The sequence below is a fragment of the Bradyrhizobium sp. USDA 4341 genome (assembly GCF_054063755.1).
This window is the reverse complement of record NZ_JBSSGO010000002.1, coordinates 1,175,379-1,228,704: the sequence shown is the minus strand read 5'-3', so window position 1 is coordinate 1,228,704 and position 53,326 is coordinate 1,175,379. Positions and strand designations below refer to the sequence as shown.

Below are 53,326 nucleotides of genomic sequence, written 5' to 3'. Positions count from 1 at the left end.
GGTGAAGCGTCACCAGAAGCAGAGCCAGACCCAGGAAGGCGGCATCATCTCCAAGGAGATGCCGATCGACCTGTCCAACGTTGCGTATGTCGGCAAGGACGGAAAGCCGACCCGCATTGGGTTCAAGATTCAGGCCGATGGCAAGAAGGTTCGTGTTGCCAAGAGCTCGGGAGCAGAGATCGATGGCTGAGACAGCTTACACGCCGCGTCTGCGCGCGGAGTACGACAAGAAGATCCGCGGCATGATGACCGAGAAGTTCGGCTATGCCAACGTGATGCAGGTGCCGCGCCTGGACAAGGTCGTGCTCAACATGGGCGTTGGCGATTCCGTCAACGACCGCAAGAAGGCCGAGACCGCCGCTGCCGAGCTGAGCCAGATCGCCGGCCAGAAGGCGATCGTGACCTATTCGCGGATCGCGATCGCGACCTTCAAGCTGCGTGAGAACCAGCCGATCGGCTGCAAGGTCACGCTGCGCAAGACCCATATGTACGAGTTCATCGACCGCCTGGTGAACGTGGCGCTGCCCCGCGTCCGTGACTTCCGCGGCCTGAACCCGAAGAGCTTCGACGGCCGCGGCAACTATTCGCTCGGCATCAAGGAGCACATCATTTTCCCCGAGATCGACTTCGACAAGGTCTCGGAAGCGCGTGGCATGGACATCACGGTGTGCACCACCGCCAAGACCGACGACGAGGCGCGTGCCTTGTTGGCCGCTTTCAATTTCCCGTTCCGGCAGTGAGTAGCTGAGCCAAAGCCACTCAAACGCGGATACCCAGGAGCCAAGCATGGCAAAGAAGAGTTCGATCGAGAAGAATAACCGGCGCAAGCGGATGGCGAAGAACGCTGCCCCGCAGCGCGAAAAGCTGAAGGCGATCATCGCCGACAAGACCAAGCCGATGGAAGAGCGCTTCGCGGCGACGCTGAAGCTCGCCGAGATGCCGCGCAACTCGTCGCCGACGCGCATCCGCAACCGTTGCGAGCTGACCGGGCGTCCGCGCTCGATCTATCGCAAGAACAAGCTCTCGCGCATCGCGCTGCGTGAACTCGGCTCCAAGGGCCTGGTTCCCGGCCTCGTGAAGTCGAGCTGGTAAGGGGAGGGTCGGAACAATGTCTACGCACGATCCGATCAGCGATCTCATCACCCGCATCCGCAACGCGCAGATGCGTTCGAAGTCCAAGGTCTCGAGCCCCGGCTCGAAGATGCGCGCCAACGTGCTCGAAGTGCTGAAGTCCGAGGGCTACATCCGCGGCTACGCCAGCGTCGAGCATGCCTCGGGCCGCAGCGAGCTCGAGATCGAGCTGAAGTATTTCGACGGCGAGCCCGTCATCCGCGAGATCGAGCGGGTGTCGAAGCCGGGCCGCCGCGTTTACGCCTCGGTGAAGAACCTGCCGCGCGTGAACAACGGTCTCGGCATTTCGGTGTTGTCGACGCCGAAGGGAATCATGGCTGACCACGAGGCGCGCGACGCCAACGTGGGCGGCGAAATTCTCTTCACGGTGTTCTGAGGAAGGATTTTACGATGTCACGTATCGGCAAAAGGCCGGTGGCGATCCCGTCGGGTGTGACGGCAAGCGTCGAGGGCCAGACGGTGAAGGTGAAGGGGCCGAAGGGCCAGCTTCAGTTCGTCGTGCATGACGACGTCGAGGTGAAGTTCGAGAACGGCCAGGTCAAGGTCGCTCCGCGCGTCAAGACCAACCGCGCGCAGGCGATGTACGGCACCGCGCGCGCGCAGGTCGCCAACCTCGTCGAGGGCGTCACCAAGGGCTTCGAGAAGAAGCTCGAGATCACCGGCGTCGGCTACCGCGCCGCGATGCAGGGCAAGAACCTGCAGCTCGCGCTCGGCTACAGCCACGACGTGGTCTACGCGATCCCGGAAGGCATCACCATCGCGGTGCCGAAGCCGACCGAGATCACGATCACCGGCAACGATCCGCAGCGCGTCGGCCAGGTCGCCGCCGAGATCCGCGCCTACCGTCCGCCGGAGCCCTACAAGGGCAAGGGCGTGAAGTACGCCAACGAGTTCATCTTCCGCAAGGAAGGCAAGAAGAAGTAACGGAGCCGGTCATGTCACTCAAGGTTACGAATGCCCGGCGCAAGCAGCGCGTCCGCCTTGCGCTTCGCCGCTCGGCAGGCGGCCGTCCGCGGCTGTCGGTGTTCCGCTCGTCCAAGCACATCTACGCCCAGGTCATCGACGACCAGAAGGGCGAGACGCTCGCGTCCGCCTCGTCGCTGGAGAAGAACCTGCGCGACGCCGGCAAGACCGGCGCCGACATCGATGCGGCGAAGGCCGTCGGCAAGCTGCTGGCGGAACGCGCGGCGCAGAAGGGTGTCAAGGAAGTCGTGTTCGATCGCGGCGCTTACATCTATCACGGGCGCGTCAAGGCGCTCGCGGATGCGGCGCGCGAAGGCGGATTGAGCTTCTAAACGAATCGAACGATTACCAGGATAGAGGCGTCAGGCCTCCTAGAGATTGGAAAACACCATGGCAGGTGAACGCGAACGCGGCGGACGCGAACGGAGCAGGGATCGCGAGGAGCGCGACAGCGAGTTCGTCGACAAGCTCGTCCACATCAATCGCGTGGCGAAGGTCGTCAAGGGCGGCAAGCGCTTCGGCTTTGCGGCGCTGGTCGTGATCGGCGATCAGAAGGGCCGGGTCGGTTTCGGCCACGGCAAGGCGCGCGAAGTTCCGGAAGCGATCCGCAAGGCGACCGAATCGGCGAAGCGCAACCTGACGCGGGTCGCGCTGCGCGAAGGCCGCACGCTGCATCACGACATCGCTGGCCGTCACGGCGCCGGCCGCGTCTATCTGCGTGCCGCTCCGGCCGGTACCGGTATCATCGCCGGCGGCCCGATGCGCGCGGTGTTCGAGACGCTCGGCATCCAGGACGTGGTGGCGAAGTCGATCGGCTCGTCGAATCCCTACAACATGGTTCGCGCAACCTTCGACGCGCTGAAGCATCAGGATTCGCCGCGCTCGGTGGCTGCGCGCCGCAACATCAAGGTCTCCACCCTGCAGTCGCGCCGCGTCGGCGGTGACGCCGAAGTGGTGGCGGAATAGCAACGCGCGCTTCTCGAAGCGCTATTCGGAGTTACTGTCATGGCCCAGGCCAGCAAGACCATCAAGGTCGAGCAGATCGGCAGCGCAATCCGCCGCCATCACTCGCAGCGTTCGACGCTGATCGGCCTCAAGCTCAACAAGATCGGCCGGGTTGCCGAGCTGCAGGACACCCCTGAAGTTCGCGGCATGATCAGCAAAGTTCAGCATCTCGTCCGCGTCGTCGGCGAGTAAGCAGAGATAAGGAGAAGGGCGATGAAGCTCAGCGATATCGCCGACAACGCCGGCTCGCGCAAGAAGCGCATGCGTGTCGGCCGTGGCATCGGTTCCGGCAAAGGCAAGACCTCGGGCCGCGGCGGCAAGGGCCAGACCGCGCGTTCGGGCGTCCGCATCAAGGGTTTCGAAGGCGGCCAGATGCCGATGCATCGCCGTCTGCCGAAGCGCGGCTTCAACAATATCTTCCGGCTCGACTTCGCCGAGATCAATCTCGACCGTCTGCAGGAAGCGATCGACAACAAGCTGGTCGATGCGAGCGCGACGGTGAACGTCGAGTCGCTGGTGAAGGCCGGCGTGCTGCGCCGCGCCAAGGACGGCCTGCGGCTGCTCGGCCGCGGCGAGATCAAGGCCAAGCTGACCATCGAGGCGCACGGCGCTTCCAAGTCGGCGATTGCTGCGGTCGAGAAGGCCGGCGGCTCGGTCAAGATCCTGGCCCCCGCCAAGGACGAAGGCGAGGCGGCGTAACATCTGCGTCATTGCCCGCGGCCTGCGCGGGCAATCCGCAGATCGAATGATGGACTTATCGAGGCCGAGCACCAGATAATGTCCGGTGTCTGCCGACGGCCCGAGAGAACGAGTTTCTTGGGGGCGTCGGCGAAGCGGGCTCCGGGAGAAAGCCGAACATGGTCTCAGCAGCCGAACAACTTGCCGCAAACCTCAATTTCGGACAGCTGGCGAAAGCCGACGAGCTGAAGAAGCGCATCTGGTTCACCCTGGGTGCGCTGCTTGTTTATCGGCTGGGCACCTACATTCCGCTGCCGGGCATCGATCCTAACATCTGGGAGCAGGTGTTCCGCAGCCAGTCCGGCGGTATCCTCGGCATGTTCAACATGTTCGCCGGCGGCGGCATCCACCGCATGGCGATCTTTGCGCTGAACATCATGCCGTACATCTCGGCATCGATCATCGTTCAGCTGCTGACCACCGTGTCGCCCCAGCTCGAGGCGCTTAAGAAGGAAGGCGAGGCGGGCCGCAAGACGCTGAACCAGTACACCCGCTATCTGACGGTGATCCTGGCGCTGTTCCAGTCCTACGGCATCGCGATCGGCCTCGAAGGCGCCGGCAATGTCGTCAGCGACCCCGGCATGTTCTTCCGGATCTCGACCGCGATCACGCTGACCGGCGGCACCATGTTCCTGATGTGGCTCGGCGAGCAGATCACCTCGCGCGGCATCGGCAACGGTATCTCGCTGATCATCCTGTCCGGCATCGTCGCCGAGCTGCCGTCGGCGCTCGCCAACATGCTGGAACTCGGCCGCCAGGGCGCGATGTCGACCGGCCTGATCCTGATCGTCATCGTGATGGCGGTCGCCGTGATCGCCTTCATCGTGTTCATGGAGCGGGCGCAGCGCCGGCTGCTGATCCAGTATCCGAAGCGCCAGGTCGGCAACAAGATGTTCGAGGGCCAGTCCTCGCATCTGCCGCTCAAGCTCAACACCTCGGGCGTGATTCCGCCGATCTTCGCTTCGTCGCTGCTGCTGCTGCCGACCACGGTTGCGAACTTCAACGCCGGCAAGGGGCCGGAGTGGTTCCAGTGGCTCACCACCCAGCTCAGCCACGGCCGGCCGCTGTTCCTGCTGATGTATCTCGCGCTGATCGTGTTCTTCGCCTTCTTCTACACCGCGATCGTGTTCAACCCGACCGAGACCGCGGACAATCTGAAGAAGCATGGCGGCTTCATTCCGGGCATCCGGCCCGGTGAGCGCACCGCCGAATACATCGACTACGTGCTGTCGCGCATCACGGTGCTCGGTGCGATCTATCTCGCGATCGTCTGCCTGATTCCTGAAATTCTGATTTCCTACGCCTCGGTCCCGTTCTACTTTGGCGGCACTTCGCTCCTGATCGTCGTCAGCGTGACGATGGATACGGTGTCGCAGGTGCAGGGCTATCTGCTCGCTCATCAGTATGAAGGGTTGATCAGGAAGTCGAAGCTCAGGGGAGGCCGCCGCCGCTGATCGCGGCGCGGCTTCAAACTCAAAACACAGGTGTGCGGACGTCGCCCACCTAGCCGGGGGGCGAAACAGATATGAGATTGATCCTTTTGGGGCCGCCGGGCTCGGGCAAGGGAACCCAGGCGCAGCGGCTGGTGCACCGGCATGGCATCGTTCAGCTCTCGACCGGCGAGATGCTGCGCGCGGCCGCTGCCGCAGGCACTCCGGTCGGCTTGCAGGCCAAGGAGATCATGTCCAATGGCGGGCTGGTTCCCGACGAGGTCGTGGTGGGAATCATCGCCGACCGGATCGAGGAGCCTGACGCCAAGAAGGGCTTCATTCTCGACGGCTTCCCGCGCACGGTGCCGCAGGCGGAGGCCCTCGACGAGCTGCTCCGGAAAAAGCACCTCAAGCTCGACGCCGTCGTCGAGCTGCGCGTTAACGAGAGCGCGCTGCTCGCCCGCGTCGAGAAGCGCGCCGAGGAAACCCGCGCGCGCGGCGAGGAAGTGCGCCTCGACGATACGCCGGAAGTGCTGACCAAGCGCCTGGCGCAGTACCGCTCGCTGACGGAACCGCTGATTCACTATTATTCGGAGCGGCGGAAGCTTCTGACGGTCGACGGCATGATGACCATCGAGCACGTCACCCGCGAGATCAACCGGATCCTGACCGCGCTCGGCGCGCTGGAACCGAAGGAGCACGAAGAGGCCAAGAGCGCCTCGAAGGCGTCCAAGACGGCCAAGAAGACCGCGAAGCAGGCGACCAAGAAGGCAGCTGAGTCGGCCAAAACGGCCGCCAAACCGGCCCGGAAGGCCGCCAAGGGGGCCTCAAAGCCGGCCTCCAAGAGCAAAGCTGCCAAGAAGGCTGGCAAGAAAACTGCGAAGCAGCCGGCCAAGAAGACCGTGAAGAAGGCCGCAAAGCAGGCCGCCCGTGCCGCGAATGCCTGGAAGGGGGCAAAAGCCGCCAAAAAGGCAGCAAAAAAGCTCACGAAAAAGCGAGCTAAACGCTAGGAGCGGTTGACGAAACCGACATGAATCCTTTAATAAGCCCCGCATCCAAGTTGGATAGTTTTATGACGATGCCGGGCCCCGAAGGACATGAGGGGAAGGGCGTCGTGTTCGCGTTTGTGGACACAAGCCCGCAGAGAGCAAGAACTTGAGAAGCCCGTATCCGTGATGGATCGGCGACAGGAGAGAAGTCCGTGGCCCGTATTGCCGGCGTCAACATTCCTACCAACAAGCGCGTGCTGATCGCGCTTCAGTACATCCATGGTATCGGCCAGAAGAACGCGGCCGACATCGTCGAGAAGGTCAAGATCCCGGCGGACCGTCGTGTCAGCCAGTTGACCGACCAGGAGGTCCTGCAGATCCGCGAAGTCATCGACCGCGACTATCTGGTCGAGGGCGACCTCCGTCGTGAGGTCGGCATCAACATCAAGCGGCTGATGGACCTCGGCTGCTATCGCGGCCTGCGTCATCGCCGTGGTCTGCCGGTGCGCGGCCAGCGCACCCACACCAATGCGCGCACGCGCAAGGGTCCGGCCAAGGCGATCGCCGGCAAGAAGAAGTAAGTTTTACGAATTGCAGGTGGGGGGTAGCGAATCGAAAATTCGCTACTCGCCATTTGCGTTTTGAGGTGTAGCCGCTGGCACTACGGCGGCGTTGAGATCACAGGAAAGGTTTGAAATGGGCAAGGAAGCCACCCGCGTACGCCGCCGCGAACGCAAGAACATCGCCTCCGGCATCGCGCACGTGAATTCGTCGTTCAACAACACGACCATCACCATCACCGACGCGCAGGGCAACACCATCGCCTGGTCGTCGGCCGGCACGATGGGCTTCAAGGGCTCGCGCAAGTCGACCCCCTATGCCGCGCAGGTCGCGGCTGAAGACGTCTCCAAGAAGGCGCAGGAACACGGCATGCGCACGCTGGAGGTTGAAGTGGCCGGCCCGGGTTCGGGCCGTGAGTCGGCGCTCCGTGCGCTGCAGGCTGCGGGCTTCACCGTCACCTCGATCCGCGACGTGACCACGATTCCGCACAATGGCTGCCGTCCGCGCAAGCGTCGGCGCGTTTGATCTGTAAGTCGCGGGCGGCTTCTAGCCGCCCTGCGATCGTTTTTGGAATTGACCGCGCGGACTGTTCCGCGATCTCCAACGCCAGGTTCGGCCATTCGACGGGCCCGACGACTGGCCCATGGGTGAACAAGTGACGATCCAGAAAAATTGGCAAGAACTTATTCGACCGAACAAGCTGCAGGTGACGCCGGGCTCGGACGCGAGCCGGTTCGCCACCGTGGTCGCCGAGCCGCTCGAGCGCGGCTTCGGCCAGACGCTCGGGAACGCGCTGCGCCGCATCCTGCTGTCCTCGCTGCAGGGCGCGGCGGTGCAGTCGGTGCATATCGACGGCGTGCTGCACGAGTTCTCCTCGATCGCCGGTGTTCGTGAAGACGTCACCGACATCGTCCTCAACATCAAGGACATCTCGATCAAGATGCAGGGCGAAGGCCCGAAGCGCATGGTCGTGAAGAAGCAGGGCCCGGGCGCCGTCACCGCCGGCGACATCCAGACCGTCGGCGACGTCACCGTGCTCAATCCCGACCTGCAGCTCTGCACGCTGGACGATGGCGCCGAGATCCGCATGGAGTTCACGGTCGCGACCGGCAAGGGCTATGTCGCCGCCGAGCGCAACCGTCCCGAGGATGCGCCGATCGGCCTGATCCCGGTCGACAGCCTGTTCTCGCCGGTCCGCAAGGTCTCCTACAAGGTCGAGAACACCCGTGAGGGCCAGATCCTCGACTACGACAAGCTGACCATGACGATCGAGACCAACGGCGCGATCACTCCGGAGGACGCGGTGGCCTATGCCGCGCGCATCCTGCAGGATCAGCTCAACGTGTTCGTCAACTTCGAAGAGCCGCGCAAGGAAGTCACGCAGGAGATCATCCCCGATCTCGCGTTCAACCCGGCGTTCCTCAAGAAGGTCGACGAGCTCGAGCTGTCGGTGCGTTCGGCAAACTGCCTGAAGAACGACAACATCGTCTACATCGGCGACCTCGTGCAGAAGTCGGAAGCGGAAATGCTCCGCACCCCGAACTTCGGCCGCAAGTCGCTGAACGAGATCAAGGAAGTGCTGGCCCAGATGGGTCTGCATCTCGGCATGGAAGTGCCGGGCTGGCCGCCGGAGAACATCGACGAGCTCGCCAAGCGCTTCGAGGATCACTACTGATCCGAATTCACAGTCGTGGCCGGAGAATCTCCGGCCACGATTTTTTACGCAGCATGATCCCGGAAAAGTGCGGAGCGGTTTTCCGGGAGGATCTTGCTCAAACGAGATAGCAAAAGCGCGTTGAGGCGCTTTTGCGGGCGAACGCAGGATGCCCACCTGCAAAACTTGTCGCTGAACCACCGCGGCAGAATTGAAGAAGGAAGAAGTCAATGCGTCACGGCAAGGTTCATCGGAAGCTCAACCGCACCGCCGAGCACCGGCGTGCGATGTTCGCCAACATGGCGGCCGCGCTGATCAAGCACGAGCAGATCGTCACCACGCTGCCGAAGGCCAAGGAGCTGCGGCCGATCGTCGAGAAGCTCGTGACCCTCGGCAAGAAGGGCGGCCTCGCCCTGCGCCGCCAGGCGATCTCTGAGCTGCGTGACCTCGACCAGGTCAGGAAGCTGTTCGACACGCTGGCGACCCGTTACAAGGACCGCCAGGGCGGCTACACCCGCATCATCAAGGCCGGCTTCCGCTACGGCGACAACGCGCCGATGGCCGTGATCGAGTTCGTCGACCGTGACGTCGATGCCAAGGGCCAGGACTCCGGTCCGGCCCAGGACAAGGAAGCCGAGGCGGCGTAAGCCGCTTTCGCCGAGGCAGGCTAGGCCGCTCTCGAGCCATGGTTTTGAAAACGGCGCCTTCGGGCGCCGTTTTTTGTTGGTGGCCGGCGCTCCATCCCTGTCGTCGTCCTGGCGAAAGCCAGGACCCATAACCCCAAACGGATGCTGTCGCGATAGCTGGTGGCCACAGCGTCGCGTAAAATGCGGGCTCGTGGCAATGGGTCCTGGCTTTCGCCAGGACGACGTCGCCGTGTGCGCCGTCGTCCTCACGCGTCGGTGAGATGCGATTGCGGTGCATCGTGCCGCGCCCGATATCTCGGTCAGCATCAATGGAGATGAAGCCATGAGAATCGACCTTTCCGGAAAGACTGCACTGGTGACCGGCTCGACCGCGGGCATCGGCAACGCCATTGCGAGGGGGCTGGCCGAGACCGGCGCCGAGGTCGTCATCAACGGCCGCGGCCAGGCCAAGGTCGATGCAGCGGTTGCCGCGATCGCCAAGGCGGTGCGAGGCGCCAAAGTCCGCGGCATCGCCGCCGACGTCTCGACATCAGCCGGTTGCAAGGCGCTGCTCGCCGCGCTGCCGGAGGTCGACATCCTCGTCAACAATGCCGGCATCTTCGAGCCGAAGGCGTTCTTCGACATTCCCGACGAGGACTGGAGCCGCTTCTTCGAGGTCAACGTGATGTCGGGCGTGCGGCTGTCGCGCGGCTACATGCAGGGCATGCTGAAGCGCAACTGGGGCCGCGTCGTCTTCATCTCCTCGGAATCCGGCCTCAACATCCCGACCGAGATGATCCACTACGGCACGACCAAGACCGCGCAGCTTGCGATCGCTCGCGGGCTCGCGCAGCTGACCCGCGGCACCGCGGTCACCGTCAATTCCGTGCTGCCCGGACCGACGATGTCCGAGGGCGTCGAGACCTTCGTCAAGGATCTCGCCAAGCAGAACGGCCAGTCGGTCGAGGAGGCGGCCTCCAACTTCGTCAAGCAGCACCGGCCGACCTCGCTGTTGCAGCGCTTTGCCAGCACCGAGGAGATCGCCAACCTTGTCGTCTACGTCTGCTCGAAGCAGGCATCCGCGACCAATGGCGCCGCGCTGCGTGCCGAGGGCGGCATCGTCAACACCATTGCCTGAGGTACGACCATGTCAGCCTATGTGATTTCCGAGGTCGACGTGAAGGATGCCGCGGGCTTCGAGGCCTATCGCACGATCGCCGCCAAGGCGATCGCGCAATATGGCGGGCGCTATCTGGTGCGCGGCGGTGCTGCGGAGGCGGTCGAAGGCGGGCCGCCGCCGAAGAACATCATCGTCGTCGAATTTCCGTCGATGGCGCGGCTGCACGAGTGGTACGCGTCGCCGGAATATGCCGAGGCGCTCAGGCATCGGCGGACCGCGCTGGACCGCCGGCTGATCTTCGTCGAAGGCGTGCCGCCGAGCTAACCCTTGGCCCCGTCCAGAAACTCGCTGAAGCCGGAGGGACGGTAGGGGCCGAAGCACAATTGCTCCAGCACGCCGATTCCCGTTCGGTCGCCCTGGCGGGCGCGCACCACCTGTTGCACGTGCACGTTCTCGCGGGCCAGCGGATCGAGCGTGGCAGGATCGAACGACTCGCCGCCGACCTCGAGCTCGCCCTTCCACATGCCCTGGCCCCATTGCGGATGACCGTAGCCGAGGCCCTTCATCTGGAATTTCAGGATCGGATCGAGCGCGATGGTCGAGGTGTGGCCATCGATGTCGATCAAGTCGATTTCGGCCGACTGCGCCAGCCGCGTGTTCGGGACGTATTTGACGCGGTGCCGCGCGGTCGCCATGCGGCGGTCGAGCCCGTCGACGACGCCGGGGATCTCAACCTCGCTTCGGTACAGCGGCGCGGTGATGCCCTCGCGGACCAGCGCCTCACCCTGCGTCCCGTCGAAAAAGATGGCGTGCGAGATGTGGTCGTCCCAGACCAACGGCGCCCAAAGGAAGAACACGCTCGGCGGCGGCATCGGCGCGCCCCCGACATCGCGTTCGCCGACATTGCGAACGCCCCAGGAGCGATCCTTGGTGCCGTAGCAGGTGTGATCGTCGACCTTGATCTCGCCATCGGGGTGGCGCACGACGCCGCTCCAGCGGCCGAACTGGTCGAACCGGGTCGAGTCCATCGCGCGGCGGTCGCCCGACCAAAGCGTCTGGCGCGCTTCCTGGATCGCGGCCGTGCGCGCGGAGAAGGTCAGGTCGCAGGCGAGACCCGTCGCATTGTCGTCGAGCACGACCCGCGTCCGCCGCATCGGTTCGATGACCTCGAGCCTGAACGGGCCGACCTGCATCTCGGTGCGCTCGATTGGCGCCCGACGCGAACCATAGAAGCAGTGCTGCCGTCCGCCGCGCTCCACGACGCTGAAGGCGCAATCGAGGATCTTGCGGTGCGGATAGATCGCGATGCCGATGCCGAAATAATACGCGCCGTCCGCGGTGTAGCCGTTGAACCAGGTTCGGTCATAGACATTGCGGTCGCTGGTCGAGGGAACCGCGATCGGCTCCGGCGTCTGGTGGATGGGGAAGTCGTCCAGTTTGTTGAGCACGCCGATCCCTTTCGATAGTCCTCAGTCCTGCCAGTATGAGAAACTGTCGTGGTCCAGCGCTTGCGCGCAGGCGCCACGGGTCATTTTCAGGAACAGCGCGTCGCCGCGCTCGGAGCGTTGAACGCTGAGCGCGGAGACGACGCCCATCATGATGCCATGCAGCGTGTAGCGCTGGTAATCCCGCCAGCAATCATCCCAGCCGTAATCCCGCACGCCGCGCCGCATCAGCTCCGAATGATAGAACCGCACGAGATCGGCTTCATGAAGCCGCCGTTCGGGCGGATCGATGCCGGCCGACAGGAAATAAGCCACGTCGACGATGCCTGGCCCCACCGTCAGCGTCTGCCAGTCCAGAGTGGCCATCGGGCGGGTGTTGCCGCGCACCTCGAACAGCATATTGTCGAGCCGGAAGTCCGCGTGCTGCAGCGTTCGCGGCACCGATCGATCGGATTGGTAGCGCGGTATCGCGTCCGGAAGCCGGTCGATCAGATCCAGGAATTCCGGCTCGATCACGCCGTGATACCGCTCCTTGTAGTGACCGATGATGCCGGGCAGCACCGCGCGAAGATCCCTGCGCCGGCTTGCGGCGACCACGAAGCATTGCACCGCGTCGAGCGTCGGGTCGTTCCATCGCGGCGCATGCAGCGCGGCGGCCTCACGCATCGCCGTCAGGCAGTCCGCGATCGCGCATCCGGCGAGCTGATCGCCCGGGCGTGCGGGCGCCAGATCTTCCAGGATCAGCGTAAAATCGTCGGTCGCCGGATCGATTTCGGCGACGATCGGCCGTGGGGTGTGAATGTCGACCGTGGCCGCCAGCTCGCGATAGAACGCGACCTCGCGGACATAAAGCGTGTGCGCGGAACCGGAACGGCGGCTGTCGGGGTCCGCGGCCGGGAATTTGCCGACCACGCTTAAGGGCGTGTTCGACTCATCGCCGTCATAGGTCAGATGAAATCGATAGCTGTCGCCGACGAGGCCATTGCCGACCGGCTTGCAGACGAGTTCGACAACCTTCACCTGGTCGATCACACCGGCTGCGCGCAACGCCCGCGTCATCCACTCCGGATCGATCCGCGACGGATCGGCCGTGAGCAAACTCATCGGTTTCCTCCCATCCCCGTGTATCCCATTGGGGCGTCACCACCGTTTCGGCCGCGTCTCGCGCGGCCGGATTGAGGGCGGGGTGATCGTTGCGCAAATCATACAGGCGATGTCATGGCTTTGGCAAAGCCACGCGCGGGCCTGTGGGGATATCTCGCGAATTGGTCGGTGCGTAGGGCGGGTTAGCGTTAGCGTAACCCGCCGTTCGCAGAGCAAAAAAGGTGGTGGGTTACGCTGCGCTAACCCAGCCTACACATTTGTGCTTACCAGCCCTCCAGCACGATCTTGCCGCGCGATTTGCCGCTTTCCAGCAAAACGTGGGCGCGCTTGAGGTTGGCGGCGTTGATGGTGCCAAAAGTCTGGTCGAGCGTGGTGCGCAGCACGCCCTTGTCGATCAGGTCGGCAACGTCGTTGAGCAGATGATGCTGCGCGATCATGTCAGGTGTCTGGAACGAGGAGCGCGTGAACATCGATTCCCAGTGCACCGACACCGCCTTGCCCTTGAATGCGGCGACGTTGAATTCGGCGGGATCGTCGATCAGGCCGAACTTGCCCTGCGGCGCGATGAAGTCGGCGATCGACTTGTAGTGCTGGTCGGTGAAGGTGAGGCTGGCGACGAGGCCGACCGGCGGCAGCTTCAGCTGCTCGATCTGCTCCTTCATCGGCTGCGAGTGGTCGATCACCGCATGCGCGCCGAGATCGCGGCACCACTTCTGAGACTCCGGCCGCGTCGCGGTCGCAACCACGGTCAGCCCGGTGAGGCGGCGCGCAAGCTGGATCAGGATCGAGCCGACGCCGCCGGCGCCGCCGGTGATCAGCAGCGTGCGTGGATCGAGGCTCTTGCCCGGCACCGCGCCGAGCCGGTCGAACAGCAGCTCCCATGCGGTGATCGAGGTGAGGGGCAGGGCGGCGGCCTGCGCGAACGAGAGCGATGCCGGCTTGTTGCCGACGATGCGCTCGTCCACCAGATGAAATTCCGAATTAGTGCCCTGGCGCTGGATCGAGCCCGCGTAGAACACTTCATCGCCGGGCTTGAAGAGCGACACGTCGGGCCCGACGGCGTCGACCACGCCGGCCGCGTCAAAGCCGAGGATCTTGTAGCTGCCGTCGGTCGGCGCCGCGCGCTTGCGCACCTTGTAGTCGACCGGGTTGGCCGAGATGGCCTTCACCGCGACCCTGACGTCGCGTCCCTTCGGTTCGGGCTTGGCGATCTCGAAATCGACGAGCGAATCCGCCGCCTCGATCGGCAGCGATTTTTGATATCCGACGGCCTTCATGCCTGGTCTCCGTGGTGGGCGATTGCCTGCCGCCTTACCTGTCGTGCTGGCGTCCTTTTGGCAAGTACTGTAAAATCAGGGAACTAGTCCCTGTTTGTATACTATTGGGAAATTACCGATGAAACGGAAGAATTTCGCGCGCCGGCCGGGCTGCGCGGTCGAGGCGGCGCTCGACCTGATCGACGGCAAGTGGAAGGGCGTGATCCTGTATCATCTGCAGGCCGGCACCCAGCGCTTCGGCGAGTTGCGGCGGCGAATGCCCGGCATCACCCAGCGCATGCTGACCAAGCAGCTGCGGGCGCTCGAGGACGACGGCCTCGTGACCCGCAAGGTCTACGCCGAGGTGCCGCCGCGGGTCGAATACACGCTCTCCGAACTCGGCGAGAGCCTGCGTCCGGTGATCGATATTTTGAAAGCCTGGGGCGAGGGCCATCAGGAACGGCTGTCCTGCGCGCCGGTGCCGGAGGTCGTTGTGAAGAAGTCGAAGCGCGCGGCCTGACAATTTGTAATGAAGAAGACCGGGAGCGGCGTGTCGCTCCCGGCCATTGTTGTCGGCGCTGATCAGATCGCGTCAGAACGCAACCTGCGTGCGCAGCGCGACCGCGTCGAACTTCGAGCCGGCATCCACAGGCGAGGTCGCCGAGGCCTGCTTGGCGATGTCGCCGTGCAGGTAGTTCAGCATGAAGCGGACGTTGTTGTTGACGTACCAGTTCAGCGCGGCGGTGTAGACGGTTTGCCGTCCGCCCGCGATGCCGACGGCCTGGCCGACCTGGTCGTTGAGGTTCATCGTGCTGACGCGGCCGGCGATTTCCCAGGCGCCCCAGCCGCCGCCGGCAAGCGAGAACGGATCGTGCGGCTTGATACCACCATAGGAGGCCGTTGCCGGATTGTAGGCGTGGTTCTCGCCGGTCAGCACGTAGCCGACCTGCGCATAACCGCCGTCGAATTTCAGGCTCGGCGCGCCGAACGGCGGCAGCCCGGTATTCGCAGAGCGGTCGACATTGAACCAATAGTACTCGCCCTGCGCGATGAACGGGCCGTAGGTCGCCGCCGCCTCGACGCCGTAGACCTGCGCGCCCGAGACGTTGGCAATCGTACCGGTCGAGATCAGCGTCGTCGGGTCGATGCGCAGCTCGGGCCGGTCGTTCAGCGTGAGCGTCTGCGCCTGGGTGAGCTGGTTGCGCGGCGGCTGGACCAGCCATTCCGCATCGGCGCCGATATGCACCGAGTAGTTCTTGCCGCTGATCGGATTGCCGGCGACGCGGATGACACCGCCATACTGCTCGGACGTGCCGGCCGGCGCGGCTGACGACGCGGAGTGAATCGCGCCCGTCGTCGGTCCCGTGACATAGCCGCCGACCCAGAGCTGGTCGTTCCACCAGCGGGTGCCGGCGCCCGAACGGAAGTCACCGGCTGCGATGTTCTGTGCGATGATACCGACCGAGGCGCGCTCCATGAACAGGATGTCGTTGGAGCTCGTCGATTCGTCCAGCGTCCACGGGATGTCCATGATGCCGCCTTCGATCGCCATCTTGCCGCCGAACGGCTTGAAGCCGGTGTAGCTCAGATAGGCATTCTCGACGCCGGACGTGCCGCCGCCGGGCAGCGATCCCGGTGCCGCGCCGCCGAAGCCGTCGGACGAGCCGCCGAAGTCGTAGATCAGCGCGTAATTCCAGTCGCCGAAGAATTTGCCGACGATGCCGATGCGGGCGCGGCGGAGGTTCTCGCCGCTGTCGAGCTTCTGCGGCGAGGTACTTGCGGTGTTCGGCCGATAGTCGTAGCCGCCGACATCCCAGTGCACGCGGCTCGTGATCGCAACGCAGTTCTGTTCATCCGCAGTGCAGATCGTCGGCCGGTTGTTCGGCAGCGTCACCACGACGCCCGACGGCGCGACCGGGCCCTTGACCGGGATCGCGGCGTTGGCGCTTGCGACCCGCGCGGCCTTGGCATCCGCCGCCTTCGCGTTGGCGTTCGCGCTGGCTGCGGTCGCGGTATTGGCATTGGTCTGCTTCTGCAGCTTGTCGAGCTTCTGCTCGAGCATCTTCAGCTGCTGCTTCAGCAGCGCGATCTCCGCGTCGCTGCCGCCTCCGGCCGATTGCGAATAGGCCGGCGAGGCCGCGAGCGCCCCTGCGAGCCCTATGGCGATTGCACCAACTTTTGTCGCACCCATTGTGCACCCCTGTTCTGTTTGAATTCCCCACTCACTCACTGAAACGTCCTAGGAGTTGATCGTGACTGACGCACGACAGCGCCGCCTAGCATCGCAGTTCCGCTTGTTGTCCGCAGGCAACAAGCGGAGCGGCGCAGTGAGATGACAGTCATCATAGAAGTTTGGCGGCGCGCTTCAACGCCGCTGCCGACGGTTTTGCACCGATCCGGCGGGGGCCAGTTATCCGGCCGGGCGCCCTTCAATTGCCCGGCGAACACGCCTATATTCCGGCGTTTCCACGAGAGGTGAGAATGCTCCGACCTGTCCGTTTCGCTGCCATATCCGCTCTGTGCACATTGGCTCTCATGGGGAATCTGTCCCCGTCCGCGGCCCAGGACCGCCGCGTGCCGTCCTCGCAGGCCGAGCTCCAATTGTCCTATGCGCCGATCGTGCAGCGGGTGCAGCCGGCGGTGGTCAATGTCTACGCGGCCAAGACGGTGCAGAACCGCAATCCGTTTCTGGACGATCCGATCTTCCGCCGCTTCTTCGGCGTCCCGGGGCAGCAGCCCGAGCAGATGCAGCGCTCGCTCGGCTCCGGCGTGATGGTCGACGGCTCCGGTCTCGTGGTCACAAACAATCACGTGATCGAGGGCGCCGACCAGGTGAAGGTCTCGCTCGCCGACAAGCGCGAATACGAGGCCGAGATCGTTCTGAAGGACAGCCGCACCGACCTCGCGGTGCTGCGGCTGAAGGAGACCAACAGGGAGAAGTTCGCGACGCTCGACTTCGCCAATTCGGACCAGCTGCAGGTCGGCGACGTCGTGCTGGCGATCGGCAATCCGTTCGGCGTCGGCCAGACCGTGACGCACGGCATCATCTCGGCGCTGGCGCGCACTCAAGTCGGGATCACGGATTATCAATTCTTCATTCAGACCGACGCGGCGATCAATCCCGGCAATTCGGGCGGCGCGCTGGTCGACATGACCGGCCGGCTCGCCGGCATCAACACCGCGATCTTCTCGCGCTCCGGCGGTTCGCAGGGCATCGGCTTTGCAATCCCCGCCAACATGGTGCGCGTGGTGGTGGCCTCCGCCAAGAGCGGCGGCAAGGCGGTGAAGCGACCATGGCTTGGCGCGCGGCTGCAGGCCGTCACGCCGGAGATCGCGGAGACACTCGGGCTGAAGCTGCCGACCGGTGCGCTGGTCGCCAACGTCGCGCCCAACAGCCCGGCGGCGAAGGCCGGGCTCAAGCTGTCCGATCTGATCGTCGGGATCGACGGCCAGGCCATCGACGATCCCAACGCGTTCGACTACCGCTTCGCGACCCGTCCGCTCGGCGGCAATGCGGAGATCGAGGTGCAGCGCGCCGGCAAGCCGGTGAAGGTCACCGTGCCGCTGGAGACCGCGCCCGACACAAACCGCGACGAGATCGTGCTGACCGCGCGTTCTCCGTTCCAGGGCGCCAAGGTCGCCAACATCTCGCCGGCGCTGGCCGATGAGCTGCATCTCGACGCCGGTGCCGAGGGCGTCGTCGTCACCGAGCTCGCCGATGACGGCACGGCCGCCAATGTCGGCTTCCAGAAGGGCGACATCATCCTTGCGGTCAACAATGAGAAGATCGTGCGAACCAGCGACCTCGACAAGGTGTCGAAGGCGGGGTCGCGGATCTGGCGCATCACGCTGGTGCGTGGTGGCCAGCAGATCAACGTGACGCTCGGCGGATGAGTCCCAAGCAACCGCGCGAGGCCAACAACCTGTTCGCCGCGGCGGGGATGGAGCAGGATGCGCCACACCCGCTGCCGGACCGGCTGCGCCCGCGCACACTGGCCGATGTCGTCGGTCAGGATCACATCCTCGGCCCCGACGGTGCGCTGACCCGCATGCTGGAGACGCGCACGCTGGGCTCGCTGGTGTTCTGGGGACCGCCCGGCACCGGCAAGACCACGGTGGCGCGGTTGTTGGCCGACGCCACCGAGCTGCATTTCGAGCAGATCTCCGCGGTGTTCTCCGGCGTCGCCGACCTGAAGAAGGCGTTCGATGCCGCGCGCGCCCGGCGCGAGACCGGCAAGGGCACGCTGCTGTTCGTCGACGAGGTGCACAGATTCAACCGCGCGCAGCAGGATTCCTTCCTGCCCGTGATGGAGGACGGCACCGTGGTGCTGGTCGGCGCCACCACGGAGAATCCGTCGTTCGAGCTCAACGCGGCGCTGCTGTCGCGCGCCCGCGTGCTGGTGTTTCACTCGCTCGATACCGCCGCGATCGAACGGCTGTTTGCCAATGCCGAGAAGATCGAGGGCAAGGCCTTGCCGCTCGATGCGGAAGCGCGCGCCGTTCTGGTGCGGATGGCCGACGGTGACGGCCGCGCCTCGCTGACATTAGCCGAAGAGGTCTGGCGCGCCGCGCGCAAGGGCGAGGTGTTCAACGCCGAGCAGTTGCAGGCCATCCTGCAACGCCGCGCGCCGATCTACGACAAGTCGGCCGACGGCCACTACAATCTGATCTCGGCGCTGCACAAGTCGGTGCGCGGCTCCGATCCGGATGCGGCATTGTATTATCTCGCGCGCATGCTTGATGCCGGCGAGGACCCGCTGTTCCTGGCGCGGCGCGTGGTGCGCATGGCGGTCGAGGACATTGGTCTTGCCGATCCGCAGGCATTGGCGGTCTGCAACGCCGCCAAGGATGCCTATGATTTCCTGGGTTCGCCGGAGGGCGAGCTCGCGATCGCACAGGCCGTGGTCTATCTCGCCACCGCGCCGAAATCGAACGCGGTGTACACTGCGTTCGGCGCTGCGATGCAGACCGCAAAGCAGGGCGGCTCGCTGCTGCCGCCAAAACACATCCTGAATTCGCCGACCAAGCTGATGAGGTCGGAGGGCTATGGCTCCGGCTATCAGTATGATCACGACGCGCCGGACGCGTTCTCCGGACAGGACTATTTCCCGGAAGCGCTCGGCCGCCAGACCTTCTACGATCCGCCCGACCGCGGCTTCGAGCGCGAGATCCGCAAGCGGCTGGATTACTGGAACCGGCTGCGCAAGGAGCGGGGCGGGAGCTAATGCAACTTGCGTGACTTCGGAATAATAGAAATATATCTCTGAGTTGCCCGACGTGTCAAGTTGCTTGGCACGCCGGCCGCCGCCGGCTACTTTGCATGGGGTTGTTCTCGATATTTTGACAGCGCCCGCTGCGACGGCCCATAACTTCATATTGCTCTAGCGCGTCACTTGACGCTCTTCACGAACTCCAAAATCTCGTCCGTCAGCCGGGTGTCCGGCGTGTTGATCGCATAGACCTCCGACGTGTGGCTGTGCTGCGGCAGCATGAAGCTGCGGACGCAGCCGCTCGGCCGCTTGCAGCTGGCCTGCTTCAACAGCTCGAACTGCTCGACGAAGCGCGGTGGATCGAGCTCGGCCGCGGTGATCAGAAACGGGATCGGGCTTGCGAGCAGGCCTTGCAGCGAGGAGCGTTCGGCGTAGCGCGACGGATCGGAGCCGTAATAGGCGAGCTCGGCATCGCCGGCGGGCGAGGCGGTCAGATCGTAGATGCCCGACACCATGATCGCGCCGGCAAGCCCGCCGCCCTTCACCTTGTGGAATTCGCTGTGCGAGACGTAGCTCGCGACATGGATCGCGCCGACCGACTGGCCCATCAGGAAGATGCGGCTGGGGTCGCCGCCGCGGGAGCCGATATTCTCCGCGACCCACTGCACGATCGCGCCCATGTCTTCCGCGCCCGCCGGCCACGGAAAGGCCGGCGCCAGGCGATAGGTGGCATTGACGCCGACAAAGCCGCTCTTTGTGGCCCACAGCATGACGTTGTCGTAGAACGGGCTGCCGGGGTTGCGCTTGCTGCCGGCAATGAAGCCGCCACCATGGATGTAGATCAGCACCGGCCGGATCGCCGCCGCGGCGGTGTCCGGCGTGAAGACGTCGAGCAAATGGCGGTCGGCAGGGCCATACTTGACGTCGCGCTCGACCTTGACGCCCTGATAGGGCTCCTTCTGCTGCAGCGGCGCGTAGAGTGCGGCCGTCTTGGGCGGGTCGATGACGCGTCCGAGTTCCAGCAGCTTCCAGGCCAGATCTTCCGGCATCGGGCCTTGCTGGGCCAGCGCCGGTCCGGAGAGCATCAGGGCCGCCGCCAAAGCCGATACCGCCAGTCTCATTCCAAAGCTCCTTCCACGGCTCCCGTCGATTGCCGATTGCGGCCGAACATGGCCGATGTTGCGCCGGATTCGTACCGATTTCGCCGTGACGATTCGCGGCATTTGCGCTACCCACGGGCTTAACTTCGGAGTTGCAACCCCATGAGCCGCCGCGTCAAGAGACCTCTCCGCCCAGCCGCCGACCGCGTCAAAGGCGCGCGTCCCCATCGCGGCCCGGCAGCCGAGCGGGGGCCGGCGCATCGTGCGGGCGGCAAGCCGGCGGTGCGCCTCGGCGACAAGCAGCGGGCGCCCAAGCCATTCGTGCCCGAGCCGGAGACGAGCGTTGCCGAGCCGCCGCCGTTGCCTACCAAGGTGCAGACCGTGGTGGTGACGGCGGACGAGGACAACATGCGCGTCGACCGCTTTCTCGAGGCGCGTTTCCCCGGCCTGTCGTTTTCCCACATCCAGCGCATCGTCCGTAAGGGCGAGTTGCGCGTCAACGGCAAGCGTGCGGACAGCAAGGACCGGCTGGAAGAAGGGCAGAGCGTCCGCATTCCGCCGCTGCGCCTCGATACGCCGAAGGCAGCTGCCAGTCTCTCCGAAGCGGCGAAGAAGACCCTCCAGGATCTCAAGGACATGATCCTGTTCGAGGACGCCGACGTGATGGTGCTGAACAAGCCCGCAGGTCTGGCGGTTCAGGGCGGCTCCGGCATCACGCGCAATGTCGACGACATGCTGGAGGTGATGCGCGACGCCAAGGGGCAGAAGCCGCGGCTGGTGCATCGGCTCGACAGGGAGACCTCGGGCTGCCTCCTGATCGCCAAGACGCGTTTCGCCGCGACCGCTCTGACCGGCTCGTTCCGGCATCGCTCCGCGCGCAAGATCTACTGGGCGCTGGTCGCCGGCGTGCCGAAGCCGAAGCAGGGCCGCATCTCGACCTATCTTGCCAAGGAGGAGAGCGAGGAGGACAGCATCATGCGGATCGCGGCGCATGGCGACGAGGGCGCCAGCCACGCCGTGACCTATTACGCCGTGGTCGAGACCTCGGCGACGAAGCTCGCCTGGGTGTCGCTCAAGCCGGTGACCGGCCGCACCCATCAATTGCGCGCCCACATGGCGCATATCGATCACGCGATCGTCGGCGATCCCAAATACTTCAACAAGGAAAACTGGCAGCTGCCGGGCGGCCTGCAGAACCGGCTGCATCTGCTCGCGCGCCGCATCGTGATTCCGCACCCGCGCGGCGGCGTGATCGATGCGACGGCGCCGCTGCCGCCGCACATGCTGCAATCCTGGAATCTGCTCGGGCTCGAGGCCGACCGGTTCGACCCGATCGAGAGCGCGCCCGAGGAGTGACGGCGGACGCCGCCTCCCGATATCCGTCGCGGACAGCAAGAACGATCAAAGCGGCTCATCGCGCCGCGGCTATGTTGCCGCGCGCCGGTCGTTGCCGGCATGCACCCATCAAAGAGGCTGTCCATGACCCGGACCTGGTTACGCGTCGCGCTTTTCCTCATTGGCTCGGCCGTCGCCTCTGCGGCGGCACATGCCGAGACCATGGTGCTCCGCGGCGGCACGCTTTACGCATCGGCCGATGCGGCCGCGCTGCCGGATGCTGCGATCGTGATCACCGACGGCGTCATCAGCGCGGTCGGCAAGTCCGGCGACGTCAAGCTGCCCTCGGATGCGCGGGTGATCGATTGCAGCGGCAAGACTGTTGTTGCCGGGTTCTGGAACAGCCACGTGCATTTCACGGAACATGTCTGGCACAACGCCGGCGAGGCGCCGGCCGCACTGCTGACGCAGCACATGCAGGAGATGCTGACCCGATGGGGTTTTACCACGGTCTGGGATCTCGGCTCCGATCCACGGAACACGCTGCCGCTGCGCAAGCGCATCGCAGCGGGTGAAGTCGCCGGTCCCAACATCCTGCTCGCCGGCAATGTGTTTCCCAAGGGCGGGCATCCCGAGTACCTGCCGCCCGAAATCCAGCTTCCCGAAGCTGCGACGCCGGAGGAGGCCACGAAGTGGGCGCGCGACTGGCTCGCGATGGGCGAGGACGGCATCAAGCTGTTCACCGGCGCGTTCATGGGCGACAAGCCTGTCATCAACATGGATCCGGCGATCGCCAAGGCGGCCGTCGATGTGGCGCATGCGCAGGGCAGGCCGGTGTTCGCGCATCCGCAGAACAAGATCGGCGTCGAGACGGTGATCGTAGCAGACATCGACGTGCTGGCGCACACCACGCCCAGCGAGCGGAGCTACAGCGACGACCAGCTGGCGCGGTTCAAGGCGCAGGGGACTGCGCTGATTCCGACGCTGTCGCTGTTCACGACGGTGGTTCTCGACCCCAACGTCACCAGCCGTCTGGTGGCCGCGACCGTCAACCAGCTCAAGCAGTTCTCCGAGAACGGCGGCACCGTGCTGTTCGGCACCGATGTCGGCTTCACCACGCTGTACGACACCACGCAGGAATTCCAGCTGATGCATCGCGTGCTGTCGGAACGCCAGGTGTTGGCCTCGCTGACGACCAATCCGGCGCGGTTCTTCAAGGCCGCGAAGAAAGGCAGGGTGGAGCAGGGTTTTGACGCCGATCTCGTGGTGCTCGACGGCGATCCGCTCAGCGACGTCGCCAATCTTGCGAAAGTGAGCACCACCATCCGCGCGGGTCACGTGATCTACCAGAAGCCGTGATAGCCGGCCGGGGACCGGCTGCGTCGGTCTATTTGGCGGGAAGGCGCAAGGTGGCGAGATCCGAGCCGACAATCGTCGTGCCGGTAAATCCGCCTGCCTCGGCCGCGGCGCGATAGTCCGCTTCGGTGAGCGCGCCGCCGGGGACCTTGTAGGGGCCGTGGTACGTCGCCCCGACCTGCGGCGCGAGGTGGGTCAGCATAAGATACTTGGCGCCCACGCGCTTTGCCATGGCGCCAAGGTCGGGCGCCAGGCTCTGGCGGTAGAACACGGGCGGCGGCATGCCGCTGTCGCGCTCCGGACCCATGACCGGATGTATGGTCGAGTGCACGATCACGTCGGCGCCTTGTGCCAGCTTCTCGACTTGCGCCGACGTCGACGTCGGACGCGGTGGAGCGGCACTGTCATTGCTGGCGTCGCCGCCGATCACGACGCTGCCGGCCGGCGTGTCGACGCGATAGGAGGCGTGGCCCGCGATGTGGGTCGAGCGGATCGCGCTCACCCGGACCTCGCCCTTCGACCAGATCACCTGTGGCTCGTCCGTCGGCGCGAATGTGATGAGGTGCACAAGTGCGGCGGGTCCGCCCGCCAATCGTTTGCTGTCCTCTGAAACCCGCTGTGCGATTTCGCCGGACTGAATGAAGGCGTCGCCGATATGCGCGACAAACTTGCCACAGCTCAGGGTGAAGCCGAGCGGCGAGGGTGCATCGCTGCTGCAGACGACATCGAGCGCGGCCCCGCCGGAATTCCAGTTCCACCGCGCGAGCAGCAGGTCGACGAGGCCCTCGGTGTGATCCGAGTGCATATGCGTGAGGAAGACCGCGTCGATCTGGCCAGGTTCGACGTTCAGTTGTGACAGCCGCAGTTCAGTGCCGCGGCCTGCGTCGAACTGCAGCTTCAGCGTCCCGCAATCGGCACTGTCGTCGCCGTAGCGCACGAGTGTGCCGGCGCCCGCGACGCCATTGCGCAAGGCGGGACCGCTCATGGTGCCGGTCAAGGTGACGAGCAGGCAGGGCGCCGATTGGGCGGGAAGCGGCAGCAGCAGCCAGATGACGGCCAGCAAGGGTGTCGGAAGAATGAAGTGCCGCATGCTGTCGGCTCCCGCGTCGTTCCGGTCTTCACCGAGACTGCCAAAGCCGGCGCCATATCTCAACACTCGGCCGCACCGCATCGAGGTGTTGTGATCGCGCGGCCGGTTGGTCTCGCCGCACGGTGCGGCGAGCCTAAAGGATCAGCTTGTAGCCGATGTGGCTGCCGACGAATCCCAATCGCTCATAGAAGCGGTGCGCGTCGGGGCGCGCCTTATCGGTGGTCAGCTGCACGAGATCGCAGCCTCTCGCCCTGCATTGCGCGATCGCCCATTCGAACATCTGCTGCCCGACGCCCGAGCTGCGGTGCGTCTCGGCAATTCGGACCGCCTCGATCTGCCCGCGCCAGGCGCCCAAGCGTGCCATTCCGGGAATGAAGCTGAGTTGAAGGGTCCCGATCACCTCGTCGTTCAAGGCCGCCACGACCAGAAATTGGTTGGGATCGGCGAGGATGGCTTTGAAAGCGTCGACGTATCGTGGGTTCGGCGGCGAGCTTGGATCCTCGCGCTGCTGCCCCAGGACGTCATTGGCGAGGAGAGCGATGATCGCCGGAAGGTCGGCCGCTTGGGCCTGGCGGAAAGCGATTGATGTCATTGAACAGGGATTCCACGGAGACGAGATCGGTGTCGCCGGACACGTTACAGGCTCGCGCGGGTTATGGACATCCAGCCGGGTATAAATGAAATCCGCCGGCCTTTCGGGCCGGCGGATCGTTGTGTTGCGAAGTGCGGGCGTCAGTGGTCCCAGCCGCCGTCGTGATCCCAGCCGCCGCCATGATGATGGCCGCCGTCGTCGAAGTCGAAGAAGTCGAACAGATCGCTGAGCGCCGGGCTGTTGACCGGAACATAGGGATTGCCGGGCGCCGCAACCGGGTTCGGGAAGTTGTCGCGGCTGCGGTTCGTGATCGGCTCCAGGCGCCAATTCCGCTCGATGAACTTGATGATCGAGACGTGATCGGCATATTCATGCGAGATGTGGCCGTGTCGCGCGAACGGCGACACCACGATCAGCGGAATACGGGTGCCGTCGCCGAAGTAATCGAGCGGCTGCACATAGCCGGAGTCGAAGTAGCCGCCGCCTTCATCGAAGGTGATGAAGATCGCGGTGTCCTTCGCATAGTCCGAGGCCTGGACCTGGTCGACGATCTTCTTCGCGAAGCCTTCGAACAGATTGAGCTTGGAGGACGACGGGTGACCGTCGGTGAAGCCGCTCGGCTTGACGATGGAGACCGCCGGCAGCGAGTGCTTGGAGAGGTCGGAGTACAGATCAACCGAGTCCTTGATATGGGCTGCGACCTGGTCCGGGTGCGACATGATCGAGGTGTCGTACTGGAACGGGTTGCAGATGTTGCAGTACTCGTCCGCGTTCGGACCGGCCACGCCCCAGTTGAGCTGGTAGGGATCGTTGACGTAGTTGTTCCACTGGTCGCCGTAGTACTTCCAGGAGATGTTCCGCTCGTTCAGGCTGTCGCCGATGCTCTTGCGGGTCGACGGCGGGATCGTGAACGGCGTGTTGGACGGGTTGGTGTCGGTGTAGGCGTTCTTGCCGTTGCCGAAGTAACCCGGATTGTAGTTGTTCAAGAGATAATAGTGGCCCGGTTCGCAGTTCGCGTTGATGTGGATCCCCTTCAGATAGTCCAGGATGGGCTTGACGCCGGGCTGGGTCGGATCCGAGCAGTCGCTGTAGGAGCCGCCGCCGGACACCGGGCTGGTCTGGAAGGGCGGCGGGAAGCCGCCATTGCCGCCGGCGCCATAGCCGTCCTCGGTGTACCAGTTGTTGGTGCCGGAAGCCGGGTTCGGATTCTCGATTTCATGCACGATGCCGGCGTCGGGCGTGCCGCCGAACACCTGGGTGCCGTTCGGCGGCACGGCGGCGTTGCCGTAGGTGTCGCTGAAGTAGAGCATGTCGGCATGGCCGAACATGATGTGGTTGGCACCGGTGCCGCCATTGACGGACTGGTGGAAGTTGTCGCTCATCGCATATTTCTGCGCGAGCGACGTGAAGTAGGGCACGTCGCCCTTCTGCACGTTGTAGAAGCCGAGCGCCGTCGAACCCTCGCCGGTAGTCGTTGCCGTCGGCGAATACTCCGTCGAGAAGTTGGAGGGCTGTGGCGCACCGTTGGCGCCGGCGCCGACGGTGACTTCGACCCAGGCGAACAGATTGCCGCCGCAGCCCGACGGATTGTCGCGGCTGGCCGCCGAGTGGTTGCAGTTCAGCTGCTGCCACATCTGGTAGAAGCGATGCACCGGGCTTGCCGAATAGGAATCGTAGGGCATCGCATCGGTGTTGGTGAGCTGGAACGGACCGGCCGGCAGCGCGCTGACATTGGTGATGCGCTGGTCGGGGGTCTGCGAGGTCTGACCGGTGCCGCCGCTCAGGAGGAACTGGTAGTACTCGGACGGCAGGCCGGATTCCGACTGCTGCGCCAGCGCGAGCGACGCCTCGCAGGTCGTGATCGGCGAGCTGCCGCATTTGTTCGGGATGTAGGAGACCTTCGGGCCGCCGACCAGCGGAGCCGGCAATTGATCCTTGGGGAAGTTCTGCTTCGGCGGGCTCAGCAGGAACGCATCGTTCAGGCCGGTATCGGTCGCAGCCTGCTGATGCGCCTTCTCGAAGCTCGGCCCGGGGATCGCATTCTTGTTGTGATCGAGCTTGACGATGCCCTGCGAAAGCAGGTTGAACACGCTCTCCTCGCGCCGTTCCGGCACGTAGGTCGCGAACACGTGGTCGAAGCTGCGGTTCTCGCCGATGATGACGATCACGTGCTTGATCGGCGACCGCGTCTCGTGTCCACCGTGGTGATTCCAGTCCTCCGCAAGCACCGGGCCGGCGGTGAACTGACCCAGCGCAAGTGCGCTGAGGGTAAGGCGGCAACCTTGCAGCCAACGTGACCTGTGCTTGTCGCGCATTAAAGCTCTCCTTTTTGCTGATTGAGCGGCTTGGTGGAACTTGCAGTGTCTCGCGGCACGACCCTGATGCGTCCCATCATGCCGCCGTCCTCATGCTCGAGGACGTGGCAGTGGTAGACGAAGGTGCCGACGACGTTGGGATCGCGAAAATCCATGCGCAGGCGCACGCTCGGATATTTCAGCATCCGGCCGTTGTAGTAGGGGACGTTGACGGTATCGCGCAGGAACGGCTCGTTGACTGCGACGCCGGACCAGTCGAGCAGCTGGAAGTGCTTCTGATGGATGTGGAAGTCGTGCAGCTCCATCGAGCGGTTCTCGATGATCCAGTCCTCGACGTCGCCCTGCCTCACGGTGATGTCGGGAATGTCCGATTGCGGATCGAACGGTTTTGGCGTCTCTCCGTCGAGGGTCATGAAGAACTTGGTCGGGCTGTTCGGATCGTTCGGATTCTCCGGTTGCTCGGAGAAGAACAGCTTCCTGACCCGCACCGGCGCGATGGTCCCGACCCACGGCCGCTCCGGGCGCGGCAGCGGCTCGGCGTGAGCGGGCAGCGCGGCCTGCGGCTCGCTTGCATTGACTGAAGACGTGATCGCCACCAGCGCGCGGTTGGGATCGTTCTCGCCGGCAGGCCCGGTGTCGACCGCGCGCGTCACCAGCAACGCCGATGCGCCGGCCGGCGGTCCCTCGACGATGAATTCGGCACGCGAGCCCGGCGGCAGGCCGATATGGTTGACCCAGTGCACTGACGGCGACGGGCTGCCCTGGAACTGCAACGGCACCCCATCGAGCCCGACGATCCCGATCTGCTGCGGCGCACGGCCGACCAGCAGCGCGAGGTTGAGATAGGTGATCGCGGACGCGTTCAGCACCCGCCAGAGCTGCCGCTCGCCCGGCTTCATCGTCAGTGTGGCCGGCGGATAGTTCGGATAGGGCACCGGCACGAAATTGACGGAGAGATCCTTCGACGGCTTGCCGAAGCCGGTGCCGGAGTTGGCGACGTCGCCGTCATTGTCGAGCTGGCTCTTGGTCATGACCGGCTCGGATTTCGACGGCGGCGCGTCGGGATTGACGAGATCCTGGTCGCGGATCACGAGCACCCGCTCGGGGAGGCCGGCGAGCGACGGATCGGCGCGCTCGATGCCTTCAATGATGATCGCGCCTGAGGCGCCGCCGAGCACCTGCGTCTTGCTGAAGCCGTGCAGATGCGGGTGATACCAATAGAGGCCGGGCGGCGCGTCGTCCGGAATGCGCAGGCGGTATTCGAACGGCGCGTCGTCGGGCTGGATCGAGGTCTTCAGCACATCATCCTGATGGCAGACCGGCGGCACCGTCAGTCCATGGAAGTGCAGATTGGTCGAGATCGGCGTCATCGCACCGCTTTCGCAAACATCGACCTGCTTTCGCGTCGTGCAGATCGGCGCGCCGCCGAGCGGGCGGTCGATCGCAGGCGTTGCCGTGTCGAGGTCTACGAGGTCGTTCTTGAAATGGATGACCAGCTGATCGCCCGGCTTCAGCCGCAAGGTCGGCGACGGCTTGCCGTCCGGCGTCAGATAGCAATAGCGACTCGTTCCATCCGGCAGCTTCTGATCGTGGATACTGAGGTCGGTCTCGAGCACGCCGTCGCGGCCGCGTAATTCGGCGGGTTCCTCGATCGCGCCTCCGGGCTCCGGCCGCGCACAAACGTCCGGTTGCGTGCGCGGCGCATTCTGAAGGCCAGTTGCACCGAGCCACGCCATTGCGCCGCTCACAGCAAGCCCGAGGCAAGCCGCAACGATGACACAACAAACGGTCGAAAGTCGTCGTGCCACGCCGCCCCGCCAATACGCCGCCACCGGCGCGCAAGCACGCACGGACGCCACGCTTGACGTCAGTTCACGTCTTGCGACCGCAATGGTCGACCAATGCTTCTGTTTGGTGTCGCGACGCTAGCCGCGCGTTGTTGCCGGAATCTGGCAGGTTTTTAACGCGCAGATGACAGCGTCTTGCGGCACTTCGACGCGGAAGGTGCGCGCGACGTTCAAACTTGCTGTGCGATCAATCGGATGCACCATTCGCGGACCGAATTGCGGAGAAAGCAGGACGCGCAGGCAACCGTCAGATATTTTTCTCTTGCGCGTCGCCGATCGCATCGCGCGCTGTCGTGTTGACGATCGGGATTAGCGCCTGAACTGCGCCAGAAACATCCGCAACGAATCGTGCGGGCTCTCGACGTCCGCAATCACCCAGCCGTCGGGACCGTTGACCACGATGAAGTTGAGCGTGACCGCGCGGCCCTCATTGTCGAATGTGACCGTCACGTCGGTCCTGTCGAACTGCCGGCGCGGAATGGCGATCGAGATCGCGCCGAGCCGCCAGGTCGGGCTCTGCACCAGGAAATCGTACGGTGCGTCGTGCAGGGCGGTCCAGGCGCCGCGGAGGCTGGAATCGAAGAATTGCCGGGCCGTTTCGTCGTCGCGCGGCAGGCCATTCGAAAACGCGGCGCTGCCTGTGCCATAATGGGCGTAGACGTTGCGGATCAGCGATTCCGGTGTGCGGAACCCGGCATCGGTGGCGGCGGCTCCGAAAACCGTCGCCACCAGCGAAAAACCCGCGAGGAATTTGCCGCGTCCCATCAGCTTTATTTGCCGTTGCCGCTGGCATATCTTGCAGGGAAATCCTCCCAAGCGAAAGCCGGCCGGCGCAATGCGCGAACTCTTCGACGACGTCCCAGACCAATCCCCGCTTGACCCGCAGGAGGCAGTGCGCCGCCACATCCGCAGGCCCCAGCGCAAGCGGTTCTACACCAGCGCCGGCGTGGCTGAGGCCGATGGCGGATTTTCGATCACGCTCGACGGCAAGCAGATCCGCTCGCCGTCCGGCAAGCCGATCGTGGTACCGAGCCGCGCCATTGCGGATACGGTCGCAGCCGAATGGAATGCGCAGGGCGAGACCATCGATCCCATGACCATGCCGCTGACGCGCCTGGCCAACAGCGTGATCGAGGGGGTGATCGATCGCGTCGACGAGGTCGCCGACGATGCGGCAAAATTCCTCGGCAGCGACCTGCTGTTCTATCGCGCCGGCTATCCCGACACGCTGGTGGCGCGGGAGGCCCGGCACTGGGACCCGGTCCTGTTCTGGGCCGCCGATGCGCTCGGCGCCCATTTCGTGATGGCCGAGGGGGTCATGCATGTCGGCCAGCCCGAGCCCGCGATCAAGGCGGCGCGTGCGGCGTTCCCGAGCGATCCGTGGTCGGTCGCAGCGCTCCATGTGGTGACGACGCTGACCGGCTCGGCGCTGCTGGCGCTCGCGCTCGCCCATGGCGTCCGCGACGAGGACCAGGTCTGGGCGGCCGCCCATGTCGACGAGGACTGGAACATCGAGAAGTGGGGCGTCGACGAGGAGGTCGCCGCGCGCCGCGCCGCCCGGCAGGTCGATTTCAAGGCCGCCGCCGGCGTCCTGAGGGAGTTCAGGTCGGCTGCCGGTTAACGAGACCTTTACGGCGCCGGACTAGCCTGCGGCTTGATCCTGCCGCCTGGCCGAGACCTCCGACATGGCTATCGCCGTCAATCCCGTGCTGCCGGTGCTTGCCTCGAACGAGGCGGGCAGCGTTGCGCCGGACCTCACGCTCGAGGCCGGCAGCGTCATCAATGCCCAGGTCCTGAAGGTGCTTTCGGCCGATCTGGTGCGGATCGCGATCGCGAGCCTGTCGATCGACGTCCAGACCGAGGTGCCGCTGCAGCAAGGCCAGAACCTGCAGCTGGCGGTCTCGCAGACCAATGACGGCATCCGCCTGCAACTGGTCGGGCCGGGGGCTGACGCGGGCGATGCCGTGCAATTGTCGCCGGGCGCGACCAACGCCAGCACCGCTCCGCAACCCGTCGCCACGGCGCCGAAGGCTGTGCTGTCGCCGCTCGAGCGCGTCACGATCACTGCGACGGCACAGCATGCGGCGGCGGTGCAGGGCAGCCAGGCGCCGCTGTTTGCCAACCTCACGGCGGTCGCCGCGGCCAATCTGCCGCCGAAGCTGCAGGCCGCGATCGCGCAGGTGCTGGCGCAGCAGACCGGCCTCAATGAGAATTTGAGCGGCGATGCCGTCAAGGGCGGCTTCCAGAAATCCGGCCTGCTGCTGGAGGCGACCCTTGCCTCGGGCGTTGCGCCGGCGAGCGGCAGCATGCCCGATCTGAAGGCCGCGCTGATCGTGCTGCGCCACGCGCTGACCTCGCTCGGCGCCGGCGATGCCACAAGGTCTGCGTCCACGCCACTGCAGCAGCCGGTCCTCGCCAGTGCCGGCACGGCGCCGGGCATTGTGCCATCAGGCACGCCCGAGCTCGAGGTTCAGGAGATCTTGCTGCCGCAGGCGCGCGTGCCGGTTGCCGAGGATCTCACCCGCGGCGCCACCCACCTTGCCGGGGCGCTTGCGGATGCGCTCGATGCCGGCCCGTCAACCGGCGGCGCGCTCAATCTCATTCAGGAAGCGCTGCACGAGCTCGGCAACCCGGCTCGGCAGGGCGCTGCGCCGAGGGAGATGCTGCCCGGCGATATGCCCGCACGCGGCAGTACGCCGCCACCGCCGTTTCACGGCGCGCTGCCGTCGGCCCAGGCCGTTGCGGAGCCGTCGATTGCTCCCGGCACGCCGCTTGCGACCGCTGCGCATCGCCTCTTGGAAAACACCGACGCGGCACTGGCGCGGCAGACGCTGCTGCAAATCGCCTCGCTGCCGGATCGTGGCGACGGCACGCGTCCGCAGCTCGACACCATGGTGCCGCGCTGGAATTTCGAGATCCCGTTCCTGACCCAGCAGGGCACGGCGATGGCGCAGTTCGAGATTTCCCGCGACGGCGGCGGCAATGAGGTCGAAGCCGCCAAGCGGGTGTGGCGGGCGCGCTTCACGCTCGATGTCGAGCCGGCCGGGCCGGTGCACGCGCTGGTCTCGCTGAACGGCGAGCGCACCTCGGTGCGGATGTGGGCCGAGCGTCCGTCGACCGCCGCGCAATTGCGCGCCGGCGCTTCCGAACTGAGCCTGGCGCTGACCCGAGCCGAGCTCACGCCCGGCGACATCGAGATCCGCGACGGCAGTCCGCCGCAGCCTTCGCCCGCGCGCGCCGGCCATTTCCTGGATCGCGCCTCGTGAGCGAGACGAAGAACCAGCTCGCAGTCGCGCTGCATTACGACCACGCCGGCGCGCCGCGCGTGGTCGCGAAAGGCAAGGGCGCGATCGGCGCCAAGATCATCGAGGTCGCCAAGGCCAACGACATCCCGATCGAAGAGAACGAGGTGCTGGCTGGCGCGCTCTCCAATGTCGAGCTCGGCGACGAGATCCCGGCCGAGCTCTACAAGGCCGTCGCCGAGGTGCTGGTGTTCGTGCTGCGGCTGTCGGGCCGGGCGCGGTAGCGATAGCGTTTCAAGCGAAGTGGGCACCGGTTCGCGTGAAGAAAACGCGTCAAACAAGTGAGTCTCATTGCCATCCTTTCACCACGATGGCATCAGCATCGTCGTCAACCCGAACCAGCTCAGGTCTCGTCGTGATCCATCGCCGCCATGCGCTCGGTCTGCTTGCTGCCGCGAGCATTTTGCCGTCGCGCAGCTTCGCCAACGTGTCCTACCAGCGCAGCGAGTTTCGCGAGGACCTGCAAAAGCGCTTCTTCGATCTCGGCACCGAGGGCACCTTCGTCGGCTACAAGGTCGACGACTATCTGATCATCGCGAGCGACAAGGTTCGCTCGGGCGAGGGCAAATTGCCGGCCTCGACCTTCAAGATCCCGAACGCGCTGATCGCGCTCGAGACCGGCGTGGTGCAGGATCCCGACAAGGACGTCTTCAAATGGGACGGCACAACGCGCAGCATCGAGGCCTGGAACAGGGATCACACGCTGCGTTCGGCGATCGCGGTGTCGGCCTTCCCGGTGTTTCAGGAGATCGCCCGCCGGATCGGCGCGGAGCGGATGAAGCAGTATCTCGACATCATCGACTATGGCAACCGCGACATCGGCGGCGGCATCGACCAGTTCTGGGTGACGGGCAATTTGCGGATCGATCCGGTGCAGCAGATCGATTTCCTCGACCGGTTGCGCCGCGGCGTGCTGCCGGTCGGCAAGCGCAGCCAAGGGCTGGTGTGCGACATTCTCCCGGTCACGAAAGTCGGCGACGCCGTCATTCGCGCCAAGACCGGCTTGACCGACAATGAGCACGGCTCGCTCGGCTGGCTGGTCGGCTGGGCCGAGAAGGGCAGCGAGATCACCGTGTTCGCGATGAACATGGACTGCAAGACCCAGCCGCAGATCGACGCGCGGATGAGCGTCACGCAGCAATGCCTCACGGATATCGTCGCGCTGTGACGAGCTGATCTGCGTGCGCCGCGGCTGGTCGCTGTCGCGCCGCTCGACTAGCATCCTCCGATAAAATCAATCGCGGAGGGAAACCATGCACTCAGCAACAGTCTGGCTGTCGTCGCTCACGCTGGCCGCGGCCGGCGGCTGGCTCGCGGCCACAATGTTTTCGGCGCGGGCCACCAGCAAGGAGCCGCGCTTCCCGCAGCTCACGATGGATCAGCTCAACGACCAGCAGCGGCCGCTCGGCGAGGCGATCATGAAGGTGTCGAGCGTCGGCATCGGCGGGCCGTACAATCCGATGATCCGCAGCCCGGTGCTTGGCCAGCGGCTCTACGATCTGTTTTATTATCTGCGCTGGCAGACCTCGGTGCCGACGAGGCTCAACGAGTTCGCGATCCTGATCATCGGCCGGCAGTGGCGCTCGCAGGTCGAGTGGTTCGCGCATGCGCCGCTCGCGGCCAAGGCCGGCTTGTCGACCGATGTCATCGCCGAGCTCAAGGCCGGCAACCGCCCGTCGAAAATGGCCGACGATGAGGCCGTGGTGTACGATTTCGTCACCGAGCTGACCGCGACCAAGAAGGTCACCGACGAGACCTATGCGCGGGCCAAGACAATCTTCAACGATCAGCAGATCGTCGACCTCACCGCTGTCGCCGGCAATTACGTGATGGTCGCAATGCTGCTGGCGATGGCGGAAGAGACGGTCCCGCCCGGCAAGGAAGAGCCGTTCAAGGTCGGTGAGAAGTAAGCGAGCGCCGCCGCGATCGGGGGCTTGCTAGCGCCCGATCGCCCGCAGCAAGGCCGGCATCAGTTTCGGGTCGCGGCATTGGGCGACGTTGAAGCGCATGAAGCCGGTGGCCGATTGCGTGGTGCTGAACACGTTGCCCGGCGCCAGCACGATGTTGTCGGCGAGCGCGGCGCGCGCCACGTCGGCGGAGTCGCAGCCGTCGGGCAGGCGGCACCAGAGCTGGAACCCGCCGCGCGGCATCAGCCACGGCTCGATGCCGATGCGCTGCAGCTTCTCGCCGACGTCGCGGCGGGCGCGCGCCAGCCGCCGGCGCAGCTCCTCGACATGCTTGCGGTAGAAGCCGGTCGCCAAAACGCTGGCGATGATTTCGGTCGCGACCGCACAGGGGCCGCCGAACCCGGTCGCGACCTGCAGATCGACCAGCTGCTCGATCCAGTCGGCGCGCGCCGCGATGAAGCCGCAGCGCAACGACGCCGATAGCGTCTTGGAGAAGCTGCCGATCCGGATCACGCGGTTCAGCCCGTCGAGCGCCGCGAGCCGCGCCGATGGCTCCGGCTCGAAATCGGCGAAGATGTCGTCCTCGACGATCGTCAAGTCATATGCCGCCGCGGCATTCAGCACGCGGTGCGCGGTCTGCGGCGACATCGTCGCGCCCGTCGGATTGTGCAGCCCGGACACGGTGATGTAGAGCCGCGGCCGCTCGGCTTCGAGCACCGCCTCGAAACTTGCGACGTCGGGGCCCGATGGCGTGTAGGGCACGCTGACGAGCTTGACCTGGTGGGCGCGCAGCAGCGCCCGGAAATTGAAGAAGCAGGGATCGTCGACCAGCACCGTGTCGCCGGGCCGCAGCAGGAAGCGGCAGATCAGGTCGATCGCCTGGGTGCCGGACATCGTGAGCAGCACCTGCTCGGGCGACACTTCGAGACCCTCGTCGGCGAACCGCGCCATCAGCATGCGGCGCAGCGCCAGCGAGCCGCGCGTCGCACCGTAGTCGGCGAGCACGGCGTCCTCGGCCCGAGCCAGGCCGCGGAACGCGCGCCGCAGCGCCTCGGTCGGCATCCAGTCGGCGGGCAGCCAGCCGCAGCCCGGCTTCAGTGCGCCACTCGCGGCGTCGAGCGATTGCCGCGACACCCAGAACGGATCGACGGCGCGGTCGTGCTGCGGCTGGTCGTTGGCCAGCGCCAGCGGCGGCAGCGCCGCCGACGAGACATAGAAGCCCGAGCCCGGCCGCGCCCGGATCAGGCCCTCGGCGGCGAGCCGGTCATAGGCCTCGACCACGGTCGAGGGCGAGACGCCCATGGTCGCGGCAAAGCTGCGGATCGAGGGCAGGCGGTCGTCGGCGGCGAGCGCGCGGCTCGCGATCCTGGCGCGGATCGCGTTCATCACGCCGGTGGTCCGCGTCGCCTTCGGCGCATTGGCTGGATGCTGCAAGTGTATGCCTACCTTTACCCATACAGTTTGGCGATATTGTACTGATCCGTAGCTGCCTTGGCCAGCCCGTCGCCGCTATCCTCGCCCGCGAACGTTGAGGTGTGCGATGAGCGATTCGAAGACATTGTCGGGGAAGTCTCTGTCGGGGAAGTCCTGGGCCGGCGAGGGGCGCAGCAGCGCTTCGCTGGAGGGCTGGGGCAGCGGCCTGCTCGGTGTGATCATCTTTAGCGGCTCGCTGCCGGCCACCCGCGTCGCGGTCGCCGGGTTCTCGCCGTTGTTCCTGACGTCGGCACGCGCGGTGATCGCGGCGCTGCTCGGCGCGGCACTGCTGGCGGTGCTGCGGCAGCCCTGGCCGCAGCGCAAGGACCTGGTGTCGCTGACCATCGTAGCCCTCGGCGTCGTGATCGGCTTTCCGCTGCTGACCGCGCTGGCGTTGCAGCACATCACCTCGGCGCATTCGATCGTGTTCATCGGGCTGCTGCCGCTGTCGACCGCCGTGTTCGGCGTGCTGCGCGGCGGCGAGCGGCCGAAACCGCTGTTCTGGCTGTTCTCCTGCATCGGCAGCGCGACGGTCGGCGCCTTCGCATTGTCGGGCGACGGATCGGCTTCGCTGACCGGCGACTTGCTGATGGTCGCCGCCATCATCGTCTGCGGCCTCGGCTATGCCGAGGGTGCTGCGCTGTCGCGCCGGCTCGGCGGCTGGCAGGTGATCTCCTGGGCGCTGGTGCTCTCAGTGCCGGTGGTGCTCGTGATGACCATCATGACGCTGCCGCCGAGCTGGCAGGGCATCGGCGCGCCGGCCTGGCTCGGGCTCGCTTACGTCTCGATCTTCAGCATGCTGGTCGGCTTCGTGTTCTGGTATCGCGGGCTTGCGCTCGGCGGCATCGCCAGCGTCGGCCAGCTGCAGCTGTTGCAGCCGTTCTTTGGCCTCGCGCTGGCCGGGCTGCTGCTGCATGAGCCGGTCGCCTGGTCGATGATCGCAGCGACCATGCTGGTCGTCGTCTGCGTCGTGTTCGCGCGCCGCTTCGCGTGACGAGCGCGGCTAGCCGAGCTTGAACAGCGTCTGTTGCGCGCCGGTCTCGATGCAGGCGAACAGCAGCGCGCTGAGAAGCACCGCTCCAATGGCTGCCGAGCGGCTGTAGGTGAGCATGATTTCCCTCTCTGACTCGGCCGAATTGTAAAGCGAGCGCTAACCATGCCAAGCGCTAATTCACCCCGTCGGCGGCACGGCCCCGCACTGTTACGGATCGGGTTTCAGTGATCCTTAAGCGGAGCTGCCCACCTTGCGCGCTGACGCGACATCAGAGGGGCAGATGACCTTCAGGTTCATTGCGCCTGACGCGATCAGGTCGCCAAGCCAGCGCGCACTGTTGGAGCAGTGGGATCAACTGGCCGCCGGCCGGCCATTTCCCGCATTCGCCGAGTTGAAGCCGGATCCTGCGCTGCACGATCCCCGGCAGCTTGTCGCATGGGCGGTCGAGGGCGAGGGGCGGCTGCGCAAATTCCGTGCTATGTATCAGGGCGAGCATGTCGCCGAGGCGTTCAATTCCGCCTGGGCAGGCAAGACCATGGAGCAGGTGGTCTCGATGTCGCTCCGGCGCATCACGCTGAGGCCGGCGAAGGAATGCGCCGAGAGTGGATGCGCGGTCTACATGGTGTTCTCCACCATCGATGCGAACGACCAGCAGGTCGATTGCGAGCGGCTGCTGCTGCCGTTCGGCAGCGACGGCGAGAAGGTCGAGCATCTGCTTGCGTCCCTGCAATTGACCGTGGTCGGAAGCCGGCCACGCATTCTCAAGCATTTCGACATGCAGGCAGACGTGCGGCTGCAAGGCAGGATCCGCTCCGGCTTCTCGACCGGCGCGACCAGCGAGGCCGCTGGCGACCAGCGCAGGGCTCTCAGGCGCAACGTCGCGCGCGCGGCGCGGATCAGCTTTGCCCGGCGCAGCATGACCTGCATCGTGCGCAACCTCTCCGCGACCGGCGCCGCGGTCGAGGCTACGAATCCCGCCGATATCCCCGACAGCTTCCGCCTTGTGCTGGAAATGGAGACGACGGAGCGGCATTGCCGCGTGATCTGGCGCAGGAAAGGCCGGATCGGCGTCCAGTTCAGCTGAGCTTTCCGATCCGCCCGAGATGGGTGAAGCCAAAGCCTTTGGAATATTTCAGCCCGTAGCCGAGCGCGCGGTCGATCCCGATATGGGCGAGCCAGATCATCGCGATCGAGAGCACCAGCGGTCCTTCGCCGGCAAAACCCAGCGTCATCAGCGCCACCGGCGCCAGATAGGTGTGGGCGGCGTTGTAGGCGATGGCGCCGGCCCGCGGGCTGATCAAGTAAGCCGCAAAGCTGATGTCCGGCACCAGGAACAGCAGGACATAGATCAGCCAGGAGCCCTCCCACTTGTAGTAGAGCACGGTCATCCCGAGGAACAGCACCAGCCCCTCCAGCCGGAGCAGGGTGCGCACCCCGCCGGTCGCGGCGCCGGTCTCGGTCGTGGTCGTATCAGTCATCGCTGTCTCCCCAGATGTCGGAAAATCCTACCGTTTTTGCGCCCGAACCGGTTCACAAGCGCCTTTCCGGTTCCGAAATGGCCGTGCTAAAGCCATTCCGAACGAAGCGGGCCTCGGCCCGCGCCGGGACGCGGACTGTAGCTAACACGGGCGGAAACAAATGAAAGACATCCTCGACACCCTCGAAGAGCGGCGCGCCGGCGCCAAGCTGGGCGGCGGCGAAAAGCGCATCGAGGCGCAGCACGCCCGCGGCAAGCTGACCGCCCGCGAGCGGATCGAGCTGCTGCTGGACAAGGGCTCGTTCGAGGAATTCGACATGTTCGTCGAGCACCGCTCGATCGAATTCGGCATGGAGAAGAACAAGATCCCCGGCGACGGCGTCGTCACCGGCTGGGGCACGGTCAATGGCCGCAAGACTTTTGTGTTCGCCAAGGATTTTACCGTGTTCGGCGGCTCGCTGTCGGAAACCCATGCGCTGAAGATCACAAAGCTTCAGGACATGGCGATGAAGGCGAGGGCGCCCATCATCGGCCTCTATGACGCCGGCGGCGCGCGCATCCAGGAAGGCGTCGCCGCGCTCGCGGGCTATTCCTATGTGTTCCGCCGCAACGTGCAGGCCTCGGGCGTGATCCCGCAGATCTCGGTCATCATGGGCCCCTGCGCCGGCGGCGACGTCTATTCGCCTGCCATGACCGACTTCATCTTCATGGTGAAGAACACCAGCTACATGTTCGTCACCGGCCCCGACGTGGTGAAGACCGTCACCAACGAGGTGGTGACGGCGGAGGAACTCGGCGGCGCCTCGGTGCACGCCACGCGCTCCTCGATCGCCGACGGCGCGTTCGAGAACGACGTCGATGCGCTGTTGCAGATGCGCCGGCTGATCGACTTCCTGCCGTCGAACAACACCGACGGCGTGCCGGAATGGCCGAGCTTCGACGACATCGGCCGGGTCGACATGTCGCTCGACACGCTGATCCCCGACAATCCGAACAAGCCCTACGACATGAAGGAGCTGATCCTCAAGGTCGTGGACGAGGGCGATTTCTTCGAGATCTCGGAGACCTTTGCCAAGAACATCGTCACCGGCTTCGGCCGCATCGCCGGCCGCACGGTCGGCTTCGTTGCCAACCAGCCGATGGTGCTGGCGGGCGTGCTCGACAGCGATGCCTCACGCAAGGCCGCGCGTTTCGTGCGGTTCTGCGACGCCTTCAACATCCCGATCGTCACCTTCGTCGATGTGCCGGGCTTCCTGCCGGGCACCGCGCAGGAATATGGCGGCCTGATCAAGCACGGCGCCAAACTCTTGTTCGCCTATTCGCAGTGCACGGTGCCGCTCGTCACCATCATCACCCGCAAAGCCTATGGCGGCGCCTTCGACGTGATGGCGTCGAAGGAAATCGGCGCCGACATGAACTACGCCTGGCCGACCGCGCAGATCGCTGTCATGGGCGCCAAAGGCGCGGTGGAGATCATCTTCCGCTCTGACATCGGCGACCCCGACAAGATCGGCGCGCGCACCAAGGAATACGAAGACCGCTTCCTGTCGCCCTTCATCGCCGCCGAGCGCGGCTACATCGACGACGTCATCATGCCGCATTCGACGAGGCGGCGGATCGCGCGGGCACTGGCGATGCTCAGGGATAAGAAGGTCGAGATCCCCGCGAAGAAGCACGACAATTTGCCGTTGTAAGTAGGATGGCGAAAAAGAAAACGTCAGGCGCTGGGATCAAAGCCGAGGTAACGGCGACGGCCGAGGCCGTCGTAAGAGCAACGTATCAGCGTAAGCATACGACTACTGCAATTGTTCCAGCCGACGTTACACGAGCAAAAGCGGGAGCATGGATAGATTTGATTTCGCCGATCACGGAATGGGCGGCGCTCAGAGGCGACGCTCTGCGGCATAAGCGGGAGCTGTTGCGAATTCAGCAGGAAGAAACGCTTCTGAACCTTGCGCAGAAAATTCAGAACTGGAGAAGGCTCCAGCTACTCGCCAAGTTCCGCGCAAGATTCTCGTGCCAGCTCTTGAGAAAGCTTCTCTAGCAGTTTACTGAAAAATCCAAGGAATTGGGCGTTTGTTCTGTCGCGGGTGCCATTGTTGGGATGATTTGTTTGAGAGTTTGAAGCGCTTTGGTGGTCTGGACGCCAAGTTGGCTACGCTGCAACCAGTTTGGGGATGCGGATCAGGTTGTAGGCGATCAGATTGAGCATGAAGTCGGCAGCGACCCGAGCGATGCCGCGATGTTTGGTCTTGCGCATGGTGCCGTGCTGCTTGCCCCAGCCGAAGATGCACTCGATCATCGCCCGGCGCGATTGCGACATGCCATAGCCCGGATGCCGCGTGGTTCGTTGGTCGATGGCGCTGTTGCGGGTCTTGCCGGTTTTGGTGACGGCCTGGTTCTGCGTCACATGCGGTGTCACGTTGATGGCGCGAAGATTGGCCACATGATCGACCGTATCGTACGCTTTGTCCTCACCGGCCGTGATGCGGCAGCCGGCAACTTTGCCTCTCGCCTTCAGCATGATCTCCGAGGCTCGGCGTTCGGCGGTGCCATTGGCGTGCGTGACCATGCCGGCTACCGCCAGCCCATGCCGGTTCTCCATGGTGGCGTGGCCCATATAGCAGAGCTTCGCCTCCCGCCCGGCAGCCTTGCGATAGAGCCGGCTGTCGGGGTCGCTGGTACTCGCATGGGTGTCGTTCTTGCGCTTCTGGCCGTGGAAGTTAGCGCCGTCGTGGTCATCACCGCTGCCGTCTTTGGGGCAAAAGCTCTTCTGTGATGCCCAGGCTTCGATCAGCGTTCCGTCCACCGAGAAATGCTCGTCCGACAATAGTGGCTTGACTTGCGGATGGTTCAGAAGCCGGTTCATGAACGTCGCAAACACCTCGCCGTTCTGCAGCCGGTCGCGGTTCTTGGTGAAGGTGGTCGGGTCCCAGACGGGGGCGTCCGGCGAAAGTCCTACGAACCAGCGGTACAAAAGATTGTAGTCCAGTTGCTCCATCAACTGGCGTTCCGATCGAATGCCGTAGAACACCTGCAGCAACATTGCGCTCAGCAATTGCTCCGGAGGGATCGAGGGCCGTCCTTCGCTCGCGTAAAGCTTCCCCAAGTTACGGTTCATCTCGCCCAGCACATCGCGGACGAGCCCTCGGATCTTCCTCAGCGGATGGTTCGGAGGTACCCGTGCCTCCGGCGAGATGTACGAAAACAACCCGCCCTGATCCGCAAAATCGCCCCGCATGCGAGCCCCCGACGATTCATGATAGATAATTGAATCATCAACCGCAGCCCTTTGCGAGGGCTTTTTCAGCAGACTGCTAGAAGAGGCGACCGATGATGAGATGATTGATCGCTGGGCGAACTTGATAGCGTCAGCCGCGAGAGACGTAGAAGTGCAGCCACGGTTTGTCGGGATACTAGAGGAAATGACGGGGCGCCAAGCTGTGTGTCTTGAGCGTATCGCCTTTAATCGTCATACCGAATTTGACTATCCGGGCGCCGTCTTCGGTGATTCGTTTCTTAACTATCCAGAGTACAATATCGGGGAGCGATTGACGCCTCGGCTTCGCCAAATTCTTCAAGGCGAGGAGCATATTGACGAGACCTTCGCAGAGATCGAGCGAGTCTTTCGGAGGCCTGGTGTTCTTCTAAACTATTCCGCAATTCGGCAGCAACTTGGGGGTGAATTGTGGGAAGGATATGATGTCGTTGCCGATCAGGGAATTGAGAGCCCGGCAGATCTTTCCATACTGGAGTCTTTGGGCCTAGTCCGTCACGTTCCTCTCAAGATAGTTGCATTAGATGGCAGCAAACCCGAACGATTCGAAGTCATCATTGACTATCATCATCTTACCGAATTGGGCGTTGGATTCTGCGAAGTATGCTCAAGACCTCGCGTAGAGGAGCTCAATGAGATCGATCAGCGCTCGCGATCGGAGGGCCGTGCGGCCGACCATGACCCATTCCCCTAATACTGGAAATCCGACCTCGTAGGATGGCGTGGGCGATGCCCTAACCGCTACGTTCGTTCCGAATGATTGTCGCGGATTACCGGCTTCGCGCAACCCGCCCCACAGGTTCGAATCCGATGACAGAAGACGAGCCGATCGACGAAATCTCAGAGATCGAGGCACGGATCGAGGAACTCGCCGAGAGCGCCGAACGGTCCCGGCGGATCATTCTCGGCTCGAAGATCGCGATCGCAGGCGGGTTCGTCTTGTTGGTCGCTGCGCTGCTCGGCCTGTTCGGTTCTGGTGAGACCGCAGCACTCGGATCGATTGCGCTGGTGCTCGGCGGCATCGTGTCGCTCGGATCGAATGTGAGCACGTTGCGGCAGACCGAGGCTGCGATCAGCACCGCCGAGGCACGTCGTGCGCGTCTGATCGGCAACATCGATCTTCGGCTGGTGCACGACGCGCCGCTGAAGCTGATGTGAGGCGATGGCTCGCGCCCCTGCGTAGCCCGGATGAGCGCAGCGATATCCGGGGCGGTCCAGCCGCGGAGACGTCGTTCCCGCATATCGCTTCGCTCATGCGGGCTACATGCTAGACTGCGTTGCATGATCGAAACGCCGCGTCTGCGACTCCACAAATGGGACGACCGCCATCGCGACGCGTTCGCGGCGATGCATGCCGATCCTGACGTCATGGCCGACTACGGCGGATCCGTCGGCCGGGCGGAGAGCGACCGGAAATTCGAGCGATACGTTGCCGCGCAGCGCGACCACGGCATATCCCGATGGGCCGTTGAGGATGTCGACGGCGCTTTGCTGGGCTATGCAGGGGTGATGCCGCGAATGTCGAACGACCATCCGCTCGGCGCGCATTTCGAAATCGGCTGGCGCTTGACGCGCAAGGCCTGGGGGCATGGCTACGCGACCGAGAGCGCGAGGGCAGCGCTGCTGCATGCCGTTCATGACGTAGGCTTGCGCGAGATCGTGTCATACACCAGCCCGGACAACGCGCGCTCTCAGGCTGTGATGGCGCGGCTCAATTTGCGGCGCGATCCCGTGCGCGATTTCACGACACTGACGGGGCGCGGCGAGCCGTGGCGCGGGCTGGTCTGGGTCGTGCCATCGGGATGGCCGCGTGGCTGATTTGCCCATCGTGCAAATCAAATCCGCTTGCGCCGGCTGCGACATAGTAACCCGACGGGCAACTCAGCAAAATGCGTCAAGCCGCCATTGAGAAAATATTCCGCTTGGCGTTTCACCCAACTCAGATGTTCAATTGTCCCGTCTCACCCAATCGAGGGGCGCTTCGCGGTCGTCACGAACGTGGGTCGAGATGCGGTGGACGCCGAGCGTGGTGCTGACGAGAGCGCGCGAAGCGGACGGTGAAGTCGTGTGGTCCTGACGCCCTAGCGGCAGGTGTCTTTTCCAATTGCGCGATGCGCGTTGCGAAGGCGGTGACAAGCAAGCCCAGTCTCGCCGGGGAGAGCACGAAATAAGCCGTAAGCCATCGCGCAGGGAAAGCCGGATTGCTCCGGTTACACCTGTGGTCCTACCCCCGAGCTTTCTACCTTTTGCTCGGGGCCCATGGGTGCGATCGGCACCCGGCTTTCCCTGCGCCCTCTGTTCGAGAGAGGGCGGAATGAAATGCAAAGCTCGGACGATTTGCGTCGCGAGAATGCGGACGCTTGTCCTCAATGCTGTTTGAGATGTGAATCGGAATCTATCCCCGCGTTATCCCGGGCAAGCGACTTGTCCGCCGTAGCTCAACGAGCGAAGGCGGAAGCGCGACCCGGGACCCATAACCACAAATGCAAGTTGGATTGGAATGCGGTGGCCACAGCATGCTTCGACAACTCAATCCTGTGGTTATGGGTCCCGGCTTTCGCCGGGACGACGGTGGAGAGAGTTTCGCTCCTTACATCGCCGCCAGCGGCACGTAGTCGTATTCCCCGACGCCTTGCAAAACCAGGAAGGTCAGCGACGTCGTGCCGGCGTTGGTGACGAGGTGAGGGCGGGTCGGGCGCACGGCGTAGACCTCGCCGGGCTTGAGGTTCACCTCTTCCTTCGGCTCCTGCAGGAACAATCGCATCCGGCCTTCCAGCACATAGAATGTGTCGGAGATGTTACTGTGAGTATGCCACGGCACCTTCTGGGTCGGCGAGAGCTGCAACTCCATGATGCGGAAGCCGGGGCGGGTGGCGTGCTGGGCGCGGCGCTCGACTTCGTAGAGGTGGCTGGCATCCTTGATCGGTTGTCCTGACTTCATGGCGGCCTCCCGGAGATCTTCTTGTGATGCGTGATGCTAGTTCCGTTCGACGGTTCACGAAACCGGCGGAATGGGCATGACGGGCAAGATGCAGCAGCGGGCGTGATGCGTAGGGCGGGTTAGCGTCAGCGTAACCCGCCGTCCTTGTTCCGCGCGACGGGCGGCGGGTTACGGCTTCGCCTAACCCGCCCCACAAAACGTTGGAGGAGGAGGCATTGTCGTGATGATTATATGGAACAGAGCCACGCGGCGTCGAACTCCCTGAAACGTGAATGCGCGGTTCAGCCGGCGTTCAGGTCGCGGCGAAAAAACTCGCTGACGCAGTTGGTCCAACTCAGCAACAAAGGGAAACTCTGATGGAACGCCGGGATTTTCTGAAGATGGCCTTCGGTGTCGCCGCCGGTGTGGCGACTTTTGCAGCGACAGCTCAGGCGGCGCCGCTCGCGCCGCTTCCGCTCAACCAGGATGCCCGCGCGCCGGCCGGCAACGATGCGCATCCGGCCGTCACCACCGGCGACGAGGTCGGTCGCCTGAAGCCCGAGGAGGTGCGCTGGCATCACGGCCACCGCCGTTGGCATCATCGGCGCTGGCACCATCGGCATTGGGGCTGGCGCCATCACCATTGGCGCAGGCACCACTGGCGCCGCTGGTGACATCGGCACCGCCTCGAAGAGAAAAACCCCGCGCGAGGCGGGGTTTTGTTTGCGCAGGTGTGCCGCGATCAGATCGGGCGGCAACGGCCATAGCGCCAGGCGAAGCCATAGGGGCAAGCGCGAACGCGCGGCGCCACCACGACCGCGCCGGGTGCGACGACGACGGGGCGCTCAACAACGACCGGGCCGGGAGCGACGACGACGGGGCCGCGGTTCCTGACGCAGCCGCCATAGGGACCGCGGTGCCAGCCGGGGCCGCAACCACCGGCAGCATCAGCTGCGCTGATGCCGGCGAAAGCGGTCGTCACCAAAACTGCTGCTGCAAAAAGATACTTCATGTCTTCTTCCTTTTAATTCGGCCGCGCTGCGGCACCGCAACAAACTTTAGATTACCGATTCGCCCGGCCGGATGATTGCAGAAGCCGTGCCCGATGTCGCCGACCTTAGTGTTGCGGGCTGAATGCGACATGAATGTTGCGCGTCACAGCTGCGTCAGAGCGCCGCAAGCAAGTGAGCCCAGCATCAATTTGAAACATTTCGCAATCGCGAGCACGACGAAGCACAGCGGCGAGGCGCGAAATGTATCGGAGAGCGAGACAAGCGAAACAAGGAGTTCGCGAATGACCGCGCCGATGCGGACTTCGACGCGCGACGTTACTCGCCCGCGCCGAACAGCGCTGCGAACCGCTTCTCGCCGTTGCGCGAGAAATTGACCACGCGGCTGCCCGGTGCAGCATCGCGCGCCGCCCATTTCAATTCGGTGAAGCGATCCATCATCGCGGCGCCCAGCGTGCCGGCGAGATGGTGCCGCCGCTCGCTCCAGTCGAGGCAGGCCTTGCACACCGGACGGCGCGGATGCGTCAGCGCATCGGCGTCGATCTGCAGCTCTTCGGCCATGAAGCGCTTGCCTTCGCCGGTCAGCTCGATCGCCTGCTTGCTCTGGCGCACCAGCTTCTGCCGCTTCATGCTGTCGAGCATCTGCACGCCGAGATCGCCGGCGAGATGGTCGTAGCAGATGCGGGCGCGGCGCAGCGCCGGATCCTTCGGCCCGGTGCGCACGCGCATATGGCCGGCGCGGGCGGCGATGCCCTGCAGGCCTTCGAGCACGTCGGCGACGTCGGGGTCAGAGAGCCGGTAGTAGCGGTGGCGGCCTTGCTTCTCGGGCTCGATCAGCCCGCCGGCCTCGAGCTTGGCGAGATGCGAGCTCGCCGTCTGCGGCGTGATGCCGGCCTCCTGCGCCAGCTCGCTCGCGGTCAGCGCGCGGCCGGTCATCAGCGCGGTCAGCATGTTGCAACGTGCGGGATCGCCGACCAAAGCGGCGATCCGGGAGATGTCGGGTCCTGCTTTCATAGTTCGACGATAGCCGAAGCATCGAGGTCGGGCAAGGCGGTAGTGTCCATCGTGCCCGTCGCCCGTAAAGACGAAAACACCAGGAGGCCATCAATGACCGTCACCGTCTTCATCCGCTACCAGCTCGATCCGTTCAAGCGCGCGATGTTCGAGGAGTATTCGCGGAACTGGCTCTCGATCATCCCGCGCTGCGGCGGCGATCTGCTCGGCTACTGGATGCCGCATGAAGGCACCAACAACATCGCTTTCGCGCTGATCTCGTTCGAAAGCCTCGCTGCCTATGAGGCCTATCGCGCGCGGCTGCGCCAGGACGGCGAGGGCATGGCGAACTTCAACTTCGCGGAACAAAACCGCTTCATCCTCGCCGAGGAACGGACATTTCTGCGCAAGGTCGAGCTATAGTCACTCCACAACAACAATGCGCGGAGGCGCCCATGATTGCCGTGATCTTCGAAGTCTGGCCGAAGGCTGAGCACCGGGAGCTCTATTTTGACCTTGCCGCCGAGCTGAAGCCGATCCTGCAGGAGATCGACGGCTTCATCTCGGTCGAGCGGTTCGAGAGCCTCACCGAGAAGGGCAAATTCGTGTCGCTGTCATTCTTCCGCGACGAGGCTGCGGTAGAAGCCTGGCGCAACACGGTCGAGCACCGCCGCACCCAGGCCAAGGGCCGCGCGCGGATATTCGAGAATTATCGGCTGCGGGTCGCGAGCGTGATGCGTGACTACGGCTTGAACGAACGCGATCAGGCGCCGAAGGACAGCCGCGCGGTGCATGAAGCGAAACTCTAGCGCTCGCATATATGCGTGCCTATCTCTGCGCGGCCAATGACTCTAGGGAGCGACCAATGCCACTGCCAACTGCTGACAAACGAGCCGCCTTCAAGAAGCTGCACGACAGCGGGTGCTTCATCATTCCGAACCCGTTCGATGTCGGCAGCGCCCGCGCCTTGCAACATCTCGGCTTCAAGGCGCTGGCCTCGACCAGCGCGGGCTTTGCCTGGACCATCGCAAAGGCCGACAACCGCGTCACCGTCGACGACGTCTGCGATCATCTGACCGCGGTCTGCGCGGCGGTCGATATTCCCGTCAACGCGGATTTCGAGGGCGGCTTCGCGGTCGAGCCGGACAAGGTTGCGGTCAATGTCGCGCGCGGCGTCAAGACCGGTGTCGCCGGGCTCTCGATCGAGGACTCCACCGGTGATGCCGCCAACCCGCTGTTCGAGCACAAGCTCGCGGTCGAGCGCATCAGGGCGGCGCGCAAGGCCATCGACGCCGACAACAGCGGCGTGCTGCTCACCGGCCGCTGCGAGGCGTTCCTGTGGGGTAAGAAGGACCTCAATCTGGTGATCGAGCGGCTGCAGGCCTATTCGGAAGCCGGGGCGGATGTGTTGTATTCGCCGGGCATCTCGACCAAAGAGGAAATCTCCGCGGTCGTGAAGGCGGTGGCGCCGAAGCCGGTCAATCTTTTGATCGGCGGCGCGTCCGACCTGACGCTGCAAGCGGTCGCCGACCTCGGCGTGCGCCGGATCAGCGTCGGCGGGGCGCTGGCGCGGATGGCCTGGACCGGCGTCATGAAGGCGGCCAAGGAAATGGCCGAGAAGGGCACCTTCACCGAATTCGCCAACGGCTATCCCGGCGGCGAGCTCAACAAGATGTTCAAGTAGACCTCGCGCGCAAGAAAGCGGCGGGCCGCCTGGGCCCGCCGCTCGCGCCTGGTCAGTGTCGTTGCGCGTTACTTGGCATTCTCGGCCGGCGGGGCGGCCGGCTTGTTCATGTCCGACTTGTTCATGTCAGACGGCGGGGTCGACGGGCTGGCCGGCGCCGCGCCCGTGGTCACGCCGGGCTGGCTGTTCGGCTTCGGCGTCACGTCACGCATGCCGGCAGGCGGCGCCGCCGGGTTAATCGGTTGCGTCTGTGCGGTCTGCGTCGACGGCGTCGTGCCGGCCTCGTGCACCGACGTGTTGTTCAACCCGTAGAACAGCGCGCCGAGCACCACGGCCACCGCAACTGCGAACATCGCGATCTTGGTGCTGCTGGCCGGTCCCTCCTGGAGTTCCGGATCCGGCTGCAGCTCGTTGTCCAGGCTGTTGAAGCGCGCCTGACGGCGGATTTCGTCATCGGTCAGGTTGGCGCGATACGGATCGTCAGGGTTGTAAGCCATTTCAAAGTTCCTCCGTTAGCCCCCCAAGGCTAAGCGCGTAGGCTAAACGCTGGAGACAATGGCTGGCGCGCGCGGATGTTCCGCGCCAATGTTGCAACCTGTTCATGCTGGAACCGCCGATACCCTGGGTTCCGAACCTGTTCCATGAGGCCTTTTCAATGTGGACCATGCCGCCCACCGATTCGGTGCTGCACGTGCTCTCGTTCATTGCCGTTGCGGCGCAATCGATGACGGCGGCGCTGGCGGCGGGCAGACGCAGCATGGATTGGGCCGGCGTCTGCATGTTAGGGGCGATCACCGCGCTCGGCGGCGGTACCATCCGCGACGTGCTGCTCGGGCATTACCCGCTGCTCTGGGTCGCGCATCCGATCTACCTTGCGATCGCGGCGGCCGGCGCCTTCGCCACCATCCTGCTGGCGCGGCTGGTACACCGACTCAATCTCGCATTCCTGGTGCTCGATGCGATCGGGCTTGTGGTGTTCACCATGGCCGGCTGCGACGTGGCCTGGCAGGTCGACGCCTCGCTGCCGATCGTGATCGTCTCCGGCATGATCACCGGCTGCGCCGGCGGCGTGCTGCGCGACATCCTCTGCAATGATGTGCCGCTGCTGTTTCGCAGCGAGCTCTACGCCAGCGTCTCGGTGGTGACGGGGCTGTTCTATGCGACCGCCTTCGGGCTGCAGCTCAACGACTGGCTCTGGACCGGGCTGACCTTCGTGCTCGGCCTGACGTTCCGGATGCTGGCGATCCGCTACAAATGGGAGATGCCGAAATTCGTCTTCAGCGGCGAGGAGCGCTGAACGGCTACTTCGCCGTCCGCGCCTTCGCGACCTCGTCCGCGCTCACGGCCGGCGCCGCATTGCCCCAGGCATTGCGGATATAGGTCGCGACATCGGCGACCTCCTGGTCGGTGAGTTTTGGATAGGCCGGCATCGAGCCTGCGTTCGGCGCGCGCGGCGTGGTCAGGGTCTGCGCACCGTCAAGGATGATGCGCAGCGTGCTCGCCGGGTTGGCCGATTGCAGATTGGCGTTGCCGGGCAGCGGTGGATAGATCCGCGGCGCGCCGGAGCCGTCGAGTTCATGGCAGGCGACGCAGGCGCCGCGATAGATCCGCTCGCCGTCGGTCATCTGCGCCGGCGAGGGCGGGGTGACCGCAGGCTCCGGCGCGCCGGCCGGCAGGCTCTTCAGATAGACCGCGATCGCGCGCACATCGGCGTCGCTCATCTTCGAGGTTGAATTGACCACCACCTCGGACATCAACGGGCCGGCATGGCTGTGCCCGTTGCGGCCGCTCTGCAGATACTCGGCAATGTCAGCGGTGCTCCATGATTTCAGCCCGCTGCGCTCGGCGCCATCGAGCCTGGGCGCGAATATGCTCTGGACCATGCTGCCGCCGAACGCCTGGTCGTGCTTGTCGGCGCCGAAGGCATTCTTCGGCGTATGGCAGACGCCGCAATGGGCGAGGGCCTCGACAAGGTAGCGGCCGCGATTCCATTCCGCGGTCTTGCCCTGGTCCGGCTGGATGATGCCCGGCTTGAAAAACGTGGCGTTCCAGGCCCGCATCAGCCCGCGATAGTTGAGCGGCCAGTGCAGCTCCGGCGGCGGTGCCTTGTTGCTGACCGGTGCCAGCGTCGTGAGATAGGCGCGGATCGCCAGGATGTCGTCGCGGATCAGCTTGGTGAAATAAGGGTAGGGGAAGGCGGGATAATAGTGCGCCCCGCTTGGCGAGACGCCCATCCGCAGCGCGCGGAGGAAATCGTCGTCGCTCCAGCCGCCGATGCCGGTATCGCGGTCGGGCGTCAGGTTCGGCGAGAACACCGCACCGAATGGCGTGTCGATCCGCTTGCCCCCGGCGAACGGCTTCGCCGGATCGACTGTGTGGCAGCTTGCGCAGTCGCCGGCGATCGCGAGCGCCTTGCCGCGGGCGACGACGTCGTCGGTTGGCGCGGCGGTGCATTCGCGAACCGCGAACGCACTGCACAACAGCAGGGGGACCAGAATCGCACCGGCCGTTCGACGTTGTCGCCGCATCCATTCACCTTCCGGTCCACAAGACGCGTTACGCCATTTCGCCGCGGGCCTGTCCTGCGACAGAAACCGAAACGGCGCTCCGATATTCCCGGCACTAAGTTGCGATTTTTGAGCGACGGGCTTGGTCGCCCAGAATTGTGCTGCGCGGGCCGGAAAATCCGACATAGACTGGTTCTAACAAGTTCGGATGACTAGCCAAAAAGCAGGCGTCGCGACCAGCGCAAAGAGGGCTAAATGGGAATCAACCAAGGGCCTATCAGCCTCGACCAGAAATACACCCAAGGCACCGGTCACGTCTTCATGACCGGCATCCAGGCGCTGGTCCGCCTGCCCATGGCGCAGATCAGACGCGACCGCGCCGCAGGCCTCAACACCGCCGGCTTCATCTCCGGCTATCGCGGTTCCCCCCTCGGCGGTTACGACCAGCAGCTGTTCGCCGCCCGCAAGCATCTCGAACAGTACAACATCAAATTCCAGCCCGGCGTGAACGAGGACCTCGCGGCCACCGCGATCTGGGGTTCGCAGCAGCTCGCCCTGTCGCCCGGCGCCAAGTACGATGGCGCGGTCGGCATCTGGTACGGCAAGGGCCCCGGCGTCGACCGCTGCGGCGACGTCTTCCGCCACGGCAATGCGGCGGGCTCCGCCAAGCATGGCGGCGTGCTCTGCCTTGCCGGCGACGATCACGGCGCAAAGTCGTCCACCGTCCCGCATCAGTCCGACCACGCCTTCATCTCCGCGCTGATGCCCTACCTCTACCCCTCCAGCATCCACGAAATGATCGAGATGGGCCTGCTGGGCATCGCGATGTCGCGCTACTCGGGCTGCTGGGTCGGCATGAAGGTGATCACCGAGACGGTCGAGACCACGGCCGAGATCGACCTCACCGACGAGATGACGCCGTTCATCATCCCGGCCGATTTCGAGCTGCCGCCGGGCGGTCTCAACATCCGCTGGCCCGACGACCGGTTCGAGCAGGATCGCCGGCTGCAGGACTACAAGGGCTTTGCCGCGATCGCCTTTGCCCGCGCCAACAAGGTCAACCGCGTCACGATGGATTCGCCGAACGCGCGCTACGGCATCATGGCTTCGGGCAAGAGCTACGAGGACATCCGCCAGGCGTTGCGTGAGCTCGGCATCACGCCCGAGATCGCCGCCAAGATCGGCATCCGCCTCTACAAGATCGGCATGCCCTGGCCGCTGGAGCCGGAAGGCGTGCGCAACTTCGCCGTCGGCCTCGAAGAGATCTTCATCGTCGAAGAGCGCCGCGAGATCGTCGAGAACCAGGTCAAGCAGGAGCTGTTCAACTGGCGCGACGACGTGCGCCCGCGCATCGTCGGCAAGATGGACGATCACGACAAGCGCTTCCTGACCTTCGCCGCCGAGCTCAGCGTGGCCTCGCTTGCAAGCTCGCTCACCGAGCGGCTGCTTCGACTTAATCTCAATCCTGAAATCGCCGAGATGCTGCGCGCCAAGGCCGACTGGTTCAACGGCCGCCAGTCGTCGCAGATGCAGGCGACGGCGCCCGTCAGCCGCACGCCGTATTTCTGCTCGGGTTGTCCGCACAATACCTCGACCAAGGTGCCGGAAGGCAGCCGTGCGCTCGGCGGCATCGGCTGCCACTTCATGGCGCTGTGGATGAACCGCTCGACCGAGACCTTCACCCATATGGGCGGCGAGGGCGTGCCGTGGGTCGGCATCGCGCCGTTCACCAACGAGAACCACATCTTCGCCAATCTCGGCGACGGGACTTATTTCCACTCCGGCATTCTGGCGATCCGCCAATCGATCGCCTCCAAGGCCAACATCACCTACAAGATCCTCTACAACGACGCCGTCGCCATGACCGGCGGCCAGCACCACGACGGCGATCTGTCGCCGCAGAAGATCACCTTCCAGCTGCACGCCGAAGGCATTCGCGAGATCTACCTGGTCTCGGAAAACCCGGGTTCTTATCCGGCCGACACGATTGCGCCCGGCGTCAAGCTGTTCCATCGCGACGAGCTCGAGAACGTCCAGAAGATGTGCCGCGACACCAAGGGCACCTCGGCGATCGTGTTCGTGCAGACCTGCGCCGCGGAAAAGCGCCGTCGCCGCAAGCGCGGCCTGATGGAGGATCCGGCGCGCCGCGTGCTGATCAATCCTGCCGTCTGCGAAGGCTGCGGCGACTGCTCGGTGCAGTCGAACTGCATCTCGGTCGAGCCGCTGGAGACGGAGTTGGGGCGCAAGCGCACCATCAACCAGTCGACCTGCAACAAGGACTATTCCTGCGTGAAGGGCTTTTGCCCGTCCTTCGTCACGGTCGATGGCGGCACCCTCAAGCGGCGCGCACCCACCGAGCTTGGCGATATCGGCGTCTTGCCGGAGCCGGCCTCGAAGCCTGCGCTCGACCGGCCCTACAACATCGCGGTCGGCGGCGTCGGCGGCACCGGCGTGCTGACGATCGGCGCACTGCTCGGCATGGCCGCGCATATCGAGGGCAAGGCCTCGATGATCCTCGACATGTCCGGCCTCGCGCAGAAGGGCGGCGCGGTGCTCAGCCATGTGCGGCTGTCCGAGCACACCGCTGATGTGACCTGCTCGCGTATCGTGACCGGCACGGCCGATCTCGTGCTCGCGGCGGACGAAGTCGTCGCGGTGTCGAAGGACACGATCACGCTGTGCGATGCGAGCCGCACCGTCGGCGTCATCAACAGCCACATCATCCCGACCGCGGATTTCATCCTCAACCGCGACTTCAACTTCCAGAGCCGCAAGGTCAACAGCGTGCTGGAGACCGAACTGCGCAAGGACTCTGCATTCTTCGACTTCACCAAGCCGGCCGAAGCGCTGCTCGGCGACTCCATTGCCACCAACATCATGATGATGGGCTTTGCCTATCAGCGCGGGTTGCTGCC

The 53,326-nt window shown here is 64.7% G+C and carries 59 protein-coding genes (2 of these 59 only partly in view); 40 read left to right on the top strand and 19 right to left on the bottom strand.

Annotated elements, in window-relative coordinates:
• The 17 genes from rplX to ACVIGB_RS11640 form a co-directional block, all read left to right on the top strand.
• On the top strand, window positions 1-190 hold the 3' portion of the coding sequence (gene rplX, locus ACVIGB_RS11720) for a 50S ribosomal protein L24 (RefSeq protein ID WP_092114990.1). 125 nt of this gene lie to the left of the window's left edge; the window shows 190 of its 315 coding nt (coding positions 126-315); the start codon falls outside the window, past its left edge; the stop codon is at window positions 188-190.
• On the top strand, window positions 183-740 hold the full coding sequence (rplE, locus tag ACVIGB_RS11715) for a 50S ribosomal protein L5 (RefSeq protein ID WP_173637156.1): 558 nt from the start codon (window positions 183-185) through the stop codon (window positions 738-740). The genes rplX and rplE overlap by 8 nt, the downstream gene beginning before the upstream one ends.
• Before the next feature lie 46 nt (window positions 741-786).
• Window positions 787-1,092: a 30S ribosomal protein S14 gene (rpsN, locus tag ACVIGB_RS11710; RefSeq protein WP_092114988.1), complete on the top strand. Its 306-nt coding sequence runs from the start codon at window positions 787-789 to the stop codon at window positions 1,090-1,092.
• 16 nt (window positions 1,093-1,108) lie between these two features.
• The gene (gene rpsH / locus ACVIGB_RS11705) at window positions 1,109-1,507 is read left to right on the top strand and encodes a 30S ribosomal protein S8 (RefSeq protein ID WP_092114987.1); all 399 of its coding nucleotides are present in this window, start codon (window positions 1,109-1,111) and stop codon (window positions 1,505-1,507) included.
• Window positions 1,508-1,521: 14 nt separating this feature from the next.
• Window positions 1,522-2,055: a 50S ribosomal protein L6 gene (gene rplF, locus ACVIGB_RS11700; RefSeq protein WP_092114986.1), complete on the top strand. Its 534-nt coding sequence runs from the start codon at window positions 1,522-1,524 to the stop codon at window positions 2,053-2,055.
• Between the two features lie 11 nt (window positions 2,056-2,066).
• Entirely contained in the window at window positions 2,067-2,426 is a 360-nt protein-coding gene (rplR, locus tag ACVIGB_RS11695) for a 50S ribosomal protein L18 (RefSeq protein ID WP_029081760.1), read from the top strand.
• A gap of 58 nt (window positions 2,427-2,484) precedes the next feature.
• Entirely contained in the window at window positions 2,485-3,060 is a 576-nt protein-coding gene (gene rpsE, locus ACVIGB_RS11690) for a 30S ribosomal protein S5 (RefSeq protein ID WP_028349043.1), read from the top strand.
• A gap of 39 nt (window positions 3,061-3,099) precedes the next feature.
• Window positions 3,100-3,291: a 50S ribosomal protein L30 gene (gene rpmD, locus ACVIGB_RS11685; protein WP_092114985.1), complete on the top strand. Its 192-nt coding sequence runs from the start codon at window positions 3,100-3,102 to the stop codon at window positions 3,289-3,291.
• 21 nt (window positions 3,292-3,312) lie between these two features.
• Entirely contained in the window at window positions 3,313-3,798 is a 486-nt protein-coding gene (gene rplO, locus ACVIGB_RS11680) for a 50S ribosomal protein L15 (RefSeq protein WP_456722566.1), read from the top strand.
• Window positions 3,799-3,956: 158 nt separating this feature from the next.
• Window positions 3,957-5,291 carry a preprotein translocase subunit SecY gene (gene secY, locus ACVIGB_RS11675; RefSeq protein WP_021081647.1) on the top strand — a complete coding sequence of 445 codons (1,335 nt, stop codon included), beginning with the start codon at window positions 3,957-3,959 and terminating at the stop codon, window positions 5,289-5,291.
• Between the two features lie 71 nt (window positions 5,292-5,362).
• The gene (locus ACVIGB_RS11670) at window positions 5,363-6,277 is read left to right on the top strand and encodes an adenylate kinase (RefSeq protein WP_456722567.1); all 915 of its coding nucleotides are present in this window, start codon (window positions 5,363-5,365) and stop codon (window positions 6,275-6,277) included.
• 191 nt (window positions 6,278-6,468) lie between these two features.
• Complete coding sequence (gene rpsM / locus ACVIGB_RS11665) at window positions 6,469-6,837, top strand: 30S ribosomal protein S13 (RefSeq protein ID WP_092114982.1); 369 nt, start codon at window positions 6,469-6,471, stop codon at window positions 6,835-6,837.
• 115 nt (window positions 6,838-6,952) lie between these two features.
• Window positions 6,953-7,342 carry a 30S ribosomal protein S11 gene (rpsK, locus tag ACVIGB_RS11660; protein ID WP_006021048.1) on the top strand — a complete coding sequence of 130 codons (390 nt, stop codon included), beginning with the start codon at window positions 6,953-6,955 and terminating at the stop codon, window positions 7,340-7,342.
• Window positions 7,343-7,460: 118 nt separating this feature from the next.
• The gene (locus tag ACVIGB_RS11655) at window positions 7,461-8,492 is read left to right on the top strand and encodes a DNA-directed RNA polymerase subunit alpha (protein ID WP_092114981.1); all 1,032 of its coding nucleotides are present in this window, start codon (window positions 7,461-7,463) and stop codon (window positions 8,490-8,492) included.
• A 209-nt stretch (window positions 8,493-8,701) separates the two neighbouring features.
• Window positions 8,702-9,118, top strand: coding sequence for a 50S ribosomal protein L17 (gene rplQ, locus ACVIGB_RS11650; protein WP_092114980.1), 417 nt, complete (start codon window positions 8,702-8,704; stop codon window positions 9,116-9,118).
• 322 nt (window positions 9,119-9,440) lie between these two features.
• On the top strand, window positions 9,441-10,235 hold the full coding sequence (locus ACVIGB_RS11645; protein WP_456722568.1) for an SDR family NAD(P)-dependent oxidoreductase: 795 nt from the start codon (window positions 9,441-9,443) through the stop codon (window positions 10,233-10,235).
• A gap of 9 nt (window positions 10,236-10,244) precedes the next feature.
• Window positions 10,245-10,541, top strand: a complete 297-nt coding sequence (locus tag ACVIGB_RS11640) for a DUF1330 domain-containing protein (protein WP_456722569.1) — start codon at window positions 10,245-10,247, stop codon at window positions 10,539-10,541.
• On the opposite strand, the gene ACVIGB_RS11635 is transcribed toward ACVIGB_RS11640, so the two are convergent.
• The 3 genes from ACVIGB_RS11635 to ACVIGB_RS11625 all read right to left on the bottom strand — a co-directional run bounded on the left by ACVIGB_RS11635 (window position 10,538) and on the right by ACVIGB_RS11625 (window position 14,043).
• The gene (locus ACVIGB_RS11635) at window positions 10,538-11,665 is read right to left on the bottom strand and encodes a hypothetical protein (protein WP_456722570.1); all 1,128 of its coding nucleotides are present in this window, start codon (window positions 11,663-11,665) and stop codon (window positions 10,538-10,540) included. The genes ACVIGB_RS11640 and ACVIGB_RS11635 overlap by 4 nt on opposite strands.
• A gap of 21 nt (window positions 11,666-11,686) precedes the next feature.
• Window positions 11,687-12,766 carry a phosphotransferase gene (locus ACVIGB_RS11630; protein WP_456722571.1) on the bottom strand — a complete coding sequence of 360 codons (1,080 nt, stop codon included), beginning with the start codon at window positions 12,764-12,766 and terminating at the stop codon, window positions 11,687-11,689.
• Window positions 12,767-13,029: 263 nt separating this feature from the next.
• Complete coding sequence (locus ACVIGB_RS11625) at window positions 13,030-14,043, bottom strand: zinc-binding alcohol dehydrogenase family protein (RefSeq protein ID WP_456722572.1); 1,014 nt, start codon at window positions 14,041-14,043, stop codon at window positions 13,030-13,032.
• A 118-nt stretch (window positions 14,044-14,161) separates the two neighbouring features.
• Between ACVIGB_RS11625 and ACVIGB_RS11620 the strand changes: the two genes are divergently transcribed.
• Window positions 14,162-14,542 carry a winged helix-turn-helix transcriptional regulator gene (locus tag ACVIGB_RS11620; protein WP_092114975.1) on the top strand — a complete coding sequence of 127 codons (381 nt, stop codon included), beginning with the start codon at window positions 14,162-14,164 and terminating at the stop codon, window positions 14,540-14,542.
• Between the two features lie 72 nt (window positions 14,543-14,614).
• Here ACVIGB_RS11620 and ACVIGB_RS11615 read toward each other — a convergent pair whose 3' ends face one another.
• A complete protein-coding gene (locus ACVIGB_RS11615) occupies window positions 14,615-16,213 on the bottom strand; it encodes an OprO/OprP family phosphate-selective porin (protein ID WP_092114974.1) in 1,599 nt (532 codons plus the stop codon).
• Between the two features lie 344 nt (window positions 16,214-16,557).
• Between ACVIGB_RS11615 and ACVIGB_RS11610 the strand changes: the two genes are divergently transcribed.
• Window positions 16,558-17,916, top strand: a complete 1,359-nt coding sequence (locus ACVIGB_RS11610; protein ID WP_456722573.1) for a DegQ family serine endoprotease — start codon at window positions 16,558-16,560, stop codon at window positions 17,914-17,916.
• The gene (locus tag ACVIGB_RS11605) at window positions 17,913-19,247 is read left to right on the top strand and encodes a replication-associated recombination protein A (protein WP_456722574.1); all 1,335 of its coding nucleotides are present in this window, start codon (window positions 17,913-17,915) and stop codon (window positions 19,245-19,247) included. Before ACVIGB_RS11610 ends, ACVIGB_RS11605 begins: the two co-directional genes overlap by 4 nt.
• 164 nt (window positions 19,248-19,411) lie before the next feature.
• On the opposite strand, the gene ACVIGB_RS11600 is transcribed toward ACVIGB_RS11605, so the two are convergent.
• A complete protein-coding gene (locus ACVIGB_RS11600; RefSeq protein WP_456722575.1) occupies window positions 19,412-20,353 on the bottom strand; it encodes an alpha/beta hydrolase in 942 nt (313 codons plus the stop codon).
• Window positions 20,354-20,494: 141 nt separating this feature from the next.
• Between ACVIGB_RS11600 and ACVIGB_RS11595 the strand changes: the two genes are divergently transcribed.
• Together ACVIGB_RS11595 and ACVIGB_RS11590 are read left to right on the top strand one after the other, a co-directional pair.
• Window positions 20,495-21,688, top strand: a complete 1,194-nt coding sequence (locus tag ACVIGB_RS11595; RefSeq protein WP_456722576.1) for an RluA family pseudouridine synthase — start codon at window positions 20,495-20,497, stop codon at window positions 21,686-21,688.
• A gap of 123 nt (window positions 21,689-21,811) precedes the next feature.
• Window positions 21,812-23,026 carry an amidohydrolase family protein gene (locus ACVIGB_RS11590; protein WP_456722577.1) on the top strand — a complete coding sequence of 405 codons (1,215 nt, stop codon included), beginning with the start codon at window positions 21,812-21,814 and terminating at the stop codon, window positions 23,024-23,026.
• A 28-nt stretch (window positions 23,027-23,054) separates the two neighbouring features.
• Here ACVIGB_RS11590 and ACVIGB_RS11585 read toward each other — a convergent pair whose 3' ends face one another.
• The 6 genes from ACVIGB_RS11585 to ACVIGB_RS11560 all read right to left on the bottom strand — a co-directional run bounded on the left by ACVIGB_RS11585 (window position 23,055) and on the right by ACVIGB_RS11560 (window position 29,632).
• Entirely contained in the window at window positions 23,055-24,086 is a 1,032-nt protein-coding gene (locus ACVIGB_RS11585) for an MBL fold metallo-hydrolase (RefSeq protein WP_456722578.1), read from the bottom strand.
• A 160-nt stretch (window positions 24,087-24,246) separates the two neighbouring features.
• Complete coding sequence (locus ACVIGB_RS11580) at window positions 24,247-24,705, bottom strand: N-acetyltransferase family protein (protein ID WP_456722579.1); 459 nt, start codon at window positions 24,703-24,705, stop codon at window positions 24,247-24,249.
• Window positions 24,706-24,845: 140 nt separating this feature from the next.
• Window positions 24,846-27,020: an alkaline phosphatase family protein gene (locus tag ACVIGB_RS11575; protein WP_456722580.1), complete on the bottom strand. Its 2,175-nt coding sequence runs from the start codon at window positions 27,018-27,020 to the stop codon at window positions 24,846-24,848.
• Window positions 27,020-28,756: a multicopper oxidase family protein gene (locus tag ACVIGB_RS11570; protein ID WP_456722581.1), complete on the bottom strand. Its 1,737-nt coding sequence runs from the start codon at window positions 28,754-28,756 to the stop codon at window positions 27,020-27,022. The genes ACVIGB_RS11575 and ACVIGB_RS11570 overlap by 1 nt, the downstream gene beginning before the upstream one ends.
• A gap of 189 nt (window positions 28,757-28,945) precedes the next feature.
• A complete protein-coding gene (locus ACVIGB_RS11565; protein ID WP_456722582.1) occupies window positions 28,946-29,149 on the bottom strand; it encodes a hypothetical protein in 204 nt (67 codons plus the stop codon).
• Between the two features lie 27 nt (window positions 29,150-29,176).
• The gene (locus tag ACVIGB_RS11560; protein WP_456722583.1) at window positions 29,177-29,632 is read right to left on the bottom strand and encodes a hypothetical protein; all 456 of its coding nucleotides are present in this window, start codon (window positions 29,630-29,632) and stop codon (window positions 29,177-29,179) included.
• Between the two features lie 70 nt (window positions 29,633-29,702).
• Here ACVIGB_RS11560 and ACVIGB_RS11555 point away from each other — a divergent pair, with 70 nt between their 5' ends.
• The 5 genes from ACVIGB_RS11555 to ACVIGB_RS11535 all read left to right on the top strand — a co-directional run bounded on the left by ACVIGB_RS11555 (window position 29,703) and on the right by ACVIGB_RS11535 (window position 34,079).
• Complete coding sequence (locus ACVIGB_RS11555; protein WP_456722584.1) at window positions 29,703-30,488, top strand: ATP12 family chaperone protein; 786 nt, start codon at window positions 29,703-29,705, stop codon at window positions 30,486-30,488.
• Window positions 30,489-30,552: 64 nt separating this feature from the next.
• Entirely contained in the window at window positions 30,553-32,133 is a 1,581-nt protein-coding gene (gene fliK, locus ACVIGB_RS11550) for a flagellar hook-length control protein FliK (RefSeq protein WP_456722585.1), read from the top strand.
• Window positions 32,130-32,393: an EscU/YscU/HrcU family type III secretion system export apparatus switch protein gene (locus tag ACVIGB_RS11545; RefSeq protein ID WP_244549491.1), complete on the top strand. Its 264-nt coding sequence runs from the start codon at window positions 32,130-32,132 to the stop codon at window positions 32,391-32,393. Before fliK ends, ACVIGB_RS11545 begins: the two co-directional genes overlap by 4 nt.
• 131 nt (window positions 32,394-32,524) lie before the next feature.
• Window positions 32,525-33,337, top strand: coding sequence for a penicillin-binding transpeptidase domain-containing protein (locus tag ACVIGB_RS11540; protein WP_456722586.1), 813 nt, complete (start codon window positions 32,525-32,527; stop codon window positions 33,335-33,337).
• Window positions 33,338-33,422: 85 nt separating this feature from the next.
• Window positions 33,423-34,079 carry a carboxymuconolactone decarboxylase family protein gene (locus tag ACVIGB_RS11535; RefSeq protein WP_456722587.1) on the top strand — a complete coding sequence of 219 codons (657 nt, stop codon included), beginning with the start codon at window positions 33,423-33,425 and terminating at the stop codon, window positions 34,077-34,079.
• Window positions 34,080-34,106: 27 nt separating this feature from the next.
• Here ACVIGB_RS11535 and ACVIGB_RS11530 read toward each other — a convergent pair whose 3' ends face one another.
• Entirely contained in the window at window positions 34,107-35,462 is a 1,356-nt protein-coding gene (locus ACVIGB_RS11530; RefSeq protein WP_456725197.1) for an aminotransferase-like domain-containing protein, read from the bottom strand.
• A gap of 154 nt (window positions 35,463-35,616) precedes the next feature.
• On the opposite strand from ACVIGB_RS11530, the gene ACVIGB_RS11525 reads away from it, so the two are divergent.
• Window positions 35,617-36,543, top strand: a complete 927-nt coding sequence (locus tag ACVIGB_RS11525) for a DMT family transporter (RefSeq protein ID WP_456722588.1) — start codon at window positions 35,617-35,619, stop codon at window positions 36,541-36,543.
• A gap of 280 nt (window positions 36,544-36,823) precedes the next feature.
• Complete coding sequence (locus ACVIGB_RS11520; protein WP_456722589.1) at window positions 36,824-37,627, top strand: PilZ domain-containing protein; 804 nt, start codon at window positions 36,824-36,826, stop codon at window positions 37,625-37,627.
• Here ACVIGB_RS11520 and ACVIGB_RS11515 read toward each other — a convergent pair.
• Window positions 37,620-38,021: a DUF4260 domain-containing protein gene (locus ACVIGB_RS11515; RefSeq protein WP_456722590.1), complete on the bottom strand. Its 402-nt coding sequence runs from the start codon at window positions 38,019-38,021 to the stop codon at window positions 37,620-37,622. The two genes, ACVIGB_RS11520 and ACVIGB_RS11515, sit on opposite strands and share 8 nt — an antisense overlap.
• Window positions 38,022-38,181: 160 nt before the next feature.
• On the opposite strand from ACVIGB_RS11515, the gene ACVIGB_RS11510 reads away from it, so the two are divergent.
• Complete coding sequence (locus ACVIGB_RS11510) at window positions 38,182-39,714, top strand: acyl-CoA carboxylase subunit beta (RefSeq protein ID WP_456722591.1); 1,533 nt, start codon at window positions 38,182-38,184, stop codon at window positions 39,712-39,714.
• A 5-nt stretch (window positions 39,715-39,719) separates the two neighbouring features.
• The gene (locus ACVIGB_RS11505; protein ID WP_456722592.1) at window positions 39,720-40,064 is read left to right on the top strand and encodes a hypothetical protein; all 345 of its coding nucleotides are present in this window, start codon (window positions 39,720-39,722) and stop codon (window positions 40,062-40,064) included.
• Window positions 40,065-40,175: 111 nt separating this feature from the next.
• Here ACVIGB_RS11505 and ACVIGB_RS11500 read toward each other — a convergent pair whose 3' ends face one another.
• The gene (locus tag ACVIGB_RS11500) at window positions 40,176-41,261 is read right to left on the bottom strand and encodes an IS5 family transposase (protein WP_456722593.1); all 1,086 of its coding nucleotides are present in this window, start codon (window positions 41,259-41,261) and stop codon (window positions 40,176-40,178) included.
• 100 nt (window positions 41,262-41,361) lie between these two features.
• Here ACVIGB_RS11500 and ACVIGB_RS11495 point away from each other — a divergent pair, with 100 nt between their 5' ends.
• The 3 genes from ACVIGB_RS11495 to ACVIGB_RS11485 all read left to right on the top strand — a co-directional run bounded on the left by ACVIGB_RS11495 (window position 41,362) and on the right by ACVIGB_RS11485 (window position 43,115).
• The gene (locus ACVIGB_RS11495; protein ID WP_456722594.1) at window positions 41,362-41,991 is read left to right on the top strand and encodes a hypothetical protein; all 630 of its coding nucleotides are present in this window, start codon (window positions 41,362-41,364) and stop codon (window positions 41,989-41,991) included.
• A 116-nt stretch (window positions 41,992-42,107) separates the two neighbouring features.
• The gene (locus ACVIGB_RS11490; protein WP_456722595.1) at window positions 42,108-42,455 is read left to right on the top strand and encodes a hypothetical protein; all 348 of its coding nucleotides are present in this window, start codon (window positions 42,108-42,110) and stop codon (window positions 42,453-42,455) included.
• 123 nt (window positions 42,456-42,578) lie between these two features.
• Window positions 42,579-43,115, top strand: a complete 537-nt coding sequence (locus ACVIGB_RS11485) for a GNAT family N-acetyltransferase (RefSeq protein WP_456722596.1) — start codon at window positions 42,579-42,581, stop codon at window positions 43,113-43,115.
• 772 nt (window positions 43,116-43,887) lie between these two features.
• Here the strand turns inward: ACVIGB_RS11485 and ACVIGB_RS11480 are convergent.
• Window positions 43,888-44,238, bottom strand: coding sequence for a cupin domain-containing protein (locus ACVIGB_RS11480; RefSeq protein ID WP_456722597.1), 351 nt, complete (start codon window positions 44,236-44,238; stop codon window positions 43,888-43,890).
• 272 nt (window positions 44,239-44,510) lie between these two features.
• Between ACVIGB_RS11480 and ACVIGB_RS11475 the strand changes: the two genes are divergently transcribed.
• Window positions 44,511-44,891, top strand: a complete 381-nt coding sequence (locus ACVIGB_RS11475) for a twin-arginine translocation signal domain-containing protein (RefSeq protein WP_425304803.1) — start codon at window positions 44,511-44,513, stop codon at window positions 44,889-44,891.
• 68 nt (window positions 44,892-44,959) lie between these two features.
• On the opposite strand, the gene ACVIGB_RS11470 is transcribed toward ACVIGB_RS11475, so the two are convergent.
• Window positions 44,960-45,229 (bottom strand): GCG_CRPN prefix-to-repeats domain-containing protein, encoded by a 270-nt coding sequence (locus tag ACVIGB_RS11470; protein ID WP_092114950.1) that lies wholly within the window; start codon window positions 45,227-45,229, stop codon window positions 44,960-44,962.
• A 316-nt stretch (window positions 45,230-45,545) separates the two neighbouring features.
• Window positions 45,546-46,241: an ArsR/SmtB family transcription factor gene (locus ACVIGB_RS11465; RefSeq protein ID WP_229167743.1), complete on the bottom strand. Its 696-nt coding sequence runs from the start codon at window positions 46,239-46,241 to the stop codon at window positions 45,546-45,548.
• A gap of 93 nt (window positions 46,242-46,334) precedes the next feature.
• Here ACVIGB_RS11465 and ACVIGB_RS11460 point away from each other — a divergent pair, with 93 nt between their 5' ends.
• The 3 genes from ACVIGB_RS11460 to ACVIGB_RS11450 are packed head-to-tail and all read left to right on the top strand — an operon-like array spanning window position 46,335 to window position 47,904.
• Window positions 46,335-46,643, top strand: coding sequence for an NIPSNAP family protein (locus ACVIGB_RS11460; protein ID WP_092114948.1), 309 nt, complete (start codon window positions 46,335-46,337; stop codon window positions 46,641-46,643).
• Between the two features lie 32 nt (window positions 46,644-46,675).
• The gene (locus ACVIGB_RS11455) at window positions 46,676-47,029 is read left to right on the top strand and encodes an antibiotic biosynthesis monooxygenase family protein (protein WP_092114947.1); all 354 of its coding nucleotides are present in this window, start codon (window positions 46,676-46,678) and stop codon (window positions 47,027-47,029) included.
• A 56-nt stretch (window positions 47,030-47,085) separates the two neighbouring features.
• Complete coding sequence (locus ACVIGB_RS11450; protein WP_092114946.1) at window positions 47,086-47,904, top strand: isocitrate lyase/PEP mutase family protein; 819 nt, start codon at window positions 47,086-47,088, stop codon at window positions 47,902-47,904.
• 68 nt (window positions 47,905-47,972) lie between these two features.
• On the opposite strand, the gene ACVIGB_RS11445 is transcribed toward ACVIGB_RS11450, so the two are convergent.
• Window positions 47,973-48,401, bottom strand: a complete 429-nt coding sequence (locus tag ACVIGB_RS11445) for a hypothetical protein (protein WP_456722598.1) — start codon at window positions 48,399-48,401, stop codon at window positions 47,973-47,975.
• 158 nt (window positions 48,402-48,559) lie between these two features.
• Here ACVIGB_RS11445 and ACVIGB_RS11440 point away from each other — a divergent pair, with 158 nt between their 5' ends.
• Complete coding sequence (locus tag ACVIGB_RS11440; RefSeq protein WP_456725199.1) at window positions 48,560-49,201, top strand: trimeric intracellular cation channel family protein; 642 nt, start codon at window positions 48,560-48,562, stop codon at window positions 49,199-49,201.
• A 4-nt stretch (window positions 49,202-49,205) separates the two neighbouring features.
• Here ACVIGB_RS11440 and ACVIGB_RS11435 read toward each other — a convergent pair whose 3' ends face one another.
• Complete coding sequence (locus ACVIGB_RS11435; RefSeq protein WP_456749140.1) at window positions 49,206-50,432, bottom strand: c-type cytochrome; 1,227 nt, start codon at window positions 50,430-50,432, stop codon at window positions 49,206-49,208.
• A gap of 234 nt (window positions 50,433-50,666) precedes the next feature.
• On the opposite strand from ACVIGB_RS11435, the gene ACVIGB_RS11430 reads away from it, so the two are divergent.
• A protein-coding gene (locus ACVIGB_RS11430; RefSeq protein ID WP_456722599.1) for an indolepyruvate ferredoxin oxidoreductase family protein crosses the window boundary here: on the top strand, window positions 50,667-53,326 show its 5' portion. The gene runs 835 nt beyond the window's last position; only the first 2,660 of its 3,495 coding nucleotides appear in the window; its start codon is at window positions 50,667-50,669; the stop codon falls past the right edge of the window.

Excerpts from the sequence above, each read along its gene's own strand:
- ACVIGB_RS11560 (WP_456722583.1), bottom strand. The coding sequence starts at position 29,632 with ATGGGACGCGGCAAATTCCTCGCGGGTTTTTCGCTGGTGGCGACGGTT.
- ACVIGB_RS11530 (WP_456725197.1), bottom strand. The coding sequence starts at position 35,462 with ATGAACGCGATCCGCGCCAGGATCGCGAGCCGCGCGCTCGCCGCCGAC.
- ACVIGB_RS11460 (WP_092114948.1), top strand. The coding sequence starts at position 46,335 with ATGACCGTCACCGTCTTCATCCGCTACCAGCTCGATCCGTTCAAGCGC.
- ACVIGB_RS11435 (WP_456749140.1), bottom strand. The coding sequence starts at position 50,432 with ATGCGGCGACAACGTCGAACGGCCGGTGCGATTCTGGTCCCCCTGCTG.
- ACVIGB_RS11475 (WP_425304803.1), top strand. The coding sequence starts at position 44,511 with ATGCGCGGTTCAGCCGGCGTTCAGGTCGCGGCGAAAAAACTCGCTGAC.
- ACVIGB_RS11515 (WP_456722590.1), bottom strand. The coding sequence starts at position 38,021 with ATGACTGATACGACCACGACCGAGACCGGCGCCGCGACCGGCGGGGTG.
- ACVIGB_RS11470 (WP_092114950.1), bottom strand. The coding sequence starts at position 45,229 with ATGAAGTATCTTTTTGCAGCAGCAGTTTTGGTGACGACCGCTTTCGCC.
- rplR (WP_029081760.1), top strand. The coding sequence starts at position 2,067 with ATGTCACTCAAGGTTACGAATGCCCGGCGCAAGCAGCGCGTCCGCCTT.
- ACVIGB_RS11495 (WP_456722594.1), top strand. The coding sequence starts at position 41,362 with ATGATTGATCGCTGGGCGAACTTGATAGCGTCAGCCGCGAGAGACGTA.
- ACVIGB_RS11670 (WP_456722567.1), top strand. The coding sequence starts at position 5,363 with ATGAGATTGATCCTTTTGGGGCCGCCGGGCTCGGGCAAGGGAACCCAG.
- ACVIGB_RS11480 (WP_456722597.1), bottom strand. The coding sequence starts at position 44,238 with ATGAAGTCAGGACAACCGATCAAGGATGCCAGCCACCTCTACGAAGTC.
- ACVIGB_RS11510 (WP_456722591.1), top strand. The coding sequence starts at position 38,182 with ATGAAAGACATCCTCGACACCCTCGAAGAGCGGCGCGCCGGCGCCAAG.
- ACVIGB_RS11500 (WP_456722593.1), bottom strand. The coding sequence starts at position 41,261 with ATGCGGGGCGATTTTGCGGATCAGGGCGGGTTGTTTTCGTACATCTCG.
- ACVIGB_RS11535 (WP_456722587.1), top strand. The coding sequence starts at position 33,423 with ATGCACTCAGCAACAGTCTGGCTGTCGTCGCTCACGCTGGCCGCGGCC.
- ACVIGB_RS11570 (WP_456722581.1), bottom strand. The coding sequence starts at position 28,756 with ATGGCGTGGCTCGGTGCAACTGGCCTTCAGAATGCGCCGCGCACGCAA.
- ACVIGB_RS11615 (WP_092114974.1), bottom strand. The coding sequence starts at position 16,213 with ATGGGTGCGACAAAAGTTGGTGCAATCGCCATAGGGCTCGCAGGGGCG.
- ACVIGB_RS11485 (WP_456722596.1), top strand. The coding sequence starts at position 42,579 with ATGATCGAAACGCCGCGTCTGCGACTCCACAAATGGGACGACCGCCAT.
- ACVIGB_RS11655 (WP_092114981.1), top strand. The coding sequence starts at position 7,461 with ATGGGTGAACAAGTGACGATCCAGAAAAATTGGCAAGAACTTATTCGA.
- rplE (WP_173637156.1), top strand. The coding sequence starts at position 183 with ATGGCTGAGACAGCTTACACGCCGCGTCTGCGCGCGGAGTACGACAAG.
- ACVIGB_RS11450 (WP_092114946.1), top strand. The coding sequence starts at position 47,086 with ATGCCACTGCCAACTGCTGACAAACGAGCCGCCTTCAAGAAGCTGCAC.
- rpsE (WP_028349043.1), top strand. The coding sequence starts at position 2,485 with ATGGCAGGTGAACGCGAACGCGGCGGACGCGAACGGAGCAGGGATCGC.
- ACVIGB_RS11440 (WP_456725199.1), top strand. The coding sequence starts at position 48,560 with ATGTGGACCATGCCGCCCACCGATTCGGTGCTGCACGTGCTCTCGTTC.
- ACVIGB_RS11525 (WP_456722588.1), top strand. The coding sequence starts at position 35,617 with ATGAGCGATTCGAAGACATTGTCGGGGAAGTCTCTGTCGGGGAAGTCC.
- ACVIGB_RS11455 (WP_092114947.1), top strand. The coding sequence starts at position 46,676 with ATGATTGCCGTGATCTTCGAAGTCTGGCCGAAGGCTGAGCACCGGGAG.
- ACVIGB_RS11630 (WP_456722571.1), bottom strand. The coding sequence starts at position 12,766 with ATGAGTTTGCTCACGGCCGATCCGTCGCGGATCGATCCGGAGTGGATG.
- secY (WP_021081647.1), top strand. The coding sequence starts at position 3,957 with ATGGTCTCAGCAGCCGAACAACTTGCCGCAAACCTCAATTTCGGACAG.
- ACVIGB_RS11555 (WP_456722584.1), top strand. The coding sequence starts at position 29,703 with ATGCGCGAACTCTTCGACGACGTCCCAGACCAATCCCCGCTTGACCCG.
- rpsK (WP_006021048.1), top strand. The coding sequence starts at position 6,953 with ATGGGCAAGGAAGCCACCCGCGTACGCCGCCGCGAACGCAAGAACATC.
- fliK (WP_456722585.1), top strand. The coding sequence starts at position 30,553 with ATGGCTATCGCCGTCAATCCCGTGCTGCCGGTGCTTGCCTCGAACGAG.
- ACVIGB_RS11640 (WP_456722569.1), top strand. The coding sequence starts at position 10,245 with ATGTCAGCCTATGTGATTTCCGAGGTCGACGTGAAGGATGCCGCGGGC.
- rpsN (WP_092114988.1), top strand. The coding sequence starts at position 787 with ATGGCAAAGAAGAGTTCGATCGAGAAGAATAACCGGCGCAAGCGGATG.
- rpmD (WP_092114985.1), top strand. The coding sequence starts at position 3,100 with ATGGCCCAGGCCAGCAAGACCATCAAGGTCGAGCAGATCGGCAGCGCA.
- ACVIGB_RS11490 (WP_456722595.1), top strand. The coding sequence starts at position 42,108 with ATGACAGAAGACGAGCCGATCGACGAAATCTCAGAGATCGAGGCACGG.
- ACVIGB_RS11595 (WP_456722576.1), top strand. The coding sequence starts at position 20,495 with ATGAGCCGCCGCGTCAAGAGACCTCTCCGCCCAGCCGCCGACCGCGTC.
- ACVIGB_RS11590 (WP_456722577.1), top strand. The coding sequence starts at position 21,812 with ATGACCCGGACCTGGTTACGCGTCGCGCTTTTCCTCATTGGCTCGGCC.
- ACVIGB_RS11520 (WP_456722589.1), top strand. The coding sequence starts at position 36,824 with ATGACCTTCAGGTTCATTGCGCCTGACGCGATCAGGTCGCCAAGCCAG.
- ACVIGB_RS11575 (WP_456722580.1), bottom strand. The coding sequence starts at position 27,020 with ATGCGCGACAAGCACAGGTCACGTTGGCTGCAAGGTTGCCGCCTTACC.
- rplF (WP_092114986.1), top strand. The coding sequence starts at position 1,522 with ATGTCACGTATCGGCAAAAGGCCGGTGGCGATCCCGTCGGGTGTGACG.
- rplO (WP_456722566.1), top strand. The coding sequence starts at position 3,313 with ATGAAGCTCAGCGATATCGCCGACAACGCCGGCTCGCGCAAGAAGCGC.
- ACVIGB_RS11600 (WP_456722575.1), bottom strand. The coding sequence starts at position 20,353 with ATGAGACTGGCGGTATCGGCTTTGGCGGCGGCCCTGATGCTCTCCGGA.
- ACVIGB_RS11565 (WP_456722582.1), bottom strand. The coding sequence starts at position 29,149 with ATGCGATCGGCGACGCGCAAGAGAAAAATATCTGACGGTTGCCTGCGC.
- rpsH (WP_092114987.1), top strand. The coding sequence starts at position 1,109 with ATGTCTACGCACGATCCGATCAGCGATCTCATCACCCGCATCCGCAAC.
- ACVIGB_RS11445 (WP_456722598.1), bottom strand. The coding sequence starts at position 48,401 with ATGGCTTACAACCCTGACGATCCGTATCGCGCCAACCTGACCGATGAC.
- ACVIGB_RS11625 (WP_456722572.1), bottom strand. The coding sequence starts at position 14,043 with ATGAAGGCCGTCGGATATCAAAAATCGCTGCCGATCGAGGCGGCGGAT.
- ACVIGB_RS11620 (WP_092114975.1), top strand. The coding sequence starts at position 14,162 with ATGAAACGGAAGAATTTCGCGCGCCGGCCGGGCTGCGCGGTCGAGGCG.
- ACVIGB_RS11465 (WP_229167743.1), bottom strand. The coding sequence starts at position 46,241 with ATGAAAGCAGGACCCGACATCTCCCGGATCGCCGCTTTGGTCGGCGAT.
- ACVIGB_RS11605 (WP_456722574.1), top strand. The coding sequence starts at position 17,913 with ATGAGTCCCAAGCAACCGCGCGAGGCCAACAACCTGTTCGCCGCGGCG.
- ACVIGB_RS11580 (WP_456722579.1), bottom strand. The coding sequence starts at position 24,705 with ATGACATCAATCGCTTTCCGCCAGGCCCAAGCGGCCGACCTTCCGGCG.
- ACVIGB_RS11505 (WP_456722592.1), top strand. The coding sequence starts at position 39,720 with ATGGCGAAAAAGAAAACGTCAGGCGCTGGGATCAAAGCCGAGGTAACG.
- ACVIGB_RS11610 (WP_456722573.1), top strand. The coding sequence starts at position 16,558 with ATGGGGAATCTGTCCCCGTCCGCGGCCCAGGACCGCCGCGTGCCGTCC.
- ACVIGB_RS11645 (WP_456722568.1), top strand. The coding sequence starts at position 9,441 with ATGAGAATCGACCTTTCCGGAAAGACTGCACTGGTGACCGGCTCGACC.
- rplQ (WP_092114980.1), top strand. The coding sequence starts at position 8,702 with ATGCGTCACGGCAAGGTTCATCGGAAGCTCAACCGCACCGCCGAGCAC.